46 protein-coding genes, 1 pseudogene and 1 riboswitch (2 of these 48 cut by a window edge) are annotated in these 57671 nt (G+C 28.5%); of the genes and pseudogenes, 39 read left to right on the top strand and 8 right to left on the bottom strand.

Features of this window, described 5'->3' with window-relative positions; translation table 11 throughout:
* From Q3223_RS01655 to Q3223_RS01630, 6 genes are all read left to right on the top strand, one after another.
* Nucleotides 1-566 carry the end of an FAD-dependent oxidoreductase gene (locus tag Q3223_RS01655; protein ID WP_407811497.1) on the top strand. Its footprint begins 1390 nt before the window's first position, so 566 of the gene's 1956 nt are visible here — the last part of the coding sequence; its start codon lies off the left edge, out of view; the stop codon is at nucleotides 564-566.
* A gap of 232 nt (nucleotides 567-798) precedes the next feature.
* Entirely contained in the window at nucleotides 799-1659 is an 861-nt protein-coding gene (locus Q3223_RS01650; protein ID WP_074179894.1) for a PRD domain-containing protein, read from the top strand.
* A complete protein-coding gene (locus Q3223_RS01645; RefSeq protein WP_407811496.1) occupies nucleotides 1649-3520 on the top strand; it encodes a beta-glucoside-specific PTS transporter subunit IIABC in 1872 nt (623 codons plus the stop codon). The genes Q3223_RS01650 and Q3223_RS01645 overlap by 11 nt, the downstream gene beginning before the upstream one ends.
* Nucleotides 3521-3539: 19 nt before the next feature.
* Nucleotides 3540-4982, top strand: coding sequence for a family 1 glycosylhydrolase (locus Q3223_RS01640; RefSeq protein ID WP_231301072.1), 1443 nt, complete (start codon nucleotides 3540-3542; stop codon nucleotides 4980-4982).
* Between the two features lie 767 nt (nucleotides 4983-5749).
* Entirely contained in the window at nucleotides 5750-6958 is a 1209-nt protein-coding gene (locus tag Q3223_RS01635; protein WP_054271594.1) for a hypothetical protein, read from the top strand.
* 29 nt (nucleotides 6959-6987) lie between these two features.
* The gene (locus Q3223_RS01630) at nucleotides 6988-8367 is read left to right on the top strand and encodes a M20 family metallopeptidase (RefSeq protein WP_407811495.1); all 1380 of its coding nucleotides are present in this window, start codon (nucleotides 6988-6990) and stop codon (nucleotides 8365-8367) included.
* A gap of 164 nt (nucleotides 8368-8531) precedes the next feature.
* On the opposite strand, the gene Q3223_RS01625 is transcribed toward Q3223_RS01630, so the two are convergent.
* Nucleotides 8532-9857 (bottom strand): hypothetical protein, encoded by a 1326-nt coding sequence (locus tag Q3223_RS01625; RefSeq protein ID WP_407811494.1) that lies wholly within the window; start codon nucleotides 9855-9857, stop codon nucleotides 8532-8534.
* Nucleotides 9858-10394: 537 nt separating this feature from the next.
* Here Q3223_RS01625 and Q3223_RS01620 point away from each other — a divergent pair.
* From Q3223_RS01620 to gatY, 11 genes and pseudogenes are all read left to right on the top strand, one after another.
* A pseudogene (locus Q3223_RS01620) lies at nucleotides 10395-10577 on the top strand (helix-turn-helix transcriptional regulator); the annotation flags it as partial.
* Between the two features lie 27 nt (nucleotides 10578-10604).
* The gene (locus tag Q3223_RS01615; RefSeq protein ID WP_407811527.1) at nucleotides 10605-10820 is read left to right on the top strand and encodes an AbrB/MazE/SpoVT family DNA-binding domain-containing protein; all 216 of its coding nucleotides are present in this window, start codon (nucleotides 10605-10607) and stop codon (nucleotides 10818-10820) included.
* A gap of 32 nt (nucleotides 10821-10852) precedes the next feature.
* Complete coding sequence (locus Q3223_RS01610; RefSeq protein ID WP_227832071.1) at nucleotides 10853-12028, top strand: macrolide family glycosyltransferase; 1176 nt, start codon at nucleotides 10853-10855, stop codon at nucleotides 12026-12028.
* 292 nt (nucleotides 12029-12320) lie between these two features.
* A complete protein-coding gene (locus Q3223_RS01605; RefSeq protein WP_407811493.1) occupies nucleotides 12321-12722 on the top strand; it encodes a DUF3139 domain-containing protein in 402 nt (133 codons plus the stop codon).
* A gap of 314 nt (nucleotides 12723-13036) precedes the next feature.
* Nucleotides 13037-13216, top strand: a riboswitch (Lysine riboswitch).
* Nucleotides 13217-13362: 146 nt separating this feature from the next.
* Nucleotides 13363-14754: a YfcC family protein gene (locus Q3223_RS01600; protein WP_054271585.1), complete on the top strand. Its 1392-nt coding sequence runs from the start codon at nucleotides 13363-13365 to the stop codon at nucleotides 14752-14754.
* Nucleotides 14755-14767: 13 nt separating this feature from the next.
* Nucleotides 14768-15955, top strand: coding sequence for a M20 family metallopeptidase (locus Q3223_RS01595; protein WP_407811492.1), 1188 nt, complete (start codon nucleotides 14768-14770; stop codon nucleotides 15953-15955).
* 95 nt (nucleotides 15956-16050) lie between these two features.
* Nucleotides 16051-17211, top strand: coding sequence for a glycerate kinase (locus Q3223_RS01590; protein WP_243193265.1), 1161 nt, complete (start codon nucleotides 16051-16053; stop codon nucleotides 17209-17211).
* A gap of 254 nt (nucleotides 17212-17465) precedes the next feature.
* Nucleotides 17466-18218, top strand: coding sequence for a MurR/RpiR family transcriptional regulator (locus tag Q3223_RS01585; protein WP_054271582.1), 753 nt, complete (start codon nucleotides 17466-17468; stop codon nucleotides 18216-18218).
* A gap of 101 nt (nucleotides 18219-18319) precedes the next feature.
* Entirely contained in the window at nucleotides 18320-19240 is a 921-nt protein-coding gene (locus Q3223_RS01580; RefSeq protein ID WP_054271581.1) for a 1-phosphofructokinase family hexose kinase, read from the top strand.
* A 2-nt stretch (nucleotides 19241-19242) separates the two neighbouring features.
* Entirely contained in the window at nucleotides 19243-21174 is a 1932-nt protein-coding gene (locus tag Q3223_RS01575; RefSeq protein WP_054277541.1) for a PTS fructose transporter subunit IIABC, read from the top strand.
* Nucleotides 21175-21185: 11 nt separating this feature from the next.
* Nucleotides 21186-22055: a tagatose-bisphosphate aldolase subunit GatY gene (gatY, locus tag Q3223_RS01570; RefSeq protein WP_054271579.1), complete on the top strand. Its 870-nt coding sequence runs from the start codon at nucleotides 21186-21188 to the stop codon at nucleotides 22053-22055.
* A gap of 463 nt (nucleotides 22056-22518) precedes the next feature.
* Here the strand turns inward: gatY and Q3223_RS01565 are convergent, their stop codons facing one another.
* Nucleotides 22519-23085 (bottom strand): CD3073 family putative ECF transporter S component, encoded by a 567-nt coding sequence (locus Q3223_RS01565; RefSeq protein ID WP_054271578.1) that lies wholly within the window; start codon nucleotides 23083-23085, stop codon nucleotides 22519-22521.
* A gap of 164 nt (nucleotides 23086-23249) precedes the next feature.
* On the opposite strand from Q3223_RS01565, the gene Q3223_RS01560 reads away from it, so the two are divergent.
* The 6 genes from Q3223_RS01560 to Q3223_RS01535 all read left to right on the top strand — a co-directional run bounded on the left by Q3223_RS01560 (nucleotide 23250) and on the right by Q3223_RS01535 (nucleotide 28927).
* A complete protein-coding gene (locus Q3223_RS01560) occupies nucleotides 23250-23771 on the top strand; it encodes a CD3072 family TudS-related putative desulfidase (RefSeq protein ID WP_074179886.1) in 522 nt (173 codons plus the stop codon).
* 569 nt (nucleotides 23772-24340) lie between these two features.
* The gene (locus Q3223_RS01555) at nucleotides 24341-26419 is read left to right on the top strand and encodes a TIM-barrel domain-containing protein (protein WP_054271576.1); all 2079 of its coding nucleotides are present in this window, start codon (nucleotides 24341-24343) and stop codon (nucleotides 26417-26419) included.
* The gene (locus tag Q3223_RS01550; RefSeq protein ID WP_021385973.1) at nucleotides 26419-27198 is read left to right on the top strand and encodes a PTS sugar transporter subunit IIC; all 780 of its coding nucleotides are present in this window, start codon (nucleotides 26419-26421) and stop codon (nucleotides 27196-27198) included. The genes Q3223_RS01555 and Q3223_RS01550 overlap by 1 nt, the downstream gene beginning before the upstream one ends.
* Nucleotides 27185-28000 (top strand): PTS system mannose/fructose/sorbose family transporter subunit IID, encoded by an 816-nt coding sequence (locus tag Q3223_RS01545; protein WP_223153229.1) that lies wholly within the window; start codon nucleotides 27185-27187, stop codon nucleotides 27998-28000. The genes Q3223_RS01550 and Q3223_RS01545 overlap by 14 nt, the downstream gene beginning before the upstream one ends.
* Before the next feature lie 19 nt (nucleotides 28001-28019).
* On the top strand, nucleotides 28020-28502 hold the full coding sequence (locus Q3223_RS01540; RefSeq protein ID WP_044213929.1) for a PTS sugar transporter subunit IIB: 483 nt from the start codon (nucleotides 28020-28022) through the stop codon (nucleotides 28500-28502).
* Between the two features lie 20 nt (nucleotides 28503-28522).
* Nucleotides 28523-28927, top strand: a complete 405-nt coding sequence (locus tag Q3223_RS01535) for a PTS sugar transporter subunit IIA (protein WP_054271575.1) — start codon at nucleotides 28523-28525, stop codon at nucleotides 28925-28927.
* Nucleotides 28928-29399: 472 nt separating this feature from the next.
* On the opposite strand, the gene Q3223_RS01530 is transcribed toward Q3223_RS01535, so the two are convergent.
* Complete coding sequence (locus Q3223_RS01530; protein WP_227832069.1) at nucleotides 29400-30581, bottom strand: ROK family transcriptional regulator; 1182 nt, start codon at nucleotides 30579-30581, stop codon at nucleotides 29400-29402.
* Nucleotides 30582-30789: 208 nt separating this feature from the next.
* On the opposite strand from Q3223_RS01530, the gene xylB reads away from it, so the two are divergent.
* Both xylB and xylA read left to right on the top strand, forming a co-directional pair.
* On the top strand, nucleotides 30790-32340 hold the full coding sequence (gene xylB, locus Q3223_RS01525; protein ID WP_407811491.1) for a xylulokinase: 1551 nt from the start codon (nucleotides 30790-30792) through the stop codon (nucleotides 32338-32340).
* Between the two features lie 88 nt (nucleotides 32341-32428).
* The gene (gene xylA / locus Q3223_RS01520; protein ID WP_054271572.1) at nucleotides 32429-33766 is read left to right on the top strand and encodes a xylose isomerase; all 1338 of its coding nucleotides are present in this window, start codon (nucleotides 32429-32431) and stop codon (nucleotides 33764-33766) included.
* Nucleotides 33767-33853: 87 nt separating this feature from the next.
* Here xylA and Q3223_RS01515 read toward each other — a convergent pair whose 3' ends face one another.
* The 3 genes from Q3223_RS01515 to Q3223_RS01505 are packed head-to-tail and all read right to left on the bottom strand — an operon-like array spanning nucleotide 33854 to nucleotide 37662.
* A complete protein-coding gene (locus tag Q3223_RS01515) occupies nucleotides 33854-35584 on the bottom strand; it encodes an alkyl sulfatase dimerization domain-containing protein (RefSeq protein ID WP_407811490.1) in 1731 nt (576 codons plus the stop codon).
* A gap of 30 nt (nucleotides 35585-35614) precedes the next feature.
* The gene (locus Q3223_RS01510) at nucleotides 35615-36874 is read right to left on the bottom strand and encodes a DUF1254 domain-containing protein (RefSeq protein ID WP_054271570.1); all 1260 of its coding nucleotides are present in this window, start codon (nucleotides 36872-36874) and stop codon (nucleotides 35615-35617) included.
* Between the two features lie 14 nt (nucleotides 36875-36888).
* Nucleotides 36889-37662, bottom strand: coding sequence for a sulfite exporter TauE/SafE family protein (locus tag Q3223_RS01505; protein WP_054271569.1), 774 nt, complete (start codon nucleotides 37660-37662; stop codon nucleotides 36889-36891).
* A 335-nt stretch (nucleotides 37663-37997) separates the two neighbouring features.
* Here Q3223_RS01505 and Q3223_RS01500 point away from each other — a divergent pair, with 335 nt between their 5' ends.
* The 8 genes from Q3223_RS01500 (at nucleotide 37998) to Q3223_RS01465 (ending at nucleotide 46688) form a co-directional block, all read left to right on the top strand.
* Nucleotides 37998-39197, top strand: a complete 1200-nt coding sequence (locus Q3223_RS01500) for a S41 family peptidase (protein ID WP_407811489.1) — start codon at nucleotides 37998-38000, stop codon at nucleotides 39195-39197.
* 331 nt (nucleotides 39198-39528) lie between these two features.
* The gene (locus tag Q3223_RS01495) at nucleotides 39529-39987 is read left to right on the top strand and encodes a helix-turn-helix domain-containing protein (RefSeq protein ID WP_054271567.1); all 459 of its coding nucleotides are present in this window, start codon (nucleotides 39529-39531) and stop codon (nucleotides 39985-39987) included.
* Between the two features lie 20 nt (nucleotides 39988-40007).
* A complete protein-coding gene (locus Q3223_RS01490) occupies nucleotides 40008-40364 on the top strand; it encodes a DUF4180 domain-containing protein (RefSeq protein ID WP_054271566.1) in 357 nt (118 codons plus the stop codon).
* A 159-nt stretch (nucleotides 40365-40523) separates the two neighbouring features.
* Complete coding sequence (locus tag Q3223_RS01485) at nucleotides 40524-41276, top strand: ABC transporter ATP-binding protein (RefSeq protein WP_054271565.1); 753 nt, start codon at nucleotides 40524-40526, stop codon at nucleotides 41274-41276.
* On the top strand, nucleotides 41277-43184 hold the full coding sequence (locus tag Q3223_RS01480; protein WP_407811488.1) for an FtsX-like permease family protein: 1908 nt from the start codon (nucleotides 41277-41279) through the stop codon (nucleotides 43182-43184).
* Nucleotides 43185-43335: 151 nt separating this feature from the next.
* A complete protein-coding gene (locus Q3223_RS01475) occupies nucleotides 43336-44013 on the top strand; it encodes a response regulator transcription factor (RefSeq protein ID WP_074179880.1) in 678 nt (225 codons plus the stop codon).
* Nucleotides 44010-45029 carry a sensor histidine kinase gene (locus tag Q3223_RS01470; RefSeq protein WP_407811487.1) on the top strand — a complete coding sequence of 340 codons (1020 nt, stop codon included), beginning with the start codon at nucleotides 44010-44012 and terminating at the stop codon, nucleotides 45027-45029. Before Q3223_RS01475 ends, Q3223_RS01470 begins: the two co-directional genes overlap by 4 nt.
* 627 nt (nucleotides 45030-45656) lie before the next feature.
* Nucleotides 45657-46688: a transglutaminase-like domain-containing protein gene (locus Q3223_RS01465; protein WP_167640279.1), complete on the top strand. Its 1032-nt coding sequence runs from the start codon at nucleotides 45657-45659 to the stop codon at nucleotides 46686-46688.
* Nucleotides 46689-46803: 115 nt separating this feature from the next.
* Here Q3223_RS01465 and Q3223_RS01460 read toward each other — a convergent pair whose 3' ends face one another.
* Nucleotides 46804-47778, bottom strand: a complete 975-nt coding sequence (locus Q3223_RS01460) for an aromatic acid exporter family protein (protein WP_284182362.1) — start codon at nucleotides 47776-47778, stop codon at nucleotides 46804-46806.
* A 470-nt stretch (nucleotides 47779-48248) separates the two neighbouring features.
* On the opposite strand from Q3223_RS01460, the gene pepI reads away from it, so the two are divergent.
* The 6 genes from pepI to Q3223_RS01430 all read left to right on the top strand — a co-directional run bounded on the left by pepI (nucleotide 48249) and on the right by Q3223_RS01430 (nucleotide 56754).
* The gene (gene pepI / locus Q3223_RS01455) at nucleotides 48249-49130 is read left to right on the top strand and encodes a proline iminopeptidase (RefSeq protein ID WP_054271559.1); all 882 of its coding nucleotides are present in this window, start codon (nucleotides 48249-48251) and stop codon (nucleotides 49128-49130) included.
* A 289-nt stretch (nucleotides 49131-49419) separates the two neighbouring features.
* On the top strand, nucleotides 49420-50223 hold the full coding sequence (locus Q3223_RS01450) for a hypothetical protein (RefSeq protein ID WP_219672827.1): 804 nt from the start codon (nucleotides 49420-49422) through the stop codon (nucleotides 50221-50223).
* 11 nt (nucleotides 50224-50234) lie between these two features.
* Entirely contained in the window at nucleotides 50235-51365 is a 1131-nt protein-coding gene (locus Q3223_RS01445; protein ID WP_407811486.1) for an ATP-binding protein, read from the top strand.
* 3 nt (nucleotides 51366-51368) lie between these two features.
* Nucleotides 51369-52778, top strand: coding sequence for a VWA-like domain-containing protein (locus Q3223_RS01440; RefSeq protein WP_074179875.1), 1410 nt, complete (start codon nucleotides 51369-51371; stop codon nucleotides 52776-52778).
* Nucleotides 52779-52992: 214 nt separating this feature from the next.
* Nucleotides 52993-53490 carry a CarD family transcriptional regulator gene (locus tag Q3223_RS01435; protein ID WP_054271555.1) on the top strand — a complete coding sequence of 166 codons (498 nt, stop codon included), beginning with the start codon at nucleotides 52993-52995 and terminating at the stop codon, nucleotides 53488-53490.
* 1908 nt (nucleotides 53491-55398) lie between these two features.
* On the top strand, nucleotides 55399-56754 hold the full coding sequence (locus Q3223_RS01430; protein WP_054271554.1) for a peptide MFS transporter: 1356 nt from the start codon (nucleotides 55399-55401) through the stop codon (nucleotides 56752-56754).
* A 200-nt stretch (nucleotides 56755-56954) separates the two neighbouring features.
* On the opposite strand, the gene Q3223_RS01425 is transcribed toward Q3223_RS01430, so the two are convergent.
* Nucleotides 56955-57671: the 3' portion of a PhzF family phenazine biosynthesis protein gene (locus Q3223_RS01425; RefSeq protein WP_054271553.1), read on the bottom strand. It continues 165 nt past the right edge of the window; 717 of the gene's 882 nt are visible here — the last part of the coding sequence; the start codon falls outside the window, past its right edge; the stop codon is at nucleotides 56955-56957.

Below are 57671 nucleotides of genomic sequence, written 5' to 3'. Positions count from 1 at the left end.
CTAAGGAGTATGTAGAAAAAGAAAATGTGGATGCCCTAATAATAGCAGTAGGTTCATCTCCATTAGTTCCTCCAATTCCAGGACTTGATGGCGATAATGTAGTAGTTGTAAACAATTATTATCTAGAAAGAGATAAGGTAGAAACTGTGAAAGAAATAATAGTACTTGGTGGAGGTCTTGCTGGATGTGAAACAGCGATACATTTAGCTAAAGAAGGTAAGAAGGTTCATATAGTGGAAATGAGAAGTGAACTTGCTCCAGATGCAAATATAAGACACCGTCCAATACTTTTAGATGAAATAGAAAAACAAGGTGTTGAAGTACATACAGAATTTAAAGGATTAAAAGTATCAGAGGAAGGCGTTCTTTGTGCTGATAAAAATGGTAATGAAATTTTAGTACCAGGAACACATGTTATATGTGCACTTGGACAGAGAGCTAATAGAAATATAGTAGAAGAGTTAATAGATTGTGCTCCATATGTAGCACAAATCGGTGATTGTGTACGTCCATCTACTATAACTACTGCAGTATATCAAGGATATCATGCAGCACTTGATATATAATATATGTGAAGTTTATAAAACAAAAAATATTTAGGAAATCGTTGACAGATTTACATAGATAGTATACTATATAGAATATAAAATTAAACAAAAAAGAATTCTAATTATGGCGATGTAGTCATAATTTTGAGTATGTTACTGATTAGCAGGCAGAACTCAAGTATATATGTGAAAAATAGAGGAATACTCTATACATATATGCTTGGGTTCTTTTTATTGAAAGGAGGAATATATGAAAATAATTCAGATTTTAAATAATAATGTAGCCTTAGTAAAAAGAGGTAAAAATGAAATTATTGTATTTGTCAAAGGAATTGGTTTTAAAAAAAGAGTGGGACAAGTAATAAATGAAGATGAAATAGAAAGAACTTATATACTAGATTCATATGATATGTTAGAACACTTTAGCTATCTACTACAAAACTCAGATTCTAACAACATAGTCCTTATTAATGAAATAATTGAATATGGTGAGAAAGTTTTAAACATAAAATCAAGTGACTATCTAAGTTTAACTTTACTAGATCATCTAGAGTTTTTGCTTAAAAGATGTGAAAAAAATCAATTTATAAAAAGTCCTTTGGTATGGAATGTTAAAAGATTTTATCCAAAGCACTTTGAAATTGGTATGCATGCATTAAAATTAATTGGTGATAGTAAGAAAATTAATCTTCCTGATGATGAAGCAGTATCAATAGCGCTTCATTTTGTAAATATGGAGGTAAATAAAAAATCTCATGATGATACAGTTGTGGAATTAAGAACTTTAGGAGATATAATTTCTATAATAAAATATCATTTTAATGTAGAGTTAAATGAAACTTCAACAAACTATATGAGATTTACGACTCATCTACAATACTTTATACAAAGAATTATGTCAGATGAAGCTTCAACAGATGAAGATGGTTCAATAGACCTATATAAGCAGGTGAGTAAACTTTATCCAAAATCATTTGGAAGTGTTCAAAAAATAAGAAAATACGTAAAATCACAATTTAATGTTGATATATCTATAAGTGAAGAAACTTATCTAATGTTACATATAAATAGGGTGACTCAAAGATTGGAGGCAAAATCAGATGAAGTATAAAGATTTAAATGAAAATATAATAAGACTCATAGGTGGAAAAGAAAATATAAAGTCTGTAGCACATTGTGTTACTCGTTTAAGACTTACATTAAATGATAGGAGTATATCTAAAACAGAAGAAATTAAAAAACTAAAAGGAGTAATTGATGTAGTTTCTAATGATGTTGCTTATCAAATTATAATAGGAACTCATGTTGTAGATGTATATAATGAGTTTATGTCTATGATAGGTTTAAATTCAAGTGAATCAAGTATAAAGAGTGAAAGCAAAAAAGGAGTTAAAGGTATCAAAGGTATATTTAATTCCATACTTGTGGTAGTTTCAGAGACTATGACTTCAGTAATTGAAGTACTACTTGCAGCTGGGATACTTGCAAGTATACTAGCACTTTTAAACATGTCAGGTATAATTCATAGTGATAGTCCTACATATCAAATATTGGACACATTAAGAAGTGCTACGTTTCACTTCTTACCAGTATTAATTGCAATAGCATCAGCAAAAAGACTTAATGTAAATCCTTATATAGCAGTAGTATTAGCAGTTACATTATTGTCCTCATCAATAGATGGCGTGGAAGGGTTAAGTCTATTTGGTATAAATTTACAAACAACAACTTATGCAAATAGTTTTATTCCAATACTTTTAGGAGTATGGGCAATGGGAATTGTAATTGAATGTTTGAAAAAAATCTTACCTAAAGCACTACACTATTTTTTAGTTCCAGTATTATCTTTAATAATAACTTTATCAGTTACATTAACAGTATTTGGACCTATTGGTATGTGGATTGGTGATGGATTAAACTATGTATGTATGTTTTTAATTGATACATTAGGAAATTGGAGTGTTGTTGCTTTATATGCAGCTTTACAACCACTCTTAATAGTATTTGGTGCAGCAAATTTTACTATGCCAATAGCTTTAAATTCTGTAACAGCATTAGGATATGACCCAATTTTTATGGGAGCAGCAACAATATCTGATATTGCAGTTTGTGGTGCTATGTTTGGATATTTCTTAAAAACTAGAAATAAAGAACAAAAGCAATTATTTGGTACAGTAAGTTTTAGTGCACTTATGGGAGTCACAGAGCCCTCAGTGTTTGGGGTATTTATGAAATATAGAAGACCATTTGTAGCAGTAATGATAGGTGGAGGCTTAGGTGGTTTAATAGCAGGATTAGCACAAGTTAAAACATACGGAATGGTTTGGGGATTAGCAGCATTACCAACATATCTTGTTGGAGGAGAGATGTCTAACTTTATATTTATGATAATAGGTGTAGTAGTAGCATTTGTGGTAGCAACAATAGCCTCTTATTTATTAGGAATACCTTCAGGTGAAAAAGAAAAAGTTGAAAACGATAATAAAAAGGAATTAGAACTAATAGTTAATGAAAATAGCTCAAGAACTATTAGTGTTGGAAATGTTGCCAAAGGTCAAGTAATTGCACTTGAAGAGGTTAATGATAAGGCGTTTTCATCTGGAGCACTAGGCAAGGGGATTGGAATTATACCTAGTGAATCAAAATCAATGGTTATGTCTCCTGTGGATGGGACTATAACTATAGTATTTCCAACTAAACATGCCTATGGTATAGTGACTGATGAAGGACTAGAAATCTTAATTCATATTGGGATAGATACTGTAAATTTGGATGGAAAATTCTTTGAAAGCCTTGTAACACAAAATCAAAGAGTTAAAAAAGGTGATTCTTTAGCAATATTTGAATCTGATAAGATTATCGAAGAAGGATTTGATTCAACTATAATAATAGTAGTTACAAATACTAGTGATTACTTAGATGTAATTTCATCAAATGATGAATCAGAAGAGCTATTAACTGTAATAGTATAAATTTTAGGAGGAGAAATTTATGAATTTTGAAGATACATTTTTCTGGGGAGGAAGTATTGCAGCACATCAATGTGAAGGTGCATGGGATGTTGATAATAAAGGAGCTGCAATTATGGATTTTGTAACTAAAGGCTCTTATGAAACACCAAGAGTAATTACTGATAAAATAGAAGAAGAATTAGATTATCCTTCTCATAATGGAATTGATTTTTACAATAGATATAAAGAAGATATAGCTTTATTTAAAGAAATAGGCTTTAGTGCATTAAGGATATCTATAGACTGGTCAAGAATTTTTCCAAATGGGGATGATAATAATCCTAATGAGTTAGGTCTTAAATATTATGAAGATTTAATAGATACTTTAATAGAAAATAATATAGAGCCTATTGTAACACTCTATCATTTTGAGTTACCTATTAATTTAGTACATAAATATGGTTCATGGAATAACAGAAAGCTTATAGATTTATATTTAAAGTATAGTGAGACTATAATGAGAAAGTTTGATAACAAAGTAAAGTACTGGGTTACATTTAATGAGATGAATCATATTGACCCTCAGACAGAGCACTCTGATATTTTTACTTATATGATAGCAGGGATTAAGTATAGTGAAATGCAAGACAAGGTTCAGACATTGGCAAATGTAGGGTATAATATGACATTAGCAAGTGTAAAGGTTACAAAGTTGGCTAGAGAAATCAATCCAAATAATAAAGTTGGATGTGTGTTTGGATTAAATCCAATTTATCCATATAATTGCAATCCTAGTAATGTATTAAATGCGTTCTTAGATAATGACTGTGACTATTATCAAATTGATGCAATGTGTAATGGAAAGTTTCCTCAATATAAACTAAGAGAATATGAAAAAAATAATATAAATATTGAAGTAACTAATGAAGATAAAGAAGCATTTAAAGAAGGTAGATTAGATTTTATAGGACTTAATTATTATTTTTCAAGTGTGTCTATTCCAAAAGAAAGTTTATCAAGTGATAAATCTTTATTTGGAGGAGTTCAAAATCCATACTTGGAACAAAGTAAGTGGGGATGGGCAATAGACCCTATAGGACTAAGATTTACTTTAAACTATATTTACAGAAAATATCAGTTACCTATCTTAATTACAGAAAATGGACTAGGAGCATATGATAGAGTTGAGGAAGATGGAACTATAAATGATGATTATAGAATTGAGTATCTAAGTAAGCATCTATCACAAATGAAGTCTGCAATTAAAGAGGATAATGTTGAATGTTTTGGATATTTAATGTGGGCACCAATTGACTTAGTCAGTGCAACTACAGGACAGATGAGTAAAAGATATGGATTTATATATGTTGATTTAGATGATGAAGGTAAAGGTAGTTTTAAGAGATGTAAGAAAAAATCATTTGACTGGTACAAAGAGGTCATAAAATCTAATGGAGATAATTTAAGTTCGTTAGATATATAAAATAAAATGTGTATTCTCCTAAAAATAGTGATAGTAAAGTGGTTAATCTAATTACTATAATTGGAGGTACACATTTTTATATATAAAAAATATCAGAATATATTGACAAGAATGAAATTTGAAACTATAATTTATATCAAGAATAGTATGACAATATAAAAGGTAAGGTCTTTAAAACTTAATAGTTTTTTATGGTTATTTTAAGAATAATTTAGGACTATAAATGTAAATAGCTTAACGTTAATTTAACATGATAAATAATTTTGTTTCTTAAAACATACTTTTTAAAGTTATTAGACAAAGCTTAATTTGAAAGGGGGAGAATAATATCAAATATAAGTTTAGATTTAAGGTTAAGGAAGATTTAGAAGGAGGTATCTTTTAGTAATAGATATGTTAATAATTTATATTAGATATTTTAGGAATAATTTAAGACGCATATAAAGTGCAAATCTTATATACAATATTTAAATAAATATAAGTTTTCTAACATGTATATCAAAATTAAAGATAATTGTGGTACAATTCTACATCTATCTAATAATGCAGAGGCTTAAAGGTTCAAAAGAAATCTAGTAATTCAATAATTTATAGCTAACATTTAAAAGATTAACTATAGATATATTTATTTAGGTATTTTGAGAATAATTTAAGACGCATGGGAATATCAAGTTGTGCTATATGTAGTTAAAATTAACTACAGAATATACATTTTATAATTATTGTTTTATTGATAAAAAAATTATTATATTCAGGAGGAAACAACAATGGAAAATTTTTGGAATCCACTTACATGCTTTACTGTATGTGTAATGATTTATGCTTTTAGTGAGTTTTTATCTAAGAAAACAAAAGGTGCAATTTCGACATTGCTATTTGTGTGTATTATATTTTTATTGGGATTTTGGACAAATATTCTACCAAAAGACATTACAGGTGCATCAGGCATATTGGCTGCAATGAGTAACTTTGGCATAGCATTACTAATAACTAACTTAGGAACACTTATAAATCTTGAAGACTTATGTCGTGAATGGAAAACGGTTGTAATTGCATTAGTAGGGATTGTAGGCATAGCAGTTGGCTGTCTCACAGTGGGTAGTATGTTATTTGGGAGAGAGTATGCTTTAATAGCAGCGCCTCCAATAGCAGGTTCTACTGTTGCTGGTATTATTGTAACAACTGTAGCAGAAGCAGCAAATAGACCTGAACTTGCAGCATTTGTAATTCTAGTATTATCATTTCAAAAATTCTTTGGTATTCCTATAACAACATATTGTATAAATAAAGAATTAAAATCTAAAAGAGATAAAGGTGATTTCTTAAAGGATGAAATAAAAAGTAATTTTAGACTTCCAAGTATGAAGATTTTTAAGGAAGATTCAAGTAAGAAATCATCCACTCTAGTATATCTTGCGAAACTTTCAATTGTAGCCATGATTGGTAATTTTGTAGGATTGGCAACTATAATACCTGAATTTACTCCTACAAACTATTATTTAAATCCCAATATAGCATGTTTGTTGGTAGGGTTAATTTTTACAAGGATAGGGTTTTTAGAAAAAGGGATTTTAGATAAATCTCAATCTAATGGAATTATAATGTTTGGTTGTATGCTGATGTTACCTGGAGGGCTTGCCAAGGTGACTCCAACAGCATTATTTGGTATGATTGTTCCGACTATAGGAATACTTGTTGTAGGTTCTGTATTTATAATACTATTTACTGCAACTGTGGGAAAAATGTTAGGATATTCTCCAAGAATGTCAGCTGCAATTGGGGTAACTTGTATGCTTGCATATCCAGCAACACAGATAATTTCTAATGAAGGTATTGATGCAATGGAAGGCTCTGAAGAAGAAAAGCAAAGAGCAACAGATTATTTATTACCAAAGATGATTATAGGAGGATTTGTTACTGTAACTATTGCCTCAGTGGCATTTGCTAGTATAATAGGTCCGCTTATATTTGGTTAATATGTAATAATTTATAGGGGGTAGAAGTAATGATAGGAAGTATATCTATAAGTGAGATAGATGATAAAAGATTTAAACTTGATGATTTGAGTAAGAAAATATGGAGAAATCCAGAAAAGGCATTTAAAGAGTTCAAAGCATGTGAAAATACAGCAAACTTTCTAAGATGCGAAGGATTTGATGTGGAAGTAGGAGTAGGAGGTCTAGCTACAGCTATTAAGGCACGCTTTGGTTCAGGTAAACCAGTTATAGGTTTTATGGGAGAATTTGATGCACTACCTGGTTTAAATCAAAAAGTTTCAACAAAGCAAGAAGCATTTGAATTGGGAGGTTATGGTCATGGGTGTGGACATAATTTATTATGTACTGCACATGTAGGCGCAGTAGTAGGACTTAAAAGAGAAATGATAGAAAACAATTTAAGTGGGACTATAGTGTTTTATGCATGTCCAGGAGAAGAGCAATTAACAGGTAAAGGGTTTATGGCTAGAGGTGGCGCATTTGAAGGATTAGACTTAGCTATAAATTTCCATCCAAATAAGATTAGTGAAGCTACAATTGGTATATCAACAGCTGTTAACTCTGTAAAATTTCATTTTAAAGGAAGAACTGCACATGCTGGTTCAGACCCTCAAAATGGAAGAAGTGCTTTAGATGCTGTGGAACTTACTAACGTAGGAGCTAATTATTTGAGAGAACATGTTACTTCTGATGTAAGAATTCATTATACCATTACAGATGGAGGAGTAGCACCTAACATAGTTCCTGATAAAGCATCAGTATGGTATTATACAAGAGCTTTAAGTAGGGAAGCTGTGGAAAATACATATGAAAGACTTATAAAAGTAGCAAAAGGAGCTGCAATGATGACTGAGACTGAGGTTGAAGTGGAGTTTTTAGGAGGGTGTTATAATACTTTAAACAATCATGTCTTAGCAAATCTTGTGTCAGAATGTATGGATGATATTAAACAAGAGCCTTGGACTCAAGATGAATTGGATTTTGCAGCTGAGTTGGATAGACAAAGTCCTCAACAATATAGTGCTATGATAAGTAAATATAATTTGCCAGAAGGAACTCATCTATATTATGGTGGAGGAAATGTTACAAACTTCAATAGTTATGGGTCTACTGATATTGGAGATGTAATGCATATAGTTCCTACAGCATACTTTTTTACAGGATGCACAAATCTAGGCGCTCCTGGGCATAGCTGGCAGTTTACAGCTTGTGCAGGGAGTTCTATTGGAGAAAAAGGTATGATATATGCAGCAAAAATTATGGCTATGTTTGGAGCTAAAATACTTAACAATCCAGAAATAGCCAAAAAAGCAAAAGAAGAATTTGATAAATCTATGAATGGAAAAACATATAGGTGTCCTATTCCAGATGATATTCCAACTCCTTAAATGAGATATAAAGTTTAAAATATAATTTAACAAATAATAACATAAATTATTAATAAATATTACAAAAGGTATATCTTAAAACACAAATATAAGATATACCTTTTAAAAACTTATATAATTTTATTTACTGATTAATGATAAAATATTTTCTTATACACTATATTTTAATATTTATTTTCTGATATAAATAATTTGTATACTCTCTCAGGTCTACCTTTTGTTGAGTTCTGTTTCTCATATAATATGGTAGCATTTCCAGATTTCAAGAGACTACTTAAAAATCTATTGGCAGTTCTTACTGTTACATTTAAACATGAAGATAATTCCTTAGGAGTAACTTCATCTTTTTGTAGAATTTCAATAACAGATATAATTTTTTGAATAGTAAGAGTAGACAATTTAGAATCTTTGGCAATTGTATTTATGTGTGGAGTTACTTTATTTGAAACTGTAAGTAACTTATCACATAGTAAAGGCCCTATTGTCTCATAACTTTCATTAACTAAGAAACTGTAGTTTAAAGGATTTATTTTAGATTCCTTATTAGCATTTATGGCATTAGACATGGCTTGTTTTATGTTATTACCAATCCCATATCCAACGCATATTTTAAGGTTTATACTATTTTCAATAGATTCTTTTATATAACATGTAGTGAAATTTTTAGTTAATGATTTAATGGTCTCACATTTAGTAAAAATCTTAAAAGAGCTACTATCTTTCTCAATTATAAAATCAGTTAATTTATCTTTTTTTAGATTGTTTAATATTTTATAAATTTGGTCTATAGTATAATCATCATGGTTCGTATCTTTAACTGTTATATATATTATACCTGGTTGGTTTATCTTCATTCTATGTAAATTGATGTCTTTTATTAAGCTGTTAAAAGTATTTTTTAATAAATCTATGTCAGGATATATGAAATGAAAATTTACTCCTGCATCTTGTAGTATAGGAACAATACTACTAAAACGAGTAGTAGAAAAATCAATTTTACCTTCCTTCCATAAATCAATATGTTTTTTTGCAATACTTTTTTCAAGTTCTGCTATATCATATAAACTCATTTTAGAGGCATTTTCATTAATACTACACATTAAGTCTCCAAATGTGCCATTTGATAGATAATATGATATGTCTTTTGGATTATCTGCCCAATCCATTAGGTCAAAGTATGCTCTAGAAAAATCTAATGTATTGTATTTAAAAATAAGTTTTAGAAACATATCATAATAACTTTGTAAATCAGTACCAAAATCAACTAAAGGTTTTTTTATAGTACCAACTTTTTTTGTAATAGCTTCCTTAGGTATGGGTCCACTGACTGCGAATCCATCAAACTTATCCTCGATTTCTAGATATAAATCTCCAACATGAGAAAAGTTTTTATAAATATATATTTCAACTTCTGCATTGATATTTAATTTTTTTATAGAATTCTCTACAAATTCTTTTAAAAATTCAGTTGTTATGACTGCTATTTTCATATATTACTTCCTTTTCAATTATTATAGTTATTTATATGATTTTTACTTTTTCTATTTATGGCAAAACTATATTTCTTCGTACTATTATATATAATAATATCATGCTCAAATATTTATTGTCTAACTAATTATAATGTATTAAAAATGAAAAATGGGTGATAGACATCATTACTGAAAATCATCTCTATTATGGAAATCTTTGAAGTAGCTATCACATAACATTTTATAATTGCTAGTGTGACAATCATAAGTTCATTTAAATTTCGTTTTAAAAATTCTGTAAAACAATTTTGTACTAGTAAAGCCAGAATATTCTAATATATTACAAAAAGTCCCACTTGTACTTTTATAAATAGAAGATGACATTTTAGATAAATTAAAGATTGTATCTATTAATTATAAATTTTCTTATAATATATTTATTAAAGGGTAAATGTGTACAAGAGAAATGTATATCAATATATACATAAATGTTAAAATTAGTTGATAGAATTTAAATAATAAATTTAGTACGATAAATATAGGAGATATTAAAATATGCTTAATACAAATTTGAAAAGACTAAGAAAAATTCATCAGTATACGCAAGAGGATTTAGCTGAAAAACTTAATATATCTAGACAATCAGTAGCAAAATGGGAAAGTGGAGAATCCACTCCTGATATAGATAGTTGTATTAAACTTGCAAAATTGTACAATGTCAAACTAGATGATTTAGTCAATCATTCAGAAGAAAAAACGGGTATTATAATACCACCTAAAGGAAAATTTTTCTTTGGAGCTGTTATAGTTGGAGAAGGTGGTCAGATTGTTATTCCAAAAGAAGCAAGAGATATATTTAATATAAATACAGGAGATAAATTATTGATACTTGGAGATGAAGAAAGAGGACTAGGAATTGTTCATCAACGTGATTTGGTAAATTTTATAGGTCATATGGGAGTAACAGATAAAGAAGAATAATTTTAGAAAAATTATAAAAGGATGGATAAAATATGAGTAAAATAGTTTTTTTCAGCATTCCTGCATATGGTCATACTAATCCAACCATTGAAGTAGTTCGTGAATTAGTAGATAGAGGGAATGAAGTATTGTATTATTCTTTTAATGAATTTAAAGATAAAATTGAAGATACTGGAGCAAAATTTATTAGTTGTGATAAATATCTCCCAGAATTACGTCCTGAAGATGAGAAAAAAATTGGCAAGGATTTCTCTGGGTTAATTGAGATGATAGCAGACACTACAATATCTTTAGATGAAAAAGTATGTAGAGAACTTAAAGTTTTTAATCCAAATTGTATTGTATCAGACTCATTAAGCTTTTGGGGAAAGTTATTTGCACAAAAACTTAATATTCCATATATATGCTCTACAACAACTTTTGCATTTAATAAACATACAGCAAAAATGATGAAGCAAAGTTTTATGGAAGTTGTTCATATGTTTTTGGGGATGAGACGTATTAATAAAAAAATAAAGCTCTTACAAAGAAAAGGATATTATGTAAAAAACTTTGTTTCTATGATTTCTAATGATAATGATACAAATACTATTGTATATACATCAAAAGAATTTCAGCCAATGTCAGAAACTTTTTCCAGTAAATATTCTTTTGTAGGGCCATCAGTATCAAAGTTGATTGTTAAGCCTAAAGATAAAAAGAGAAAACTTATATATATTTCACTTGGTACGATTAATAATAAAAATGTTAATTTTTATGAAAACTGTATAAAAGCATTTAAAGATTGTGATGTTGATATAATTATGTCTGTTGGTAGAGATACTGACATTAAAAGTTTAGGGAATATACCAAATAACTTTGAAGTTAAAAATAGTGTTGAACAGATTGCTATACTTCAAGAAGCTGATGTGTTTATCACTCATTGTGGTATGAATAGTGTAAATGAAAGTTTATATTATGGGGTACCTATGGTCTTATTTCCACAACATTCAGAGCAGAGAATGGTAGCTAATAGAGTTGCTTATTTAGGTGCAGGACTGATGTTAAAAGAAAATAGGTCAAAAAATATTAAAGATACTGTATTTAAAGTTATGAATGATAATGGATACAAAGAAGAGGCAATTAAACTATCAAAAAGCTTTTATAATGCAGGTGGTTCAAATAAGGCAGCTGATGTAATATTACAGCTTATAAAGTCATATTGCTGAATATATAAATTTAGAAGCTAATATGATACTTATTATGTTAATTGAAATATTGCAATAGATATTCTAAAACAAATACTTGTGAAATTTTTATAATAATGAAATAAAACTACATGGAAAGTAGGAAATATATATACTACTTAATAAAAATACTGACAGTAGGGCCTTTTAACCTACCAGTTAGGGCATGTATATTGATACTAAATACGAGGGATGTTATATTCTAATAGAAAAATATAACATCTTTTTTTAATGAATTATAATAGTTTTAAATAATAAAAGAAGGGGAATTAGCATGAGAAAATATAGAATTATTTTAGTAGTATTAATTATAGGTATTGTAGGTATAGCAGGAAGTGTTGTATATAATAACTATTTCAAACCATGGAAGGAGGCTGAGATATATATCAATAAATATATGGTAAAGCAAGGTATTTCGGAAGATGATATAAAGAGTATTACAAAAGAAAAAGCAAAGAAAGCAAGCTATAATGGAATACTGTATAGAGTAAATTATAAAGATGATTCACAATATGAATATCAATATTTTTATAGTGATGATTATTATGCCCTATATGTAAATAAAGTTATGTTACAAATTTATAATGTAGAAAACAATAAGCTTCTAAAAAGTAATGAAGAATTAAAAAGTATTAAGTATCCACCAATTTATCTTAAAAAAGAATTGAATAAATAGTTGAGGATACAATAGAATGATTTCTTATGGTAATCAATTATTAATAAACATCTAATAAAAATATCCAAAGATTCACTTAATAGAGAAAGTATAATTTGTTACATATAAAAACATATATCTTCAGACTTTAAAAAATTAGATATAAAAATATACTACATTCTTTGAATGTATGTGCAGATATAAAGTTTATTGGTGTGGAAAATAAAATTTAATTCTAAGTATATTATATTGAAAATATTTACAATCTCGACATATTATGCTACAATTATTTACAATAAATAAAATTTAATAAGCATTACCTCATCTAATAAAAAGATTGAGGTAGAGGTTGCATTTACTAAGATTAGTATTGAAGAGGTTGGAAACCAATGAAGCAATATAAAAGGAGTAAGTGCCGAAGTGCTAGTGTCCAAAGCTAGTGCTGGGACTGTATTTAATAGGTACAGTACTGTCATCAAATTCATCCCGAATTTTGATGGAGAGCTATCTTAGATAAGATAAAGGGAAGATGTAGGTATATTGTATTTAGCACATTTAGCTCAACATGTATCCATGTTGAGCTTTTTTACATCTATACAAAATAGGATAGAAAAGGGATGCAATAATAAAATATTTTAATTTAAAAGTGGGGAGAATAAAAATGAGCAGTTTAAAAAAGAAGAGGTTTACTATGCCGCAGACACTTACTATAATATTCTTATTAATAGTAGTAATGGCAGTTCTTACTTGGATAGTACCAAGTGGAAATTTTGAAAGGGTAGATATAGACGGAAGGTCAGTTGTTGTAGCTGGAACTTATGAAAAAGCACCATCAAATCCACAAGGTATTACTGATGTATTTTCAGCTCCTATAAATGGATTTATAGATGCAGCTGAAGTAGTTGGATTTGTTTTAATAGTTGGAGGGGCTTTTGGAATAGTTAATAAAACAGGTGCAATAGAAGCCATTATAGCACACACTGTAAATAAAATGAAGAAGTTTCAATTTTTAATAATACCTATATCTATGATTTTATTTGGTCTTGGTGGTACAACTTTTGGAATGAGTGAAGAAACATTACCTTTTTATATGATATTTATTCCACTTATGACCAGCATGGGATATGATTCATTAACCGCGGTGGCAACAGTATTTATAGGGGCAACAGCTGGATTTGGAGCGGCGACTACTAATCCTTTCTCTGTAGGAATAGCACAGGCATTGTCACAAATAGCACCAGGTTCTGGAATAGAGTTTAGAGTTGTTATGTTTATAATATATATGGCTATATCTATAGCATTTGTTATGATGTATGCTAATAAAGTAAAAAAAGACCCTAAAAAGTCTTTAGTACATGATATATCACTGAATCAAGAATCAATGGTTAATAGTGATACAAACATAAAAGAATTTACAAAAAGAGAAGCCATTGTAATAGCAATTTTCGTAATAGGTATGGGAATTATGATATTTGGTGTTTTAAAATTAGGATGGTATATAGCTGAAATTGCAATGATATTTACAGCCATAGGTATAATATCTGGAATAGCATCAGGGCTTAAGCAAGATGAAATAGTTAATTCATTTATAAGTGGAGCTGGAGATTTAATGACAGCAGGATTATGTATAGCATTTGCACGTGGAATCGTAATAATAGCAGAAAATGGATTTATAATAGATACAATTTTAAATTCTGCGGCAAATTTATTAAATGGATTACCAAAAACTATATTTATAAACTTAACTTTCTTAATAGAAGGATTAATAGCATTTTTAATACCATCAGCATCAGGGCTTGCATCACTTACAATACCTGTACTTGCACCACTTGGAGACTTAGTAGATGTATCTAGACAAATGATAGTTACAGCTTATCAATTTGGGATAGGTGTAACTAACTTAATAACACCTACATCAGGTGTTTTAATGGGAGCACTAGCAGTAGCTAATATCCCTTGGTCAAAGTGGGTTAGATTCATAGTTCCTCTAATGGTAGTATTAACAATTCTTGTAATGGTATTTTTGACAGTAGGATTATATCTAGGATTCTAATAGGAGGTAAGTTATGATAGAGAATATAAAGAAAAGAGCTTATGAGATAGAGAATGAACTTGGAAAAGAAATTGAAGAAGTATGCGATTTTATATTCAACAACCCAGAGCTAGGAGATGAAGAATATATATCATCAAAATATTTAGTAGAGAAAATGAAGGAATATGGATTTGACACAACTTATCCATACTGTAATATGGATACTGCTTTTAGAGCAGAGCTAGGAGATAGTGATAGTCCTACTATAGCGTTTTTAGCTGAGTATGATGCACTTCCTGGATATGGAGAAGATAAAGAGCCAGGTCATGCTTGTGGTCATAACTGGATTGCAGCATCTACACTAGGAGCTTGTATAGTATTAAGCAAGTTAAAAGAAAGTTTTAAAGGAAAAATTGTATTAATAGGAACACCAGCTGAAGAAACAACAGGAGGAAAATGTGACTTAGTTAAAGCAGGAGCTTTTGATGATATTGATGTAAGCTATCAGATGCATATAGAAGCTTTTAATAATATAAACTGCAAAGCTTTAGCAATAGACTCATTAGAGTTTAGCTTTGAAGGTGTATCAGCACATGCGGCTAGTCATCCTCATATGGGAGTTAATGCATTGGATGCAGTACAACTTACTTTTGCTGGAATAAATGCTCTAAGACAACATGTAAAATCAGATGTTAGAATACATGGTATAGTTTCAAATGGAGGAGAAGCTCCAAATATAGTTCCAGAAAAAGCTGCTTGTAAGTTTTTTGTAAGAGCTGCTGAAAGAAGTTATTTAGATGAAGTTACTAAAAAAGTTATAAACTGTGCAAAAGGTGCAGAGTTAATGACAGGAGCTAAGCTATCTTATAGATATTTTGAAAATTCTTTTGACAATATAATAAATAATAAAGTACTTCAAAATATAACAAAAAATAATTTGATTGAAGCAGGTATAACAGATATACTAGAGGGAAAAGATGGACCAGTGGGTTCTACAGATATAGGTAATGTAAGTCAAGTTTGCCCTACTATGTATACAGAAATAGCTTTAGATATAAATCCAATGGTATATGTTCACGAAAAAGAATTTCTAAATTATGCAAATTCTACAGAAGCTTATGATAAACTTCATAAAGCAGTAAAGGCAATGGTGGGTTGTGCATTAGAAATTTATTTAGAAGATGGACTACTTGATGAGATTAAGAAAAATCACATAAATTAATTTAAAAATAAAACAAAGAGGTATTACTTGAAAATCGGTAATACCTCTTTTATTAATATTATAAAATCGTATATTAAAATAAGGAGTAGATAAATATGAAAATATTAATCTCTATAGATTCCTTTAAGGGGAGTTTATCCTCAATTGAAGCAGCAAATGCAATCAAAAAAGGGATATTAAAAGTTGAAAAAAATGCAAAAGTAAAGATACTACCACTTGCTGACGGTGGTGAAGGAACAGTAGATGCTTTAGTTCAAGGAATGAATGGGACAAAAGAAACTATAGAAGTTACTGGGCCAATAATTAAGAAAGTAAATGCGACATATGGATTATTAAAAGATACGAATACTGCAATAATAGAAATTGCTCAAGCATCAGGATTGACATTAGTCCCAACTGAACTTAGAAATCCTTTATACACTACAACTTATGGTGTTGGAGAAATAATAAAGGAAGCTATAAATAAGGGCTGTAGAAATTTTATAGTAGGATTAGGTGGAAGTGCTACCAATGATGCAGGAGTAGGTATGCTTCAAGCTTTAGGGTTTGAGTTTTATGATAAGAATAATAAATTAGTAGATTTAGGTGGAAAAGTTTTAAATAAAATAAGACACATAAAAATAGATAATAGACTAAAAGAATTAGATGAATGTAACTTTAAAATAGCTTGTGATGTAAACAATCCACTGTTTGGAGAAAATGGAGCTGGATACATATATGGACCTCAAAAAGGTGCAACACGAGAAATAATTGAAGAGTTAGATAATGGGCTTAGAAATTTTTCTAATGTAGTTAAAAATGATTTGGATAAAGATATAGCCAATGTAGAAGGGGTAGGAGCAGCAGGTGGATTAGGATTTGCCTTTTTAGGATTCTTAAATTCAAAGTTAGAATCTGGCATAAAAATAATATTAGAAGAAATTAAATTAGAGGATGAGTTGAAAGATGTAGACTTTGTAATAACAGGAGAAGGTAGATTGGATAAGCAAACTGCTATGGGCAAGGCACCAATAGGAGTTGCAAAATTGGCTAAAAAATATGGGATAAAAGTAATAGGTTTGGCTGGAGCAACAACAGAAGATGCAGTTAAGTGTAATGAAGACGGCATAGATGCTTATTTTTCTATAGTAAATAGAGCTATGACAATAGAAGAGGCTATGGATAAAAAAACTGCTAGCGATAATATGACTGCTACCACAATACAAATATTTAATCTCATAACTAGTGTACAACAGTTAAGAAATAAGTCATATTAAAAATAAGATATGCTAGATAAAAAAGAAAGATATTACACATGAATTTAGATTTTTTCAGTGAGATAGACTGTTTATTTTTATTACAGAATACTATAATAAATTGAAGTACAAAATTATTATATTATAAATTTACATATATAGACATTGACTAAATCTTAATTGTGTATAAAAATAAGTAGTTAAGAGGGAATATATTATTTATATAATATTTGATAAAATTAGATAGACAAACTTAGATATAAGGAGAGAAAAATATGATAATTGAGCTAAACAAAAGTAATTCTGAAAATCTAACTAAGACAGAACTTGAAATAATTAAATTTATAAATGAAAATGAGTCGATATTACCAGAATTATCTATAGTAGAGATTGCTCATGAAACATATTCATCTCCAGCAACTGTTTCAAGGGCAATTAGAAAATGTGGTTTAAATGGATTTAATGAACTAAGGTATAGATTAACAGTAAAAGATGAAAATGATGATATACAAAATATGGGGGATATAATAAATAAATCTTTTATTGAAGCACAAAGGGTTATAGAACAAATATCTTTAACTACATTAATTAATATAATAAAAGCTATAAACGAGTCTAGTAAGATATATATTTTAGCAAGAGGACTTACTGAATATGTAGCAAAAGAGTTTAGTCTTAAATTGCAACTGCTCGATTTCAATGTGGTCTTTATAAATGACCCTAATATAATGAAAATAAAATCTAAATCAATAAAAAAAGATGAGCTTATAATTATTTTTTCATTGAATGGAAATACTGTGGAACTTGTAGAGTCAGCACAAAATGCCAATTTAGGAGGAGCTAAAGTTATAACATGTTGTTGTAGTGAAAATGCAAAACTTATAAAGTATTCAGATTTATATATTGTAGGATATAAGCATGAGCATATATCAATTTCTGAATATGAAGTATCATCTAGGTTACCCTTGTATATTATATCTAGGATAATTATAGACTATATGGTTAGGTATAATAATTCTGAGAATTAAATTGAAGAGTCTATGAAAATCGATTTTCTATTTGTGAAAAGATTTTCATAGACTTTTTTATTATAATGAAAATATACACAACAGAAGCAAGGGGGAAGACAATGATATATACATTAACTACTAATCCAGCAATAGACATGAATATATCTACTAATGGTATAAAAAGCAAATTAGTAAATCGTACATCTAATGCTATATATTCTCCTAATGGAAAAGGTCTAAATGTATCATTTGTACTAGGTCATTATGGTATAGAATCCAAAATATTAGGTTTTTTTGGAGGATTTTCAGGAAGATATATAGTTGAGGAAAGTGAAAAAAGAGGGTTTGATGTATTACCCACTTGGGTAGAAGATACGACTCGTATAAATATATTTTTAAATGATGGGAGCGACGAGTTTAAATTTGTTAACTCTGGGTCATATGTAGATGAAAAACAAAAGCTAGATATGTTGGAGAAGATAGAGTCTCTAGAAGATATAAGTCATCTATCGATAAGTGGGAGTCTACCACCTGGAATTGATGATAATTACTATGAAGAGATATTTAAAATTTGTAAAAATAAAAATATAAAAATAATACTGGATATAAGTTCACCAAAACTAAAGGAATTACTACAATATAATCCATATTTGATAAAGCCAAATGATGAAGAAATCAAAGATATATTTGGAATTATTGTAAGAGATGAAGAAGATATTAAAGATGTACTTAAGCTATTACACTTGAAAGGTGCTCAAAATATCTTGCTAACTCTAGGGGAAAAGGGTTCTTATTTTTATAATGGAAAATCGATTTATTATGCTAGTACTCAACCAGTTACAGTTGTTAGTTCTGCTTGCGCTGGAGACTCTGCATTGGCTGCTTTTTTGAGTATATGGTTAGAAAATCAAGAAGATATTGAAAATGCATTAAAAAGATCATCAGCAACAGGAGCAAGTGTAGCTGAAAGTAATGGTATAGGTAATTTGGAGAATGTAGAAGATTATATAAAAAATATAAAGGTTAGAAAGGTGGTATAAAAATGGGTAAGAGGATGATTCTAGGTGTAACAGGTTGCCCAACTGGGATAGCTCATACTTTTATGGCAGAAGAAGCATTAAAAAAAGCTGCCAAAGAATTAGGTTGCGATATAAAAGTTGAAACGAATGGAGCTATAGGAGTAGAAAATAAACTAACAGCAAAAGATATTGAAATGGCAGATGCAATAATAGTGGCTTGTGATAAAAACGTCGATATGGATAGATTCAATGGAAAGCCAGTAATAGAAGTACCTGTCAAAGAAGGTATACACAAAGCTACTGAACTTATACAAAAATGTATTGATGAGAAAGCCCCTATTAGAAAAGGAAGTACATCAAGTAGCAAACTTAAAGAAGAAGGTAATTTATCATTTGGTCAAAAGTTATATAAGGACTTAATGAATGGTGTATCTCATATGTTACCTTTAGTAGTAGCAGGTGGAGTACTAACTGCCATATCATTTTTGTGGGGTATTTACTCATTTGACCCAAATTCAGAACAGTATAATCAGATAGCAGCTACATTAAAATCTGTTGGTGGATATTCTATGAATTTGATGGTTCCTGTATTAGCAGCATTTATAGCTCAATCTATATCAGGAAGACCTGGTATGTTAGCGGGTCTTGTTGGAGGAATGATATCTTTTGACACAGGTTCAGGATTTTTAGGTGGAATTATAGCAGGATTTTTAGCAGGTTACTTAGTAAATTTATTTGTACATATATTAAGAAAATTACCAAGACAGTTAGAAGGTCTTAAATCAATTTTTATAATTCCTATAGTCAGTGTAGGTTTTGTCGGTGTAGTTATGTTATTGCTTGGAGGGCCATGTTCAGCACTTAACAATGCTATGATGAACTTCCTTTCAGGATTACAAAATTCAAGTCCTATAATATTAGGAATCGTAATAGGTTGTATGTCAGCATTTGATATGGGAGGTCCAGTAAATAAAGCAGCATATGTAACTGGAACAATGCTTCTAGGACAAGGAAACTATTTATTTATGGCAGGTGTATCTGCAGCTTGTATAACACCACCATTAGTAATAGCAATAGCATCTACTTTATTTAAAAACAGATTTACAGAAGAAGATAGAGCAGCAGGGTTAATTAACTATATACTAGGTAGTACTCATATAACAGAAGGAGCAATACCTTTTGCAGCAAAGAATCCATTAAAAGTGTTGCCAGTACTTATGATTGGTTCATCAATATCAGCAATTTTAACTTATATAATGAAAATAGAGGTACCAGCTCCACATGGAGGATTTTTGGTTCTAGGATTAGTCAATAAGCCACTTTTATGGGTAGGGTGTATATTGGTAGGTTCATTAGTAGGAGCTATACTTTATATGGTGGTTACACCTAAAGTAGTAAATAACAAAACTACTACAGAAAATTCAACTGAAATTAAAAATGAAAATAGACATAAAAGCACAGATAACATTACAAGATTGGAAAACGTATCTAATGGCATAACTTTATATGATGAAGAAACAGTAGTTTTAAATGTTAAGGGAAAAAAGAAAGCAGATGTAATTGATGAGATGGTTGAAATACTTGATAAATCAGGTGTTCTTTCAGATAAGAATAAATTTAAAGAAGAAATTTATAAGAGAGAAGAAATATCGTCTACAGGTTTTGGGATGGGGATAGCTATACCACATGCAAAGACAGATGCAGTAAAAATACCACGTGTAGCAGTAGGTGTATCAAAAGAAGGATTTGATTTTGAATCAGAGGATGGAAGTTTAGTAAATATTATATTTATGATAGCAGCAACAGATAGTGATGATAATTTACACTTAAAGACACTGTCTCAGCTATCTTCAAAGTTAATGCATGAAGAATTTTTAAATGAGTTACTAAACAGTAAAACAAGTAGAGAAATAGTATCGAAATTAAATAATGAAGAAATCAGTATAAGTATATAGGAGGATGAATTATGGCATTAGTGACAACTAAACAAATATTATTAGATGCACAAGAAGGACATTATGCAGTAGGTGCATTTAATGTAGAAAATATGGAGATGGTTATGGCAGTAATAGAGGCTGCTGAGGAACTTAAATCACCTGTAATACTACAAACAACACCTTCAACAATAAAGTATGCAGGGCTAGATTATTATTTAGCAAATGTAAAGGTAGCATCAGAAAAGGCAAGTATACCTGTAGCAATGCACTTAGACCACGGTTCAAGTTTTGAACTAGCTATGCAAGCACTTAGAGTTGGATATACTTCTATTATGATTGATGGTTCTCATGAAAGTTACGAAGACAATATTTCAATATCCAAATCTGTTGTAGATGCATGTATGCCTTCAGATATACCTGTTGAAGCTGAATTAGGTAAAGTTGGAGGTAAGGAAGACGACTTAGATGGTGGAGATGGTGGAGCATACACAGACCCACTAGAAGCAAAAGAGTTTGTAGAGAGAACAGGAGTATCATCTCTAGCAGTAGCAATAGGTACAGCACATGGTCTATATAAAGGAGAACCAAAGCTTGATTTAGATAGATTGTCTCAGATTAGAGAAGTGGTATCAGTTCCATTAGTGTTACATGGAGGGTCTGGAATACCAGATGAGATGATTAAAGAATCTATAAAAAGAGGAATTTGTAAGGTTAATTATGCAACAGAATTAAGGATTGCTTATAGTAATGGTGTTAAGGATGTACTTAATTCTGACCCAGAAGTGATTGACCCTAAGAAGTATGGTAAAAAAGGTTTAGATTCAGTTAAAGAGTTTGTGAAGAGTAGAATGGAAGTTTGTGGATGTGTAGGAAAAGCAGTAGGAACAGTAGAGTGTTAATAAAAGAAAATAATTTTATGAACATTTGAGATAAAGTTATATACAATTACAGAAAAATTAAAAAATAAAATAGAGAAGATTTAGTGTGTATTTATTTAACTAAATAACTAGTTCTTCAAGTATCTAGATAAATCTAGTTAAAAGATATTATACAAGTTTTAAAGTTACAATTGTATTAGAATATATAGAGGATTCTGTATATAAGTCAAATAATCTTAATAAGTATAAAGAATAAATTTATAGTTTAATAGTAGATTAAAATAAAAAATTGAATATGGATAATATAGAAATACAAAAAGAGATATTGAATGTTTCTGCAATATCTCTTTTTGAGTAATAAATTAGACAATTAAATTAATTTAAATACTATCTAATTAAATTGTTAATATTAAGGCCTAATAAAAAATATTATACAAAGATAAGTCTATGACTTTATTAATAAATCATATGTATAAATAACTCATTAAGACGAACTAGACGTATTTCTACTATATTGGCTTATAAAACCTTTAGGCATTTTACTTATAAAATATACAACCATGATACAAGATAAAGGCTTGTCCACTATATTGCTGAGAATTCTTGGAAAGAATGCAGCAGTAAATATCTTCTGCCCAGATTGAACTAAAAAACCAACCAATAAATCAGCACCACTTCCACTTAATCCCCCAAATAATAAAACTGAAATAGGAGTACCAATTAAAGGACAAACAACAGCTAAAATTATTCCTGTGATAAGAGCCTCTTTATAGCCAAACCCTTTTTTCTTAGAAATATAACCGACAATAAGACCAAGAGCAATATTTACAAGAGCAAAAGGAATATTTGTAGGTCCTGATATAACACCTAAAACTAAGTTTGTGCATCCACCAATAAGAGCACCCCAAAAAGGACCTAATACAACAGCCCCAAGTACAGTACCAACTGTATCTAAAAATAATAATGGTATGTTTATCATAGATATAAATATACCTAATACAATGTTGATAACTATACACATTGAAGAAAACGTGATTTTTTTAGTATTCAATTATAATACCTCCTAAAAAATGTATACATTTATCATATTATAGATTATAAAAGATTACTAATTGTATATTTCTATATAGAATATTACGAATATAGAGCAAATAAATAATATAATTGGCGAAATATATAGTATTATTAAAGTTAAGAATAACTAAGGAGATTATTATGAAAAGAAGTAGAGAGATTGTAGTAGTATGTCATTGTATATTAAACTGTAACTCCAAAGTAGAGGGCTCATCAGAATTTAAAGGTGCACAAAATATAGCAGTAGATTTAATAAATAATGGATATGGAATAATTCAACTACCTTGCCCAGAGATAATTATGTATGGAATAAATAGATGGGGACATGTAAAAGAACAGTTTGATAATATGTTTTTTAGAAAACAGTGTAGACAAATGTTGATACCTTATATAATGCAGTTTGATGAATACTTAAAAAATAATTACAATATAAAAAGTATTATTGCAATAGATGGTAGCCCAAGCTGTGGTTATAATAAGACATGTAGTTCTGAGAAGTGGTCTGGTGAATTATGCGGTTGCACTGATTTGAGAAACAAAATAAATGATGTACAAATGGTAGATGGTAAAGGAATTTTTATAGAAGAGTTGGAAAAATTACTTAATGAATACAATTTGAATATACCAATAGTTGGACTTGATGAATCTGAAGAGGGCAAATAAATATATTATGAATATATTTTTAGAAAGTATGATAACTATTTATGATTAAAAGAGTATTGAATATTTGTAGTGATATAAATGAATTTTTAGTAATTTTAAAATTAAAAGAACAAAACTCTTGAAGATACTAGTTTGTTAAAGCTAGTATCTTTTGTTTTTGTCATAAAATCCATAAATTATATTTAAAACATGTATTAATTAATTAAATTACTAACAAATTCAAATTATACCAATTACCATTATAGAAGGATTTAATACATGTGGGGCAGTACAAAAAAATTACTAAAAATATATGATTTGTTATACTTTCTAATCATGACAAACTAAAAAATATAAATTAAAAGAAATTTAAGACATTAAAAAGTATTATTTTTTATTAAATTGGAAAATTACGTTAAATTATGGAAAACGATTGACAAATAGAGTCAAATAAAGTATATTATTGGTAAGTTAGTTTAATGTACAAATAAATGACAAAATAAAATCATCTACATCAATTGATATATTAAAGTAGTTGACCTAACAGTACATTAAATATAACACTATATCATCTATTTAGGAGGGTGGCTGTGGTAAGAATATTTGAAGATTATATTGAAAAAAGATTTGACAATGAACTATTGCGAATAGAAGCATGGGGAAAAAATTCTTTACGTATCAGGTCATTTGTAGACCAAAATTTTGTTGATGAAAACTATGCTCTTAACGAAAAACCTAAGTTAAATAAAGACGATATTATAATTAATAAGAATGAAGATGGTAGTGTAATCATTAAAAATGGAAAGATAAAGGCTGTCTTAGACCATAGAGATAGAATCACTTTTTACAATGATAAAAATGAAATATTATTGAAAGAGTATATTCGATTAAGAGCTGTAAAACATGATGATGGTGGGGAAGATGTAGGTACAATAGAAATTACCAAAGACTTCAACTCTACTCTTAAATTAAAATCAAGAGAATATCGACCAAGTTATAATGGAGACTTTGAAGTGACTACTAGATTTGAGTCTGAGCCCTCTGAAAAAGTTTTTGGAATGGGACAATATCAACATAAATTTTTAGATTTAAAGAACACTGTGCTAGAATTGGCACAAAGAAATTCTCAAATATCAGTTCCTTTTTATATTTCTAGTTTAGGTTATGGATTTTTATGGAATAATCCAGGGATTGGAAAAGTATCTTTTGCCAAAAATATGACAGAATGGAAGATGTTTTCTACAAAATTTATAGACTATTGGATTACTTGTGGGGAAAGCCCAAAAGAGCTAAATAAAAATTATTCTCAAGTCACAGGAACTGTTCCTATGATGCCTGAAAACCTTTTGGGGCTATGGCAAAGTAAGTTAAGATATAGAACTTCAGAAGAAGTTTTAGATGTTGTGGAAGAATATTCTAAAAGGGGAATTAAACTTTCATCGATTGCAATTGACTATTTTCATTGGCCTAAACAAGGTGAATATAAATTTGACCTAGATTATTGGAAAAATCCCAAGGAATTAGTTAGGAAACTAAAAGAAGAGTATTCAGTAGAGCCAATGGTATCTGTATGGCCTACAGTTCAAAGTGATGCAGAAAACTACAATGATTATTTAGAAAATGGTTATTTAGTTAATGTTAATCGTGGTGTCAGAATGACAATGCAAATTCAAGGGAATACGGTATTTGTAGATATGACAAACAGAGATGCAAGAGACTATGTTTGGGATAGAATAGATAAAAATTATAAACAGCTTGGAATTAACTATTATTGGTTAGATGTAGCTGAACCTGGATATTCTGTTTATGATTTTGATAACTATAGATATAAAAAAGGAAATGTTTTAAGTTGTGGTAACATTTATCCTATTGATTATTTAAAAATGATTTATCATGGTTTACATGATGATACAGAGTCTGTTGTAACTCTTGTAAGAGGAGCTTGGGCAGGAGCTCAAAAATATGGAGCTTTAGTATGGTCTGGTGATATTGATTCTAGTTTTGAAGCTTTTAATAATCAAGTAAATACAGGATTAAATATGGGACTAGCAGGTATACCATGGTGGACGACAGATATTGGAGGTTTCCATGGAGGAAATCCTAAAGACCCAGAATTTAGAGAACTTATGGTAAGATGGTTCCAATATGCTACTTTTTCACCAATTTTAAGAATGCATGGAGATAGATTGCCTCATAGCAAACCATTATCAAATAAAGGTGGAGGTTCAATGGTAACAGGAGCTCCTAATGAAATATGGTCTTATGGTGAAGAAGTTGAAACAATTCTTACAAAGTTTATCAAAATTAGAGATAGTATAAAAACTTATTTATCAAAATTGATGAAAGAAGCTCATGAAGAAGGTACACCAGTTATGAGAACTTTATTTTATGAATTTCCTGAAGATGATAAAGCTTGGGAGATTGATAATACATATATGCTTGGAGATGAAATTTTGGTTGCTCCAATAATGAATTATAAAGATAGAGGTAGAAAAGTATATTTACCAAAAGGATATACATGGGAGAATATCTTTAGTGGGGTCAGTTATGAAGGTGGAAAAATTTATGAAATTGAATGCCCTCTTGAAGAAATTCCTATTTTCTTAAAGCAAAATTCTAAATATAACTTTGAAGAGTTAAAAAATATTTTAAGCGAGGTGAAATCATAATGGAACCACAATTATGGCAATTATTATTAATAGTAGTATATGGATTTTTTATAAACTATGAAAAAAATTCAACAATGTTTGGAACATATCAACCAGTAACAGCAGGTTTTATTACTGGTCTTATCTTAGGTGATATAAACACAGGTTTATATATCGGAGGGACACTACAATTATTATCATTAGGTATTAGTAACTTTGGTGGAGCATCAATACCTGATTATCAGACAGCAAGTATAGTAGCAACATTTATAACTATTACAACGAAGCAAGAAGCATCTGTAGGAATCTCTATAGGTATTCCAGTTGCTTTATTGATGGTACAGTTAGATGTTCTTAGAAATACTATTGGTATATGGCTAGTTCATAAAGCAGAAGATGGAGCTAGAAAAGGAAATTACAAAAATATAACATATATGCAAATGTTAGGAGTATTATTAACAGCAGCTACAACAGGTATTCCAGTTGCTTTATCTGTAATATTTGGACCTTCTTTAATTAACACAATTTTAAAATATACACCTGAATGGTTAACAGGTGGTTTAACAGTAGCTGGAGGATTACTTCCAGCAGTAGGAATAGGATTATTACTTAGATACCTTCCTGCTAAGGAGTATTTTAGTTATTTAGTAATTGGTTTTGTTTTAGCAGTATATATGAAAGTACCATTGTTAGGTGTAGCTTTAATTGGAGGAGCAATTGCACTTATAATTTACAAAAAGAATGTAGAAAATCAAGCACAACATTATACTGTGGCAGGAGGTATGGATGAAGATGAGTGATAATGTATCAGTAAATAAATCAAATGAAAAAGTTAAGAAAAGTGTTCTATGGCGTTGGTTTTTCACAAGTTCTGTTTCTTCAAATTATGAGAAGATGCAAGCTTTAGCATATTGTTATGCAGTACTACCATTTTTAAAAGTAGTATATAAAGATAACCCAGAAAAACTTCAAAAAGCTGTATTAAATCATTTACAGTTTTTCAATACTAATCCATGGGTTGCACCTTATATTTTGGGTATTAATGTAGCTATGGAGGAATTATCAAGTGAAGATACTGAAGAGGCTGTTACTTCAATTAAAACAGGATTGATGGGACCAGTGGCAGGTTTAGGAGATAGTTTATTTGTTGTTATTCCATGGACAATCTTTGGAGCAATAGCAGCTAACATGGCTATAGATGGAAGTCCATTTGGAATCTTATTATGGATTGCAGTGAGTGTAGCGTTAAAATTATTAAGTATACCACTATTTAATGCTGGATATACATCAGGTACTAAGCTAATATCTTCAATTGAAAAAAGTTTGAAGATTTTAACTGAGAGTACATCTATTTTAGGATTAATGGTGGTGGGAGCATTAATACCATCTGTAGTAAAAGCTAATGTTGCTTTGAATTTTCAACAAGGGGACTTTACAATGAAAGGTCAAGAAATATTAGACCAAATTATGCCTGGACTAGTTCCTGCAATTTTAGTTTTAGTTGTTTATTGGGCTCTTAAAAAGAACATAAAGCCTATATACTTAATTTTAGGTGTAATGGTTGTTTCAATAATTTTATATGCATTAGGTATTTTAAAATAAGGAAAGGGTGATATTAGATATGGAAATGAAAGGTATAAAAAATATTCGTATAGATGACCGTTTAATCCATGGTCAAGTTGCAACTATGTGGAGTAATAAGCTAGGTGTTACAAGATTAATGGTAGTAAATGATGCAGTAGCTAATAATTCTGTTCAAAAACAAGTTCTAAGAATGGCTACACCTGCTGGAATAGCATCATCTATAATTACAGAAGAGACTGCTATAAAAAATATTACTGCTGGAAAGTATGAAGGGCAAAATGTATTATTAATTGTTAAGTCTCCTGTTGACCTTATTCCATTTGTAGAAGCTGGATTAAAAATACACAATATAAATGTAGGAAATATGTCAAGTAGAAAAGATACAACAGTATTAAAACCTAATATCAGTGTTACAGAGGAAGAGAAAGAAGCATTTAAAAAACTTTTAGATGAAGGAATTGAAATAACAACTATAATGACACCTGATGACAAGAAAACTTATCTTGTAGATATTTTATAGATTTAGAGAGGTGTATTAAAATGAATAGTATTATTTTAATGAGTCATGGAAATATGGCTGAGGAAGTATTAAATTCTGCAAAAATGATAATAGGAAATTCTATAGATTATCCTACTGTAAATATGAAACAAGATGATGGAATTGAAGGAACAATAAAAAAACTTAAAAAGGCTTTGGAAGTATACAAGGAAAGTTCAGAAATAGTCATAATGGTAGATTTACTAGGTGGAACACCATGCAATGCAGCGTTATTAGAGGCTAGTAGTGATAACAGAATTAAGATTATTTCAGGGCTAAATTTAGGTATGGTTGTTGAATCAGCTTTTTCAGACGCAAAAGAATTAGCAGTAAAACTGGAGAAAATAGGTAAAGATAATATTTCTATTGTTGAGCCAACAGCAAGTTTATTATCTGATGATGAATAAATACAATATATATTAAGATTTAATTAATATATAACTTCTGAGAAAAGAATGCAAATAATTTTGTATTAACTACAGAATAAATTTGATTTTGGAATATACAATTTAAAGGGGTTATGGCTATATAGTCATAACCCTTATTTAAGATTATTTATATCCTTATAAAAATATAACATGTATGAAGATATTCTTAACTTTTTTGAATTTCATAATTACTATAACTAATATTTAATTAAGATGAATATTTTATTGATTTAATAATTTAGGTCAGTTTCTAAGACTTTGAATTCACTTATATAATCTTAAAGCTATTAAATAAAGTGACTTATGAAGTGATTCATCTGTTGTAAATGCTGATTTAGATGTAGTTGTATTTTTTAGCCTATTACAATCTTAGTAAAAGTAATAGATAGATTCAATTTGATATTAAAAAATGTAACTAGCTTAAATAAGCTAGTTCTCAGATTATTCAATATTATAATACAGCTATTTTATCATTTATTTCATTCATCAAAGTTAGGTTTTGTATATTTAAGAAGCTTTTAATATTGACAGCAGAGCCACCATATAGAGATGCCTCAGAACCTAACGATGAAATTTCTATATTTATGCCTTTGTTAAAAGAGCTAACTAGCATATCTTTTGTAATCTCTAATATTTCAGGTATATTTCTGATTATTTGGCTATTTAAATATATTATCTCAGGAGCATAAGTTGCAATAGCGTTGTTTATAGCTAGTGATAGATAACTACAAAACTCATGGATAACTTTTTTAGTATTCTCATTATCTTCATAGTATAGTTGTTTTACCATATCAGGGTCTATTTTAGGAATATTTTCTAAAGAACAAATTTGTTCAAACACTTTCTTCTCTGAACAGTATTGTTCTAAACAACCACGATTTCCACAAGGACATAGTTTACCATTAGGCATGATAATAGTGTGACCAATTTCGCCACTCATGCCATTTCTACCACTATATAATTTATTGTTTATTATAATGCCTGAACCAAATCCACTATGAATACTAAGACTAAGTAGTGAATTATGTACAGTTGAAAAAGTACTCTCAGCTAAAGCTGTTAAGTTTGCTTCGTTTTCTATATGAATAGGGAAGTCGTATTTTTTACTTAGGATACCATATAAATCAATCTCATTGAGGTTATAATATGGAGTGAATAATATGTTATTTTCACAAGTAATCCCATGTATAGCTAAAGTAAGCCCTATTACATTATAAGGAGTATCTATTTTGGATATGTTATAGCTATCTATAATTTCATCTATTAATTGTATAACATTATCTTTATTTACTTGTATATCCATTAATTTCTTAGATTTTATAATAGTCCCATCTAAGTAAGATAGAGAAGAAAATATATAGTCATATCCAATATCCATACTTAAAGAAATCCCTGCACATTTGTTGAATACTAAAAGTATGGGCTTTCTTCCGCCACTATGAGTACTATTTCCAATTCCTATTTCATGAATCAGAGACTCATCGATAAGTTTTTTGGTAATAGCAGATATAGTTGCTTTATTTAATCCTATAGTAGAGGCTATACTTGCTCTAGAAATAGGACCATTCTTTATAATTTGTTCAAGTACCAATCTTTCATTCATTTCTCGAATAGTGTATTTATCAGTAACCAATTTGATATTCCTCCTTAAAATAATATTGTAATACTTTTTAGACAAAAATAAAAGGCTATTTTGCATTGACAAAGATAATTAAATATTTTATTATTAGTTCATAAGTTAGTTTAATATACTAACAAAAATAAAGCAAGTAAAATATGCCTAAAATATAAAAAATTTGAATTAGGAAAACGATAATTATTAAGTGATGTCTCAAGGAGGGATGAAGTTGGAGTATGTATTAGGTGTAGATATTGGTACATCAGGTACTAAGACAGTCTTATTTGATAAACTAGGAAATACTATAGAAAGTTGTACATATGAATATCCTCTTATACAAGAGAAAGCAGGTTGGGCAGAACAGGATGCAAATGATTGGTGGGAAGCTGTAGTTGAATCTATAAGACATGTAATTCAAAGTTCAGATATAAGCAGTGAATGTATAAAAGGAATTGGATTATCAGGACAGATGCATGGTTTAGTTATGCTAGATAAAGAAGGGAATACCCTAAGAAACTCTATAATATGGTGTGACCAACGTACAGTAAAAGAATGTGAAGAGATAACTGATTTGGTAGGTAAAGAAAGATTGATTGAAATAACTGCCAATCCAGCGCTTACAGGATTTACAGCATCAAAAATATTGTGGGTTAGAAATAATGAGCCTGACATTTATAAAAATACTAATAAAATACTTCTTCCAAAAGATTATATAAGATACAAATTAACAGGCGAATATGCTACAGAAGTATCAGATGCGAGTGGTATGCAGTTACTTGATATAAGAAAAAGAAATTGGAGTAATGAAGTACTAGACAAGTTAAATATAGATAAAAGTCTTTTAGGTAAAGTTTATGAATCTCAAGAGATTACAGGATATGTGACTAGGGAAGTAGCAAACTTAACAGGACTTAAAGAAGGAACAATAGTTATAGGTGGAGCTGGAGACCAAGCAGCAGGAGCAATAGGAAATGGAATAGTTAAAGATGGAATAGTTTCATCTACTATTGGTACATCTGGTGTAGTTTTTGCATATACAAAGGAACCGAAAATTGATAAGGAAGGTAGAGTTCATACTTTTTGTCATGCAATACCAAATACATGGCATGTTATGGGAGTTACTCAAGGAGCTGGATTGTCACTAAAATGGTTTAAAGATAATTTCTGTCAAAGCGAGCTGGAAGTGTCAAACTCTTTAGGTAAAGATGTATATGAAATTATAAATAGTCAAGTAAGTCAAGTACCAACAGGATGTAATGGATTACTTTATCTACCATACATGATGGGGGAGAGAACTCCTCATCTCGACCCTTATGCAAGAGGAGTATTCTTTGGATTATCTCCAATACATTCTAAAAGAGAAATGGCAAGGGCAATTATGGAGGGAGTTTCATATAGTCTAAAAGATTGCATGGATATAATAGAAAAACTTAATATAGAAGTCAATGAAGTAAGAGCCTCAGGTGGAGGTGGAAAAAGTAAAGTATGGAGACAGATGCAAGCAGACCTGTTTAATCAAGATGTATATACTATAAATTCAAGTGAAGGGCCAGCACTAGGAGTTGCAATTCTTGCATTAGTAGGAGCTGGTATATACGAAAATGTCCAGAAAGCTTGTGAGACTATAATAAAAACTTCAACTAAATTAGAGCCAATAAATCAAAATGTAGATACATACAAGAGATATCATAGATTGTATAAAAAGATATATAAATCTTTAAAAGATGATTTTAAATTATTAGATGAAGTAGTTAATTTTAAAGATGAAGAATAAAAATATTTTAAGAATGAAAATAAAAGATAGTTTAAATTGAGAAAAATATTACATACATCATATGTGTAAAACATTAGGAGGATATGAAATGAGTGAAATATTTAAAGGAATAGGACAGATAAACTTTGAAGGAGCACAATCTAACAATGAGTTAGCATTTAGATACTACAATCCTGAACAAGTAGTAGGAAATAAGACTATGAAAGAGCACTTAAGATTTGCAATGAGTTACTGGCATACTTTATGTGGAGAAGGTAATGACCCATTTGGAGTAGGTACAGTGGAGAGACCTTGGAATAATATAACAGACCCAATTGAAATTGCAAAGATTAAAGTTGATGCAGGATTTGAATTTATGTCTAAAATGGGAATTGAGTATTTCTGTTTTCATGATAGAGATATAGCTCCAGAAGGCAAAAATTTAGAAGAAACAAACAAGATATTAGATGAAATAGTTGAATACATAAAAGTTAAGATGAAAGAAACAGGTATAAAGTTATTATGGGGAACTGCTAATATGTTTGGAAACCCAAGATTTGTTCATGGTGCATCTACAACATGTAATGCTAATGTTTACGCTTATGCAGCAGCTCAAGTTAAGAAAGCCATGGAAATAACTAAGTATTTGGGAGGAGAAAACTTTGTATTCTGGGGTGGAAGAGAGGGTTATGAAACTTTACTTAACACTAATACAGAGCTTGAAATGGACAACTTCGCAAGATTTCTACAAATGGCTGTAGATTATGCTAAAGAAATAGGATTTACTGGGCAGTTTTTAATAGAACCTAAACCAAAAGAGCCAACTAAACATCAATATGATTTTGATACTGCTACTGTTTTGGGATTTTTGAGAAAGTATAATCTAGATAAATACTTCAAAATGAATATAGAAGCAAACCATGCTACACTTGCAGGACATACTTTCCAACATGAATTGAATATGGCAAGAATAAATGATGTTTTAGGAAGTATAGATGCGAATCAAGGAGACCTATTATTAGGGTGGGATACAGACCAGTTTCCAACAAATATATATGATGCAACACTTGCTATGTATGAAGTGTTAAAACAAGGGGGAATAGCTCCAGGAGGCTTCAATTTCGATTCTAAAGTAAGAAGAGCATCTTTTGAAGTGGAAGACTTATTCCTAGCATATATTGCAGGTATGGATACATTTGCAAAGGGATTATTAGTAGCTCATAAATTATTAGAAGATGAGGTATTTGAAAACTTTACTAAAGAAAGATACTCAAGCTTTAGTGAAGGTATAGGTAAAGACATAGTAGATGGTAAAGTTGGATTTAAAGAATTAGAAACTTATGCACTACAAATGCCAGTGATAAAGAATAAGTCTGGAAGACAAGAAATGCTAGAAGCTATACTTAATAGATATATATATGAAGTAGATACAATATCTAAGAAGTAGATATAATATATAAAATACAAAATCAAATTAAAATCATAATAAAATACCTATTTTGAAATAACAAATTCAAAATAGGTATTTTAAAATTTACTGCAACCAAAATGGCATATTTACAAATGGAGTAAACTTATCAAATAAGTCTAAATAATTTTGAGCTTTTTTAGGGTTATCACATTGAACTAGACCATTTTCAATAGCTTGAATAATTGAGAGTTCTTTTGTAATTAATTTTGCCCAAGTTTCTTTAGAAGAATTAATTGAAACATCAGCTTTTATGTCACTATCCTGATTATGTATTTCAACAATCCCTCTACGTAACTCTAGCTTAAATGTTTCATTAGTATCAGTCACACATGCCAGTAGTGTCATATGAACATCAGAACTTTTAGGACCATTTAATTTAACCTTAAAAGATTCAAACATAGCTTTGGATGTTAGACCTATAAATGAGTTTGAAAATGGAGGAAATCCAGCATTAGCTCCAACTTGATTTACTATCTGTTCAAAACATCCATCTAATGCCATAGCACTAGTCAAATACCAATTACGCCAAGTAGCATTTTCTGTTTGGTATCCAAGCATACGAATAGCAGTTGCTTTAAGTCTTCTAGCCTCCATATCATTATTATCTATACGTATAGGATAATTTAATATCTCTGTAGCCCATTCATAATCTTCTTCATCGATAGCTTTTTTAGCCTCAGCTAATATTATTTCACGACCACCCATAATTTTTACATATTTTTTAGCTGCATCTTTAGGATAAATAGGATTTAATTTACTTGCCTCACCATTAAACCAACCTATATACTGGTCATAAACAGCTTTGATTCCCTGCTTAAATGTTCCATAAAATTCACCTAGACGTTCTCTTTGAAATAGATGAGGAGGAAGTTTTCCTAACTCATTTATTGCATAATCAGGAGTATACCCCATATTTATAAGTCTAACAGCTTGGTCATGAGTATATTGTATAGCATCTCTATAATCTGTTAGAAGGGAATTACATTCATATTTACCATGTAAGGGTCTCATATGAGTTCCAACTAAATAATGTGGTTGATATTCACGAATTTTATCAATCCCTGTGTACCATTTCTTGGCATCGCGGACAGTACCTCTAACAGTATATATATTAGGGAATATTTCACCTTGGACAGCATCTCCAACAAACATTATCTTCTCATTAGGTAAAAATATACACATAGCATCTTCTGTCTCAGCTTCACAGTGGAATAGTTCTAAATCAACTCCTGATATAGTTATCTGTAATCCATCTTCAACAGATGAAAATGTATTTGGTTCAATAAATTTATTAGAACCTTTTGATAAAACTGGTCCACATCCTAAATTAACATAACCATGTTCTCCTTTAGGAAGTATAGAGCCATACATCCAAACAGCTCTTCCCATTCTAATATCTAGTAGTTCTCCACTAGCTTGTGAGAAGTGTTTTATAAATGTTTCATCAACAATAACTAGAACTTCTTTACTTTGGCTTTGTTCTTGACTCACACAAACACTCATACCACCCCAATGGTCCCCATGATTATGAGATATTATCACAGCTTTAATAGGTTTATCAGTAATCTTACGAAAATGCTTCATGATTTCTTCCATCATTTCAATAGTCTCACCTGGGTCAATAATTATAATTCCATCAGTTCCTTCAATCATAACAGGATAAGATAATCCAAAACCAACTGCACTATATACATTTTCGCCTGTTTTATAAATTTTCTGTTCCATTGTTTTAGAATGCTCTGTTAATCTAGGATTAACAAATTTTGATTTTTCAGTATAAGCAAAATTACTCATGAATATAACTCCTTTTAAATATTAACAAATTTATTGGTTTACTCTAGTAACAACTGGAGGTAGCCATTTACCTAAAATGGCATCTTCACTTGGGCCATATAATCTTAGTGTCATGTAAAATTTATCTTTAGGTGCTGGTAGCCAGTTTGATATTTTATTTTTATCTTTAGGTGATTTATTTTGTATATATATGGTTAGTGAACCATCTTCATCGTAAAATAGTCCTTTTGTACGGTCTCCAATAGAGTAGCGGTCAATTTCATTATCTACTAAGAACGCATTTTTAAACAAATACATCGTTAATGACCAAAATTGGCTAACAGGAGGAAGTTCATTTTTATTGAACTTTATCTCATAATCAAAATTTCCATCTAAAAATTGACCAGTACTATCTTGGAAAGTGCTTGGGTATAAAGATTCTTCTGGTTGATTAGCTAAAGCACCTTTATGCCACACTACTGAACGTTGTAAATAATCTTCTCCATAATTACCAATACCTTTTCGAGCAACTCTCCAGAAGTTATGGGATTCTCCAAATGCTAAGCCACCTTCATTAATAAGTTTTTTCGCACTATTACAAGCTTCATTTAATATATCATCAGGAACTTCTTTTAGCTGTTTTGATGACAATATGTCTGTTCTAGTTTTTAAGGTTGGAATTAATAAAAGTATGCTATTAAGGGTTTCAAAAAATTCATGGTAATTTGAATTTTTATATATTGGCAAATCTTTGGTATCATAGTCATCATGATGTGTCTTGTTAGACATCTCGGAGAGTCTATGTATTCTAAACTTGTTTTGTATATCTTTAACTTCCTGAACATCATTTTTATCATTGATAAGAACCCTTAAAAATGCTAGTGCAAAAGGTGTATCACTTTTAATTACATTGGTATCTTTAGGTAAATCACCATTCCAATCTGGTCCAATAACAGTAAATTTATTTGATTTTGTCCCAGTTAATCTTCTACCAATATTAGTAATTGTTTCTGTAAATAAGTCTAATAACTGTATAGAGTAGTATCTATCATTGGTGTCTGGAACTTCTATTACTGCTGGTTGTTCACGTAAGTCTAGCCAAGCTCTTGAATATGTTGTATCATTGTTTGGTGCTGGTATAAATGATGTTTTTGGTGATGCTACAGTGGCAGTATGAGCAAATTCATTAAAACTTGTTGTCTTAGTCTTTGGGTTAATAATTTGTGTATAGAGTAATTCATACATACCTACTATTGGATATCCATAGATATAAGCATTTTTAACTGTTTCAAATAAATTAGTTTTGTTCATTTATAGTCTCTCCTTTAAAATAATCTTATTATATTCCACAGACATGTCATTATAACGAATAACATGACTGAATTATAAGCAATGATTAAATTACTTTTATTTATTTTTTTATTAATAGTTGTACCGAATATTCCACCTAAGATTGCAGCTGGAATTATATATAGTAACATCGATATTTCAAGTCCTGAAGGTATTGACTTTGAAATTAATAGAGTTATTATCTTTGAAGCTTGTGAGAATAGTATTAGTATTATTGAGTTAACAGATGCACTCTTTAAATTCATTGAGAAAAATAATGTCAGAGCAGTTATATTTATAGGGCCTCCACCTATTCCTAAAAAAGATGAAATCATTCCTAGAGTATATCCAAGTAAAACTGTAAATATACGATTCTTTATATGGAATTGTTTTTTGTTAGGTAGATTTATGTACACCAGTATAATTACTAATAAAGACAAAAGGAGTCCATTTTGAATTAGCTTTATAAACCTATCTTTGTTAATAAAATCAACTATAAATTCAAATATCTCAGTACCAATTAAACCACCTAAAATTGCACCTATTCCAAGTAGGACAGTCGTAGGTTTTTCAAATTTAGTTTTATATTTAATATGTTTAGTAACAGCAGAACAAGACATAGTAAATACTGCACATGTTGATAAAAAGTTTATAACTGAAGCATCTAGTTCAGTTACTGCATCTAGTACTGGTTTTATGATAATTCCGCCACCAAGACCAGAAATTGCACCTATAATAGAGGCTATAAATCCTACTATAAAAAATACCATATATATCTCTCCTATTCTGAAGTTTTATGTTGATTTCTTGATAGTAATTGTTCCCTAAAATAGTAAAATAATTTATCTATTTTTACAAATACTTTAGATATATGATAAAATGTAGTAATTATTTGACCCTTACATTTTGATTTGTTTGAAGTTATTTTGAGTTAAAATAAATTAAAAAAGATAAGAATAGTAATTTCTATTTACGATAAGAATATTAAGATATTAAAGATGCCTAACTAATATACGAATTATAATAAAGTTTAAATATTATTGTTAGAGATTTATGATGGTACTAATATATTAAAATATAAAATTTGAAAGTTGATGAGAACTATATGAAAAAGAAAATATTGTTTTTAGTAATTATTTTAACATTTATAATTTTATTAGGTAATTCTACTTATTCCCAAAAGAATCAACTATCTGAAGAAGAAAAGATGGATGATTTTAAACATGTATATAATGTTATAAAAACAGGATATCCTTATTTAAATGTAAATAAAAGAATTAATAATACTGATTGGTTAGAAAATAAGGACGAATATATAAAAAGAATAAAGAGTACTGAAAATGATGAAGAATTTATAGAAGAAATGTCATCCATATTATCTGAATTAAATAATAAACATACAGAGCTAATCGACAATAAAAAACGATATGAGCTTTTTAAGAAATCATATTCTAATAATGATTGGTACGATTTTCTTAATGATGAAAAAGTTGTGGATAGATACAATTCTATAAATCCTAAAATAAAAGCTCCAAAGGATATTTTTGAGAAAAAAGAATTAATTTTGGAAGATGTAATCAAAGGTAAAGTAGGATACATGTATCTACCATCTATGTCATCAAAGCATGGACCTATAGACAATGATTTAAAAGCAATTGAAGCATATATTAATACTCTAGAAAAACATAAAGCTTTAATTATAGATATGAGAGGAAATTCAGGTGGAAGTGATAGATATTGGCAAGGAATTGTATCTAAACTTATAAAAAATGATGTTAAAATAAATGGATATAGAATCTATAGAAATAATAATGAAATAGTAAAAAAATATACAAGTGTAAGAAATATAAAATTAGAACCTGTAGAAAACTTACCAACAAACATAAAGAAAAATGCACCAGAAGAGATTATGAAAGATTTCAGTGGTTTTGAAAATACTTCTTATACCATAAAATCGAAAAGTGACTTAAAGTTTAAAGGCAATATATATTTGCTTGTAGATAAAAAAATATATTCATCATCAGAGGCATTTGCTATGTTTTGTAAGGAAACTAAATTTGCTACTTTAGTAGGTGAAACTACTGGAGGAGATGGTGGATGTATAGACCCTGTATTGTTTAACTTAAAAAATAGTGGTCTGATAGTTAGAATGGCGAGTTGCATGTATTTAAATAAGAATGGAGTATGTGATGAAGAATTTAAAACTATTCCAGACTTTAAAGTGAGAGATTGTGATAGAACTAAGAATTTTGAAGATGATAATTGTATAAAAAAAGTAATAGAGCTTGAAAATATTAAGAATTAGAAAGCTTTTAAAAGTTATCTTGTTAGTTGAAATATTGAAATATAAAAATGTAAAAATACACTGTGAAAAGCAATTTGAAAAGATTTTAAATTTTTTCAAATTGCTTTTTTACTTAAGAGATTTTTCATTATAGTTGGACATAATTAAGCAATTTAATTTATAAGTTTAGTAAAGATATTATAATAAGTTACTAGAAAATGTTAGAATGCAATAAGATGGAATTAAAGTATATTAAAGTCTAATATATAGCAATAAAATACAAAATAAATTTGACTTTTTGATATTTCTAAATTAATATATTGTTATTATCAAATGAAAGGTAAGTGTAATTATGGACGAAAAGTTTTATACAATAGACCAAGTTGCAGAGATTTTAGAAATGCATCATAAGACAATAAGAAAATTTATAAAAGATGAAAAATTAAAAGCTAATAAAGTTGGCAAACAATGGAGGATATCAAAAGAAGATTTAGATAGGTTTATGGATGTAAAGAGTGATGAGAATAATGGTTTAGAATTTAAATTGAATTCATATAAGGAACTAGGATGTATTCCAAAGGTTAATGTATCTACAGTAGTTGATATAAATAGTATCTCGAATAATGAATACTCACGTTTATCAAACTTACTTTTGGCACTTGTAAATAATCCGACCTCAATGTCAAGTGGCTCCACTATTAACTTGAAATATAATGAAAATGAAAATAGGCTTAGAGTTATGTTATGGGGAGATATAAAGTTTATTGAGGATATGTTAGGTTCTATATCCATATTAATAGAAAACATTTAAAACAGAAATGAGGAATAAAAATGAATTATAATATAAAAGAACAAAATGACAGAAAATATATTTTTTTAGAGAGTAAGTTTAATTCTGAAGGAGAAATAATGGATATTATATCTATATGTATGGAGCATGGTATAAATTATCTTATGCTTAGTAATAATTCACTTTCAGATGATTTTTTAAATCTAAAAACTGGATTAGCAGGTATTGCATTACAAAAATTTATGACTTATAGGATACAAGTTGTTGCAATTATTGATGATGAAAGCAGGATAAATAAGAGATTTTCAGAATTAATGCTAGAGCTAAATAAATCAAATAATTTTAGAGTAGTGAACAATTTTGAGAGTGCTAAAAAACATATCTCAAATATAAATTGATAATATAAAGTTATAGACTAAATACTTTAATAGCCTTTTTGCCTATGTTACGAAAGTGTAATGTTAACAGTTAAAATGTAATATTTGCTTAAGGATTTATTTATATAAAACCTTTAAAATAAACATATATTAAAAAATTAGCAACTGGAGGCTATTATTATGAAAGAAATATTAAAAATAAAAAATATATCAAAAGATTATGGGATAAAAGGATTTAGAACAAATGTATTAAAAAATATATCTCTTACAGTCAATGAAGGTGATTTTATAGCGATAATGGGTCCATCTGGTGCAGGGAAAACAACATTACTAAATCTTATGTCTACACTTGATAAACAAACTTCAGGAGAGATAATCCTAGATGGAATTAATATATCAAAAGTAAAAAATAATGAACTGTCAAAACTAAGAAGAGAAAAAATAGGATTTATATTTCAAGACTACAATTTATTAGATAACATGAAGTTAATGGATAACATAGCACTTCCTCTAGCATTAGGAAAAAAGAAAAGTAAGGAAATAGAAGCTAAGGTATTTTCTATAGCCAAAAAATTTGGATTAGAAAATCATTTAGATAAATATCCTTATCAGTTATCAGGAGGGCAAAAACAAAGAGGAGCAGCAGCTAGGTCATTAATTACAAACCCAGCAGTTATATTTGCAGATGAACCAACAGGTGCTTTAGACTCTAAGTCAGCATATGAGCTTTTAGAATCATTAGAAAGAATAAATAGAGAAAATAATGCTACTATTATAATGATTACACATGACCCTCTAACTGCAAGTTATTCTAATGAAGTATACATGATAAATGATGGGAATATAAAGTGCAAATTAAACAAAGGAAGTAACAGAAAAGAATTTTATAAAAAAATTATGGATATGTTGGCCTCTATGGGAGGTGACATGTAAGTGAGTATACTTGGAATTGCGTATAATAATTTTAAGAGTAATATAAGAACGTATCTAGCATTTTTTATATCTATGGTTTTTTCAGTAGTTGTACTAACTAATTTTGAATTATTAAGATATGGTGATGCTATAAATGTATTGCAAGGAGAAAATAAAAATTTTACATTATCAGTGTTAATAGCTGTAATAATGATACTATCAGTATTTTTATTTTTCTTCATCTGGTATGCAACAAATATATTTTTTAAAAATAGGTCAAAAGAAATTGGGATATTGTCTTTTATGGGGTTAGACTTATATACGATAGGAAGAATATATTTTGTAGAAAATATGCTTATAGGGGTAAGTTCTTGTATAACAGGAATAATTATAGGAATAATAACTTCTAGATTTTTTCAAGTAGTGATAATAAAGTTATCTGGATTTGATATAAAGGTATCTAATGGACTTAGCATGGAAGCTATACTATATACTACTTTGATATTTATTTCTATATTTATAGTAATGGCTATAAAAGGTTTTATAACAATATGTAGAAGTAGCGTAATAAATCTAATTAATACATCTAAAAAGCAAGAAAAAATACCTAAAGTAGGAATAGGTATATATATTTTAGCTATAATATCAATTATAGTAATAGGATATGGTTATTACCTTTCTACTAATATAAGGACTGGAAATATAATGAGTGTAATACCTGTTATAGCTATAATAATAGTTGGGACTTATGGACTATTTAAATCAGTTGTTCCTGTTATATTTGATATTATAATAAAAAATAAAAAAATATTATTTAATGGAAACAATATAATTGCAATAAACAATATAAATTACAGATTAAATAAAAACTATAAAACTTATGCTATAATAGCAATAATTATAACCACTACAATATCTACTCTTGGAGCATCAGTTGCAATGAAATTTATACATCAAAATGCTCAAGAGCAAAGAAATGTATATACTGTCAGTATAGTTTCATTGGACAAAGATGAAGTGAATAAAACACAAATAGAGAATATAATAAAAGATACTAATAAGATAAAATATTCAGTAAACCCAGAGCTAACAATTTTAGAAAACACAGATAGTAAGAATGTTTATGACAAAACTAATGCTATAATAAAATATAGCGATTTTAGCAATATCCTTAAAGAAAATGGTCATGATGAAGAATTAAAAGAGTATGGTGATAAGCTAGTTAGAGGAGATAATGTAATAGAGTTAAAAAGCCCTCAAACTATAGTAACAGTAGCTACAAAAGAAGCTCATGTAACCCTTGATGGACATTTATATAATATTTCAAAGGGAGAAGTAAAAGTTCCAGTGTTAGGCACAGGATTTAATCAAAGTATCATAGTAGTAAATGATGATACATATTTCAAATTAAGAAATAAAGGACAACAAGTATATTTTTATGGGGCAAAAGTATCTAAAGAAGAAAATAGCCAGGTGATGTTTAAAAATATTGAAAAGAATCTAAGTTTAAAAAATGGTTATATTCAAAATGGATATAAAGCTCAAAATGAAAGTCAATGGATGAAGTTTGCATATGTAGTGCTTGTATTTTTATTCTTAGTATTTGCACTTGTGGCTGGAAGTATAATTTACATGAAAATATATAGTGATGCATATGAAGATAAAGATAAATACAAGATTTTATTGAAAATAGGTACTACAGAAAAAGATATAAATAGAGCTATACTTAAAGAAGTAGCTATCTTTTATACTTTACCAATGTTAAGTGCAACAATATCTAGCTATTTTGCATTGAGGTTAGCAGGAGAATTACTGATGGCTAATTTATTTAGTATATATATACTAAGTTTAGTTATATGCTTGATAATATTTATAATATATGGAGCAGTATCTGTCAGTAAGTTTAAGCGTGTAGTATATAAAAACTAATTGATAAATTACTAAAAAACGAGGAGATTCTTTTAATAAGAGTCTCTTTGTTGATTAACTAAAGAATTTGACCGATAAACCTATATAAAATATGTTATTATATTAATACTTTATAACATAATTAAATATTAAAATAATGGAGAGTACGCAAATGTATAGAATTTTATTAGTAGAAGACGATATTGATTTATCAAAAGAAATTGCTCTTGCATTGGATAAATGGGGATTTAATGTAGAATTAATTAATAACTTTGAAGCAGTTTTAGATGAATTTATAGACAAAAAACCAGATGTAGTACTTTTAGATGTAAACTTACCATTATATAATGGTTTTTACTGGTGTGAGAAAATTAGAGCTATTTCTAATGTACCAATAATATTTTTATCATCAAGAGATTCTGATATGGATTTAATAATGGGGATAAATAATGGAGCAGATGATTATATTACCAAACCATTTTCTATAGATATATTAGTTACCAAAATAAACGGTATAATAAGAAGAGTCTACAATTATAGTGACTCTAGTAGTATTATGTACTACGACGAGTTGATATTTGATGTGGGAGGAGGAATTATAAAGCACAAATACAAGGATGAAAGTTTAGAATTGACTAAAAATGAAATAAAAATTTTAACCTTATTATTAAAAAATAAGAATAGAGTTGTATCAAGGGAAAGTCTTATGATGACTCTATGGAATAATGATGAGTTTGTGACAGATAATGCACTTACTGTAAATATGAATAGATTGAGAAGTAAAGTTAAAGAGTTAGGTTTTGATGATTTTATAAAAACTAAGAAGGGCATAGGATATATAATACAATGATAGCGAAATATTTAAAAGGTAGGTCTAAGTATATTATCATCTGTTTAATTATAGTCAGTATAATAAATATATACTTATTTGCTATAGATGTATTTAAAAATAAATATGCAGAGTTGGTATATTTGGATTTTTTAGTAATATTTATAACAATATTATTTTTTGTTGTGGATTATATCAGCTTTAGAAATAGTTATAAAAGTTTATATGATTGTATAGAAGATAATGGTGAAATAGATGGTTATTTGGTTGAGGGACAATCTTTTGAAGAGAATCTAATGAGAGCTATTATAGAAAATCTAAAAATAAAAAATAACAATGATATAGAAATTTATAAACAATCTTTAAAAGAATTAGATGAGTACATGGCTAAGTGGGTTCATGAAATAAAGATTCCAATATCTTCTTTGAGTATAATTACAGATAGGTTAAGCAGTATAGAAGATAGTATAGATATTAAGAATCAAGTTGCTAAGATAAACTTTTTAGTTAACTCCATTTTATATAGTAGTAGAAGTAATACCATGTTTGAAGATGTATTTATAAATAAGGTTAAATTAGAAAAATTAGTAAAAATGGCTGTAAAAAATAACTCATTTTTGCTTATAAAAAATAACATTGAAGTTAGTTTAAATAAACTAGACTATGATGTCTATACAGACTCTAAATGTATGTCATATATTTTAGACCAAATTATTAATAATGCCATAAAGTATTCTAAAAAAGCTGGTAAAATTGAGTTTGATTCAAGAAAGTTAGAAAATGGAGTAGTATTATCTATAAAAGATTTTGGAATAGGCATAAGTGAAGAAGATATAGTTAGGATTTTTGATAAAGGTTTTACAGGTACAAATGGAAGAAATCAATTGTATAAGTCTACTGGAATGGGGTTATATTTTGTAAAGAAAATGATAGATAATTTGGGTCATGACATTGATGTATGTTCAGAAAATAGTTCGTATACAATTTTTAATATCTATTTTTATGATATATCAGATTATTTAAACCTAGATAGTTAGGTTATTATAAAGACTATAACAATATTAGAGATAAAAATATTTGCATAAATTTTATAAAGACTTTTATCTACTTTAAAATAAAAATATTACTGGAATAAAAAAATTCCAGTAATATTTTTATTTTAAACTTGTAACTATATTTAAATGAATAATATTTATAGTATAGTTAAAATATAATAAAATTTATCATAATATAGTATTTTTATGAATACATTCTATATTTTTCCAGAAACTGTATTGAATATTAAAATTATAATAGATATAATATTAGGTGGAGATTGTATAAAATGTATACAAAATTAGCCTTAACTCTATTATTTACAATTCTATTTATTCTTGCCATTACTAATAATTGGATAGAGATAGCATTTGCTACATGATATTGGTGTTGAACATATTAATTAACATTATTTTATCAAGCTGACAGCAAAGGCACTGATTTTCTAGTTATATTGTATACAAACTATGTAAAAATATCGACTAGATTTTCCATGAAATTTGAACATTTCACAAAAGTATGAATGTAGAAACAGACATGTTGACAATCCACCTTTTTAAATCCAAAGTGAGCCTTATTAATGGCAAGGAATAGGAAGTAACTATATTTTATAAAGGAGAATATTGAGTATGAAAAAAATTAGGAAGTTAGCTACCAAGCTATTGATTGCAACAATAGTTTTAACCTCAGGTATGAGTATGACAGTTTATGGTATGACAGCCAAGGAAGTAACAGCAAAGACACCAAAAAGCTATGTCACAGGAACTAATAGCATATATGGCCCAAAGCTGTCACAAGCACAATTGAATTCAGTAGCACAAGCAACAGCAGATTTTATGAATAAGAAAATCACAAAGAATATGACCACAGATGCTAAGATTTTAGTTGCCTATAATCACATTAAAAATAACACAACATATGTTGACTGGAACGCAGCAGAGGGAGCCAATACTGCCTATACATTGGTTACTAAAAAAGGAGCATGCTCTGGAATGGCTAGGAGCATGAAGGCTTTGTGTGATGCGATGGGAATTGAATCTTATTATGTCCACAGTAAATCAAATGACCACCAGTGGAATCTTATACGTTTTGGTGATGGGCGTTTGTATCATGTAGATATTGATGCTAATAAGTCAGCAGGAAAGGACATTATATACAAGAGTCTTAGCCACCCATTACCATTTGATAAAACAGCATATCCAACAGTTGGAGCAGTAGTACAAACTCAAAAACCAGCACCACCTGGGAAGCACACTATGTTACCACATCAAGAAGGGGCAAAGGTTGTTGGAAAATTTGGAGATATAAAGGACAAACATGTAATGTATGAAGGTGTTCGATGTATTGTAATTAATTCATCAGTAAATACAGTTAAATTTATAGGTAGTAAATCAAATTTAAATCCATCAAATCTTACGATTGCTGTAATAGGATTTATGAACACACCATATGGGATGTTTGCATTAGCGCCAGAAGGTAAACCTGTTGAATATCCTTTTGAATATGATAAGCCTTTTTCTTTAGATTTTAGTGGTAGAAATCGTTCTGGTGCAGAATTAGCGAAGTACTGCAAAAAAAATGATGTGACTATTAAAATAGAAATTACCGATGAAAAAGCTAATATTGGACTTGGTCAAGTAATGTATATTCGATATGAATAATGATTAACTCATGACCGTAGAATAAATTATAAACATTGCGCCCTCTTATTGGGGGCGCATTTAACATTATATCTGATATTTTTTAGTTGGGTCAACTACTGTATTTCTCCTCTTTTTATTTATAAAAATTATTATCTCTAAGTTCCTGAGCATGTATACGATTAATTAAAAACTGTTTTAACTTAGTCAAGCATAAGAATAAAATGGCTCTATTCTCAAATTCTATTCTATTTACAGGTAAAGGTTGATTTTTCATACTTGACAATAATCTATCCGATTCCTCAAGAAGTAGATTTCCTGTTTCAGCTTCAAATTTGGTATAACCTATCTTATGTATGAAAGCAGATAGAATATGAGCTTGTGGTGGTGTAGAATTTAGTTGAGATACATAACCATACAAACTTTCTAAAATATCCCTTTGACTTTTTATAATATCCATGTGCTCTAAGAAGAATTTAGTGTCATTTAATAAAGTATTATTAATATTATCATAAGTTTCAGAAATACTTCTATCAATAAGTGAATTTAATGTATATAAATCTCTACTATATTCATTCTCTTTTTTAGGGTTTACAATAATATCTGCAATGTCTATAAGTACAACGCTCACTTCTTCTTGTAACTTTTTTTGAACTTCATAGATTTTATGTATATTTGTTGGAATATACATGTTTATTATGACACCTATTCCAGTCCCTATTGCAAATATTCCAGCTTCGTTTAAAATCCACTTAATAGATGTTTCTTCTTGAATGAAGTAATGGGATGCGATGACTACACACATAGCAATGACATCTTGAATATTTAATAAAAAACAAATTGGTATAATTATAAATATAAATATTGAAAATGAAGTCAAATTATATCCTAAAATATTAAAACATAAGTAGGAAAAAAGAGTACATAAAAGAAAACCATAAAACTTTCCAATAAAGCCTTTAAGAGTTTCTTTTTTAGTGTTCTTTACTGTAAGTAGTACTATAACTCCAGCAACCATTGAGTATTCTAATTTTAATAGCCAAGCAATAAATATAGCAAGAGAGCATCCTAAAGATAACTTTATAACTTTAAGTAAATCGATATTGTTCAAATACAAGCCTCCTTTAAAATATAATAAAAATAATTTTATCATAAAACCAATTTTATTTGAAATGGAGTTAACAATATTTTATTTAAAAAATACTGTAAAAATCGATAAAAAGATAAGCAAATAGAAATACAAAGATATCTTTTTTAATGTAAAACATTGTAGAATACAAAATATTATAATGAATATAAAATAATTATATTCTATTGAGGAAATAATATTTTATATTACTATATATATTATCGAACAATATAACTATAAATATATCTATTATTATTAACATAAAATAAAATTATATAGTTAATGTGATTTTATAATTGATTTGGTATGGAGATTTTTTTCTTTTATGTTATACTATTTATGAACACAAAAGTAAAGATTAAAATACATCAATAAAGGTGTATTATAAGCTTTAAATAGCCATATTAATGAACATAATTATTGTTCATAATAGCAAATTGGAGGAGATAAACATGAAAATTACTGAAGGATATATGCCTTTTGAAGGTTTTAAAACCTATTATCGTATAGTAGGAGAAAACACTGAAGGGAAGAAACCATTAGTACTACTTCACGGAGGACCAGGTTCTACACACAACTATTTTGAAGTATTGGATAAGGTAGCTGAGAGTGGTAGACAAGTAATAATGTATGACCAAATTGGTTGTGGAAATTCATTTGTAGAAGGGCATCCTGAGTTATTTAATGCTGACACTTGGATAAAGGAGCTTATTGAACTGAGAAAGCATCTAGGACTTGAAGAAATTCATCTATTAGGTCAATCTTGGGGAGGTATGCAGGCTATTTGGTATGCTCTTGAGTATAAACCACAAGGTATCAAGTCATACATTCTTTCATCTACTCTTTCTTCTGCAAAGCTTTGGGAGAAAGAACAAAAAAGAAGAATCTCATATATGGATGAGGCTGACCAAAAAGCATTGCTTGATGCAGTAAATACTGGAGATTACTCTAGCAAGGAATATAATGATGCGCTAGAAAAATTTATGGAAATGTATTGTGCAGGTGAAGTAACAGAAGATTCTCCTGAATGTCTAAGAAGACCTAAAAAATCAGGTTCTGAAGCATATATTGTAGGATGGGGACAAAATGAATTTTCGCCTACAGGGACACTTTCTGGATATGAGTTTACAGATAGATTACATGAAATCAAGGAACCTTGCTTAGTAACTAGTGGAGCAATAGATTTATGTTCACCATACATTGCAAAAACTATGTATGATAGAATTCCTAATAGTAAGTGGGAGTTATTTGAGTATTCAAGACATATGCCATTTGTTGAAGAAAATGATAAATATATAGAAGTTTTAACTAAATGGCTAGATGCTAACGATTAAAAATAATGTGAATTTATATAAAAAAGAGGCTGGACATATTGTCTAGTCTTTTTTTATTATTAATAGAAGTATTAAAATCTTATCTAGATTTACAGATAATGGAATTAAATTTATGTATATGTATTTAATTTTACTGTATTTTAGAAATTTTTTTATATATTGGTATAATTATTCTGTTTAAATTTGCTTAAAAAGTATATTAATTATAATAAGAAACAATTATATAAATAGGAATAGATTATTATAATTAGTATAGAGATAAAAATAATTATAGAGAGAAAGGCATATTATGGAAAAGGCAAGAGTTATTGAAATGATAAAAAATAATCCTAATATTATATCTACTTTAAATAATCCAACTGATGAAATGAAACTACTAGCTATCAAAGAAAATGGGCTTGTACTAGAATATATAAATAATCCAACTAGAGAAATGCAAGAGTTAGCAATAGATAATAATGTTAGGGCGATTAAATTTGTAGATAATCCAACTGAAGATATGATGATAAAAGCAGTAAATGAGGGATGGAGTATACTAGACTATATCAAAAATCCAACTGATAGAGTTATTAAGATGGCTATAAATCAAGCTGGATGGGCTATTAAGTATGCTAAAAATCCAAGTGAAGAACTGCAATTATTAGCAGTAAGAAAAAATTATGATTCAATAAAATTTATAAAAGAGCCTTATGAAAGTGTACAAGAAGAGGCAGTTAGAATAAGTTATGATGCATTAAGATATATAGAATCACCTAGTTATAATGCAGAAATTATAGCTATAAAAAATAATGAAGCAGCTATTGGCTTTATAACTGATTTAGATAAGAATAAAATGTTAGAGTTTTTGAAAGTTAACATTTTAGTGATTAAATATATTATAAAGAAAATATCTAAAGATGAATTAGAGGGAGTATTAAAAGACGTATTATCAAAGGAAAATGTTGAAGAAAAATATGTTAGAGATTTTTTAAACTGTAGTGTTATAGATAGGAATAGTGAAAATCTGCCAATAGATAAAATTATGTTTATTTATAAGTATGGAAGTAAGACAGCAAAAAAAATAGCTGTGGATGAGAAATTAAAGATTATGTAGGAGAGAGAAAAATGAATTTTATAGACACATTAAAAAGCGTTGACTTAATATTATCCACTGGAGAAGTTCCCTTAATAGTGGGAGAAAGTGGGATAGGAAAAACAGCTTTAGCAAAAAAACTTGCTGAAGAAAATAATTGGAGTTTAGTTGTTATTGATGGGAACCTTCTTAAAGAGGGTGAAATAGGTGGTCTTCCAACTATAGAATCTTATGTAGGAGTTAATTCAAATGGATATAAGATTGAAAAGAAAACAACAGTATATGCTGTTCATAACAAATTAAGAGAAATTGATGAAGAGATATCTAAAGGTAAGAGTGTTCTTTTATTTATAGACGAGATAAATCGTTGTGAACATACAGTGCAACAAGAACTTATGAATTTAATTTTGAATAGAGAGATTAATGGATATAAGTTGCATGATGATGTAAAGATTTTGGCAGCAATGAACCCATCAAGTAAATATGGTTCAGACTTTGATTATCAAGTTGTGGATATGGATGCAGCCCAAGAAAATAGATTTGTTTGGCTGAATATGGAGAGTGAGCATACACAATGGTTAAAGTGGGCAGTTGATGAAGGAATTGAAAGAGAAGTTATAGAATTTATTTCTACTTTTCCAGAATATCTTCATAAAATAAATGAAGATGATGTAAGAGCGACTCCTAGAAGTTATGAAAGAGTATCTAAAATTTATAAAGTTTATAAAGAAAAAAACAATTCAATTCCTAGAGCAGTATTTTTAAATGTTATAAAAGGGAATATAGGTAAGGTTATTGCAGAAGAGTTTATAAGTTTTATTGAATCAGATTCTAAACCATTAATATCTTATGAAGATGTTTTTTTAGGAGAATCTATGGATGATTCTATTATAGAAAGAGTAAAAGATGAAAGTCATACAAGGCTTTATCTATCAGCTATGAATATCTTAAAAAACTTAGAATTAAATATTAAGAATGATAAATATGAATCAAATCAATATGTTAATAGATTTATTGAATTTTTAAAAGTATATCCTGTAGACTTAATGATAGGAATTATGAAGGATATTAGAAACAGTTATACTGAAGTGTATAAAAAAGCCATAGAAAATGAAGAGTTCGTAAAATCATATTTTGAATCTTATAGTCTAATAAGGGGATAATGTATGGAAAATTATTTTGATAAGCAAGCAAAAGAACTTTATAATAAAGCAAGTGAAATTATAAGTACTCATTCTATGCTAAAGGCAAATCGTGCGAATGAGAAATTTGATGTAGATATACCACAAGATTTTAAGTATGAGTTTTTTAATCTTATAGATAAAGTTAATTTAAGTCTTATGGAAGAAAAGGATAATTTTTATGGATATTTTTTGTTTCAGATGTCAAGAGAGATAAGATTTGATATAAGTAGCCCTACAGGTGTAAATTTTAAAGGAGCTAAATATGTTATATACTTTAATCCAATGGTTTTTTTAACACTTGATATAGAGCAAATGGAAACTACAATTAAACATGAAATTCATCACATACTATCTATGCATTTGGTGAGAGCTAAGGAATTAAAAGGAAAGTACAGTACATTAGCTATCAATATGGCAATGGACATAGTAGTAAATAAATTCTTAACTAATTTGCCACCATATGCAACTACTTTGGAATGGGTAAATTTAAAATATTCCTTAAAACTTGAGCCATATGAGCCTTTTGAATATTATGTAGAAAAAATCCAAACTGAATTAGATTTACTAGAAGAGGATGAAGATGGTGAAGAAGATGATAGTGATAAATATGGAAATATAGAAACTGAATATAGTCCAGAAAACACTCATAATATTTGGGAAGAATCTAATGATATAGATGAAAAAACTCTTAAAGAATTTACTGAAAAATTTATTAATAGTTCTCAAAAAGGTAAAATTCCTGCTTACTTAGAAAGTATGATATCATCAATTAAAAATAGTAAAGGTGAATTGCCATGGAACTTGTACCTTAATAGGATAATGGGTACAGTTGAAAGTAATAAAAAGAAGACTATAACAAGAAGAAATAGAAGACAACCAAATAGATTAGACCTGAGAGGGGAGCTTAGAAGTCATAAAGCAGAAATAGCAGTTGCTCTTGATATAAGTGGAAGTATCAGTGATGAAGAGTTTAAACAAGCGATTAAAGAAGTTCTCAATATTGTGAAAAACTATAGTCATGAAATTACGGTTATAGAATGTGATAACGAAATTAGACGTGTATACAAGGTGAGAAACGAAAAGGACCTAAAAGATAGAATTAGTATAGGTGGAGGTACTAGATTTTCTCCAGTATTTGAATATGCCAATAATAAAAAGATTAATTTGTTAGTTTATTTTACTGATGGGAAAGGTGAAAGTAAACTACAAGTAGTACCTAAAGGGTACAAGATTTTATGGGTTATTTCTGGAAGGGGAGATGAACTTTCATTGAAAGAGTCTTATGGAGCAGTTAAGAAACTTACTAAAGTCGAAATAAAGAATGAAATATTAGAGATAAACGATGTAAGAAGTGATGGATATTCAATGAATAGTCAAGCTCCAATTTTATAAGTACTCATAAAATATAAACTATTTTAATTTATATTTGCGATGTAAATCTAAAAAAATACATTAACTAGTGGTTAATGTATTTTTTTATTTTAATAATATAAGTTTTATTCACATTAAAGTCCCAAAATATGTTAAAATATAATATATAGCAGATAGTTTTGGCAAGATGAATTCAGTTGCCAAAGCTATTTTTTATTAAGGATGGTGATGTTTTTTGTTTAAGGTTGATGATTATATAATGTATGGTATGACAGGAGTATGTAAAGTCCTGGATATAACAAACGAACAGATTACAAAAGGAATAAAAAAAGAGTATTATGTGTTAAGCCCTATTTACTCTAGTAACACAGTAATAAAAATTCCTGTAGATAATGAGAAAGTACCAATGAGAAAGTTACTTTCTAAAATTAATGTTATTTCATTAATAAATGATATTCCTAATATGGATACACTATGGATAGACAATGAAAAAACAAGAAGTGAGCAATTTAAAAAAATACTTAGAAATGGTAAATGTGAAGAGTTAATAAAACTAATAAGAAGTATATATGATAATAAAGAGTATGTAAAATCTATTGGTAAAAAAACACATCAAGCAGATGACAATATAATGAAAGAAGCCGAAAGATTATTGAATGAAGAATTTGCAACTATTTTAGATATCTCTCCTGATGAAGTTAGTTCATATATATCAAGTCATATACCTCAATAAAGTATTTTATAGTATCTTTTATTTAAAAATCATAATCTAATAAAATATAATTAAAAAATACGAGCAGAATATAATTTAGATTGTAAGTATTAAAACATAAAAAATATTGAATTTAAAATAATTATACATAATTTAAATATAGACTGTAATAAATTTGAAAAAATTAATATTCAACACAAAAGGTAAAGTGAAGTATAAAATTAATTTTAAAATATACATTTATAAATATTTTTTTGTTGTTTTTAATCAATTTATAAAATTAGCTACTTGGATTTATAGTATGATGGTTTATCTAGGTTAAAAATTGTATAATATTATCAAATATTTTTTTATTTTAAACAAATAAGATGGATACTATATTGAATAGAATCCATCTTATTTAAATTTCATTTATAGTTATTTGTTTAGGAACTATTTTTTATATATGAAAATCTATTGTAATAGAGTGTTTTTGGATTAGGATATTTTCAAAAAAATATAATCGACAAAATAAGACTAAATATATGATGAAACTTATAATTAAGAAAATTACTGTATATTTACAGTATAACTTGAAAAATTATAGTTGTACAAAATTTGTTAATAATTTTATTAGAGTAATATGGAATGATTAAATAGTTTGTTTTTAAATAAACTTTTTCTTTTTTAGTTAAAGTGTAATTAAGATAATAAATAAATATAATTATTTATAAATGCTTCAATATTGTTAAAAGAATATTTATTAGGCGTATTTAGTTAGATTACTTATAATGTACTTGAAATAATTGTATTTATCTACATTTAGAAATTTAAGATAAGAAATCATTTTTAGAAGATAAAGTATATATAAGTTTGAAAATTTAAGAAATCTATTAAGTTAATTAAATATATAACAGTTATTTAATTAACGTAATAAATTTCTTAAATTCAATTTGGATTTTTTTATATCTTATTTACTGTAATTATTTTTAGAAAATATATCTATTTTGAAATGTATGATTTGCTTATTATATATTGAATACAAAACGCTTATTTTAAGAAATAAATAAACTAATAAAAAGGTCAAAATTTCATTTCTAAAAAACATTCTAGAGATTGATTTAATTTATATTTCCATACAAAATATTTTATATAATATACTTGACAAATATAATTTAAATTTTTCTAATTATTTACTGTCGATTAATCGATTTTTTCCTTGCATATAAGTATATATTTATGGTACGATTTACATGGTGAAATAAATAGGGGGAGGTGAAAAATAAATATTCGTGAAAAAGTTTTCAAATTGAGGCATTTTTGTGTGAAATACATTATAAATACATAACATAGCTTCGGTTAATATTATTAAAACGAATATGTTGATAATCACTTTAAAGTAACAGTTTTTATGTTTAGATTCACAGTGTTTAGTATAAGCTTAATTATAAGAAATAAATCTAATCTGTGAATAGATAGTAGTTTATTTGTTTAAGTTGAGAATTGGTTAGATGAAGTAATATATAGATTTAAAAAGTAAATAAAAACATTATTTTAATAAATATATGTTGCTTTATTTGAGACTCCTTTAAAAAAGCACTTAAATGTAATTATATAAGTCGCCACAAAAGGAGGAATTTAGTTTGTAAAATACTATCACGTAAAAAAATAAGAATTGCTATGGTGAAGATTTTTTCATGGTTTTAAGTAAGAATCTAATGATTTATAAATATATCTGAAAATAATGAATTTATATAATTTAACTTTATAATTAAAAAGCATATTAAATTTGTTCCATGAAAAGATAAACTCTACAAATAAAAACGCAATTATCTTAATAATTATTACAAATTGTTTTACAAAACAATGTCACCATATCTTTCATTAAAAAGAAAGAATCTGGATAAAACGTAAAAATATAAAAATACAATTAAGAAAGGATTTAAACTTATGAGCACAACAGTAAATAAGAAGGGTAAATTCCCTATAGGATTTTATATCTGTTCTACAACTTTCTCATTTGAAAGAGCAGCATATTATTCTGCTAAATTTTTAATTTATATATTCCTTACAACAGCTGTAATTCATGGTGGTCTTGGAATAGATAAGGGGCAAGCTGCTATAATGCAAGCTAACCTTGTTGCATTCACATATCTTGCACCAATCATTGGGGGATATATATCAGATAGATGGATAGGAGCTAGGTATACTATACCTATAGGTATGCTTATCATGGGAATAGGATATTATCTTGGTTCTATTGCAACTACAGTTTCTATGGTAAATGCAATGATAATATTAGTTTCAATTGGTACTGCATTCTTTAAAGGAAACGTATCAGCAGTAAATGGACAGCTTTTTGATAATCAAGAAGAGCTTGATACAGCATTCTCAGTACAGTATTCTTTTGTTAACATAGGTTCTTTTATTGGAACTACAGCAGTTGGGATACTTTATGCTAAGACATTTGCAAAAAATGGTGTGCTTGGATTCTCTCAATGTTTCTTCATAGCAGCTGTACTTTGTGTAATAGGTGCTATATGGTTCACATATGGATGGAGATTCCTTGGAAATGCAGGAAAGAGACCATTTAAAGAAGGTGTAGTTGCTGAAAAAGTTGAAGCAAAAGATAATTCGCCTCTTACAGGTATGGATAAGAAGAGAATTTGGGCTATTATACTTATTTCATTCTTCTCTGTAGTATTCTGGTTATTCTGGTACTTAACTTATCTTGCAGTTTATGATTATGGTGCAGCATTTGTAGACATGACTATAGGAGGGTTTGAAATTCCTCTTGCTTGGTTTGACTCATTAAATGCACTTGTATGTATAGTACTAGGTCCAGTTCTTGGAGCATTATGGTTCAAACTTGCTAGTAGACCACAAGGAGATATAAGTTTATTTAAAAAGACAGGTCTTGGATTAACATTCTTAGGTCTTGCATTCTTAATGCTTGTTGGAGCAGAACTTTCAAGAGGTGTTGGAGCTCCTGAAACTGCTAAAGCTAGTATAATATGGATAATCATGTTTGGTATACTTCTAAGTTTTGGAGAAATGTTATTCTCACCACTTGGTAACTCTTTCGTAAGTAAGTATGCACCTAAGAAACTTCTAGGTGTTCTTATGGGAGTATGGACATTTGCCACTTTCTTAGCTGGTCAAGGATATGGATATATATATGCATTCACTCTTAAATTTGATATGATTAAGGTATACACTGTAATTCCAGTAATACTATTTGTTGCAGCTATACTATTATTCTTATCTGATAAGACATTAAGTAAACTTGTTGAGGATGATAAATAATCAATAAATAATTATTATTTTATATAGATTAATCTACAGTAATCATATTGTATTAGGTTGATTTGTAACTAATTAATAATAAAAAGATTTGCTCTTAAGTATGATATTATTATATATATTAGAGTAAATTCATTAGAAAATAGATAAAAAAATACTAGTCTTAATTGACTAGTATTTTTTTTATTAAATTAGATAAAGGATTAATACATAATTTCTCCACTTAAAACAGTATAAGCACTTCCTCCAATTTTTACAGAAGATATATCATTATTTTCCTTTTCTATATTTACATATACTTTTCCAGGTCTGTTTATAAAATTACCTTCCTCACCAATAAAACTAGTTTTTTCTAAAATATTATGTTGTACTATATAAGATGATACACAAGCATTTCCAGTTCCACATACAGGGTCTTCTGTAACTCCAACATATGGTGCAATAGATCTTAAATGATAGTCACATTTTTTATCTATAGTCTCTATGCAAAATGGAGTTATACCAATTATGTTATTTTCACCACTAAATTTTTTGATTTCATTTAAGTCTGGAGAAATATTTTTTAAATCATCTAAAGATTTTAATCCAAATACAAGCCACCAAAGTCCAGTATTTACCTTCATAATTGGATATTCAAGAAGTCTATCTTCATTTACACCTATCATTTTAGCAAGTTCTTTTCTGTAGTTATCTAAATTTACAAATTCAGGAGAATTTTGCTCCATCATAAATATATTTTCATTATCTATTTCTTTAAGTTCTACGGATAGCACACCAGCTTTTGTTTCTTGATAAAATATATTTTTATTAGTATCAAGTTTTCCCTCTTCTAAAAGTGCATGAAAAGCTCCTACTGTTGCATGACCGCATAAATCAACTTCTAAGCCAGGTGTAAAGAATTGCACTTTGAAATCTGCTAC

Source organism: Clostridioides sp. GD02367 (genome assembly GCF_045900275.1).
Classification (GTDB): Bacteria; Bacillota; Clostridia; order Peptostreptococcales; family Peptostreptococcaceae; genus Clostridioides; species Clostridioides difficile_A.
Note: the sequence above shows the minus strand (reverse complement) of the source record. Positions and strands in the feature narration are given on the sequence as shown.

Bases quoted from the DNA above. Each gene is read 5' to 3' on its own strand.
- Q3223_RS01465 (WP_167640279.1), top strand. From the start codon at position 45,657: ATGAAAAAAATTAGGAAGTTAGCTACCAAGCTATTGATTGCAACAATA.
- Q3223_RS01625 (WP_407811494.1), bottom strand. From the start codon at position 9,857: ATGAAAATAGCAGTCATAACAACTGAATTTTTAAAAGAATTTGTAGAG.
- Q3223_RS01635 (WP_054271594.1), top strand. From the start codon at position 5,750: ATGGAAAATTTTTGGAATCCACTTACATGCTTTACTGTATGTGTAATG.
- Q3223_RS01505 (WP_054271569.1), bottom strand. From the start codon at position 37,662: ATGGTATTTTTTATAGTAGGATTTATAGCCTCTATTATAGGTGCAATT.
- Q3223_RS01575 (WP_054277541.1), top strand. From the start codon at position 19,243: ATGGGTAAGAGGATGATTCTAGGTGTAACAGGTTGCCCAACTGGGATA.
- Q3223_RS01545 (WP_223153229.1), top strand. From the start codon at position 27,185: ATGAAGATGAGTGATAATGTATCAGTAAATAAATCAAATGAAAAAGTT.
- Q3223_RS01580 (WP_054271581.1), top strand. From the start codon at position 18,320: ATGATATATACATTAACTACTAATCCAGCAATAGACATGAATATATCT.
- Q3223_RS01640 (WP_231301072.1), top strand. From the start codon at position 3,540: ATGAATTTTGAAGATACATTTTTCTGGGGAGGAAGTATTGCAGCACAT.
- Q3223_RS01445 (WP_407811486.1), top strand. From the start codon at position 50,235: ATGAATTTTATAGACACATTAAAAAGCGTTGACTTAATATTATCCACT.
- Q3223_RS01585 (WP_054271582.1), top strand. From the start codon at position 17,466: ATGATAATTGAGCTAAACAAAAGTAATTCTGAAAATCTAACTAAGACA.
- Q3223_RS01515 (WP_407811490.1), bottom strand. From the start codon at position 35,584: ATGAGTAATTTTGCTTATACTGAAAAATCAAAATTTGTTAATCCTAGA.
- Q3223_RS01550 (WP_021385973.1), top strand. From the start codon at position 26,419: ATGGAACCACAATTATGGCAATTATTATTAATAGTAGTATATGGATTT.
- Q3223_RS01500 (WP_407811489.1), top strand. From the start codon at position 37,998: ATGAAAAAGAAAATATTGTTTTTAGTAATTATTTTAACATTTATAATT.
- Q3223_RS01595 (WP_407811492.1), top strand. From the start codon at position 14,768: ATGATAGAGAATATAAAGAAAAGAGCTTATGAGATAGAGAATGAACTT.
- gatY (WP_054271579.1), top strand. From the start codon at position 21,186: ATGGCATTAGTGACAACTAAACAAATATTATTAGATGCACAAGAAGGA.
- Q3223_RS01495 (WP_054271567.1), top strand. From the start codon at position 39,529: ATGGACGAAAAGTTTTATACAATAGACCAAGTTGCAGAGATTTTAGAA.
- Q3223_RS01510 (WP_054271570.1), bottom strand. From the start codon at position 36,874: ATGAACAAAACTAATTTATTTGAAACAGTTAAAAATGCTTATATCTAT.
- Q3223_RS01490 (WP_054271566.1), top strand. From the start codon at position 40,008: ATGAATTATAATATAAAAGAACAAAATGACAGAAAATATATTTTTTTA.
- Q3223_RS01485 (WP_054271565.1), top strand. From the start codon at position 40,524: ATGAAAGAAATATTAAAAATAAAAAATATATCAAAAGATTATGGGATA.
- Q3223_RS01650 (WP_074179894.1), top strand. From the start codon at position 799: ATGAAAATAATTCAGATTTTAAATAATAATGTAGCCTTAGTAAAAAGA.
- Q3223_RS01630 (WP_407811495.1), top strand. From the start codon at position 6,988: ATGATAGGAAGTATATCTATAAGTGAGATAGATGATAAAAGATTTAAA.
- Q3223_RS01535 (WP_054271575.1), top strand. From the start codon at position 28,523: ATGAATAGTATTATTTTAATGAGTCATGGAAATATGGCTGAGGAAGTA.
- Q3223_RS01605 (WP_407811493.1), top strand. From the start codon at position 12,321: ATGAGAAAATATAGAATTATTTTAGTAGTATTAATTATAGGTATTGTA.
- Q3223_RS01560 (WP_074179886.1), top strand. From the start codon at position 23,250: ATGAAAAGAAGTAGAGAGATTGTAGTAGTATGTCATTGTATATTAAAC.
- Q3223_RS01450 (WP_219672827.1), top strand. From the start codon at position 49,420: ATGGAAAAGGCAAGAGTTATTGAAATGATAAAAAATAATCCTAATATT.
- Q3223_RS01645 (WP_407811496.1), top strand. From the start codon at position 1,649: ATGAAGTATAAAGATTTAAATGAAAATATAATAAGACTCATAGGTGGA.
- Q3223_RS01600 (WP_054271585.1), top strand. From the start codon at position 13,363: ATGAGCAGTTTAAAAAAGAAGAGGTTTACTATGCCGCAGACACTTACT.
- Q3223_RS01440 (WP_074179875.1), top strand. From the start codon at position 51,369: ATGGAAAATTATTTTGATAAGCAAGCAAAAGAACTTTATAATAAAGCA.
- xylB (WP_407811491.1), top strand. From the start codon at position 30,790: ATGAAGTTGGAGTATGTATTAGGTGTAGATATTGGTACATCAGGTACT.
- Q3223_RS01590 (WP_243193265.1), top strand. From the start codon at position 16,051: ATGAAAATATTAATCTCTATAGATTCCTTTAAGGGGAGTTTATCCTCA.
- Q3223_RS01540 (WP_044213929.1), top strand. From the start codon at position 28,020: ATGGAAATGAAAGGTATAAAAAATATTCGTATAGATGACCGTTTAATC.
- Q3223_RS01470 (WP_407811487.1), top strand. From the start codon at position 44,010: ATGATAGCGAAATATTTAAAAGGTAGGTCTAAGTATATTATCATCTGT.
- Q3223_RS01430 (WP_054271554.1), top strand. From the start codon at position 55,399: ATGAGCACAACAGTAAATAAGAAGGGTAAATTCCCTATAGGATTTTAT.
- xylA (WP_054271572.1), top strand. From the start codon at position 32,429: ATGAGTGAAATATTTAAAGGAATAGGACAGATAAACTTTGAAGGAGCA.
- Q3223_RS01475 (WP_074179880.1), top strand. From the start codon at position 43,336: ATGTATAGAATTTTATTAGTAGAAGACGATATTGATTTATCAAAAGAA.
- pepI (WP_054271559.1), top strand. From the start codon at position 48,249: ATGAAAATTACTGAAGGATATATGCCTTTTGAAGGTTTTAAAACCTAT.
- Q3223_RS01610 (WP_227832071.1), top strand. From the start codon at position 10,853: ATGAGTAAAATAGTTTTTTTCAGCATTCCTGCATATGGTCATACTAAT.